We start from the raw sequence: 57671 nt of genomic DNA on the forward strand, positions 1-57671 counted from the left end.
GAAAAGTAGGACACCGCCGAACACCCTTTCAAGCCCTCGGCCCCCAACCACACAGTTGGGGGCCGAGGCATTTCTGCATCAAAGACCAGAATGGCGAATTGTCGCCCTTTTCGCGGGACACGTAAACTCGACGGCTGGGGGACGGCGAAAGGTAGACGTGGGCGAGGACAGGCAGGGCGGACGGGACGAACGTCGCCCGCGGCGGACGCCGCAATCCGGCGGACCCCGCCGGCCCCGGGATCAGCGCTCCGGGCCGGGGCGCGCGCGTCCCACGCAACCCAATGACAATGCGGCCCGGGGGGACGCTCCGAGTATCCCGCCGGAGATCGAGGCAAAGCAGCTCGCGCCCGAGATCCGCGGTGAGCTCACCACTCTCGACAAATCCACGGCCGACGCCGTCGCCCGCCACCTCGTCGCGGCAGGCGCTCTCCTGGAAGAGGACCCCGAAGCCGCGCTCGAGCACGCCCGCGCCGCCCGAGCACGATCCGGGCGCATCGCGGCCGTGCGTGAAGCCGTCGGGATCGCCGCCTACTACTGCGGGGACTGGGCGCAGGCGCTCGCCGAACTGCGGGCCGCCCGCCGCATGGGGAGCAAATCCCCGCTCCTGGCGTTGATCGCGGACTGCGAACGGGGCGTCGGCCGTCCCGAGCGTGCCATCGAGCTCGCGCGCACCCCTGAGGCCGAACAACTCACCGGCGACGACGCCGACGAACTGCGGATCGTCGTCGCCGGCGCCCGATCCGACCTCGGCCAGCTGGACCAGGCCCTGACCGTCCTCTCCTCGCCGCCGCTGGACCGGACCCGTCGAGGCCAGACGGCGGCACGGCTGTTCTACGTCTATGCCGACACGCTGCTGTCCCTCGGGCGCAAGGACGAAGCGCTGGAGTGGTTCCTCAACGCCGCCGCAGCCGACCTCGAAGGCGCCACCGACGCCGAAGACCGGATCACGGAACTGAGCTGACGTGACAACCCTTGCGCAGCAACACGATTGTCTGCTGCTCGACCTGGATGGCACGGTCTTCCGCGGCCACGAACCCACGACCGGATCAGTCGACAGCCTCGCGGCGGTCGACGCCCGCGTCCTCTATGTCACCAACAACGCGTCCCGCAGCCCCCACGACGTCGCCCGGCATCTGCGCGGTCTCGGCTTCCAGGCCGACATCGACGACGTCGTCACCAGCGCGCAGAGCGCCGCCCTGCTGCTCGCCGACCAACTGCCTGTGGACTCAGCCGTGCTGGTCGTGGGAACCGAGGCGCTGGCCGACGAGGTCCGTCAGGTCGGTCTGCGCCCCGTTCGACTGTTCGAGGACGAACCGGTCGCCGTCGTTCAGGGCCATTCACCCGAGACGGGCTGGACACAACTGGCCGAAGCCGCGCTGGCCCTGCGGGCCGGCGCCCTGTGGGTGGCCGCCAACGTCGACCTGACCCTGCCGTCGGAACGCGGACTGCTGCCGGGCAACGGATCGATGGTCGCCGCACTGCGCATCGCGACCGGCCTCGAACCGCAGGTGGCCGGTAAGCCGCAGCCTGCGCTGATGACGAACGCGTTGGGCCGCGGGCGATTCGAGTCACCGCTCGTCGTCGGCGACCGGCTCGACACCGACATCGCCGGCGCCGTCGCCGCATCGTTGCCGAGCCTGCTCGTCCTCACCGGCGTCAGCACCGCCGACGACGCGATGCGGGCGATCCCCGAGGAACGTCCCGACTACATCGCCGAGGACCTGCGCTCCCTCGACGCACCCGCCGATCGGCTGCAGGTCGGTCCACACCCCGCCTGGCAGGTCGACGTCGATCAGGACGACGTCACCGTGCACGCGACCGGTGCCGACTCCGACGACGATCTGTCGGTGCTGCGCGCCACCGCCCACGCGGTATGGACGTCCGATCTCGGCGGCCGCTCCTTCGCCGTCCGCGCCGGCGACGACACCGCGGCCCGCGCCCTGCAACGGTGGTCGTTGCTCACCGACGGCATCGGTTAGCGTTGAGCGCGAGATGACAACCGATCCCGACGAGATTCGCGCCCGGGTCGCGGCTCTGCTGGGCGACCTGCCGGACCCCGGTGAGGTCGCCGAACTCGCCGACAGCGACATCGACACCATCGCCGTCCGCCTCGAGGAGGCGCACGACGTGCTCGTGCAGGCACTGGCGTCGGTGGAGAAGGGGTGAGGCGCTGTGCCGCGGCGAGCGCGTGTTGACGCCGAACTGGTGCGCCGAGGTTTGGCCCGGTCCCGTCAGCAGGCCGCCGAACTGATCGGCGCGGGGCTGGTCAGCGTCGATGGAATGCCCGCGGCCAAACCGGCCACCGCCGTTGCCGTCACCGCCAACATCACCGTCACCGCCGGCGAACGCACCTGGGTGTCGCGCGGCGCGCACAAACTCATCGGGGCCCTCGACACCTTCGCGATCGACGTCGGCGGCAGGCGCTGCCTGGATGCCGGGGCGTCGACCGGCGGGTTCACCGAGGTGCTGCTCGACCGCGGTGCCGAAGAGGTGGTGGCCGTCGACGTGGGCTACGGCCAGCTGGCCTGGTCGCTACGGTCCGACGACCGCGTCGTCGTCATCGAACGGACCAACGTGCGGGAACTCACCGCCGAGGCGATCAGCGGAACGGTGGACCTGGTCGTGGCTGACCTGTCGTTCATCGCGTTGGCCACCGTGCTGCCTGCGCTGACCGCATGCGCGTCACCCGACGCCGATATCGTTCCCATGGTGAAGCCACAGTTCGAGGTCGGCAGGGAACGGGTCGGCGCCGGCGGCGTGGTGAGCGATCCGCAACTGCGCGCCGAATCGGTCCTGTCGGTCGCCGCACGGGCCGCCGCTCTCGGCTGGCATACCGTCGGCGTCACGGCCAGTCCGCTGCCGGGTCCGTCCGGCAACGTCGAGTACTTCCTCAGGCTGCGCGCCCGGACCGATGCGGCGCTGCACGGTGATGACCTCGACCAGGCGGTTCACCGCGCCGTGACGGAGGGACCGCAATGACCACCGACCGCCACATCCTGCTCGTCGTGCACACCGGGCGCGAGGACGCCTCCGACGTCGCGAAGCGGGTGCAGAAGATGTGCGCCGCCCAGAACGTGGGACTGCGGGTGCTGGCGGCCGAGGCCGTCGATCGCGGCCCGGCGAACCTGTCGGAGAACGACATGCGTGCGATCGGTGTCGACATCGAAGTCGTCGACGCCGACGACCGGGCCGCGGAAGGCTGCGAACTGGTGCTCGTGCTCGGCGGCGACGGCACCTTTCTGCGGGCCGCTGAACTGGCCCGCAACGTCGAGATCCCGGTCCTGGGCGTCAACCTCGGGCGCATCGGCTTTCTTGCCGAGGCCGAGGCGGAGGCCATCGACCTTGTCCTCGACCACGTCATCCGCCGCGACTACCGCGTCGAGGAGCGGATGACCCTCGATGTCGCGGTGCGCGCGAACGGCACGATCATCAACCGCGGCTGGGCACTCAACGAGGCCAGTTTGGAGAAAGTGCCGCGACTCGGCGTGCTCGGCGTCGTCGTCGAGATCGACGGTCGCCCGGTGTCGGCGTTCGGCTGCGACGGCGTCCTGGTCTCGACCCCGACCGGCTCCACCGCCTACGCCTTCTCTGCCGGGGGGCCGGTGCTCTGGCCCGACCTCGAAGCGATCCTGGTGGTCCCCAACAACGCCCACGCGCTGTTCGCCCGGCCGATGGTGACCAGCCCGGACGCCGCCATCGCCATCGAGATCGAGGCCCAGGGCCACGACGCACTCGTGTTCTGCGACGGCCGCCGCGAGATGGCGGTGCCCGCAGGCGGCCGCCTCGAGGTGACCCGCTGCGGTACGCCGCTGAAATGGGTGCGGCTCGACAGCGCCCCGTTCACCGACCGGCTGGTGCGCAAGTTCCGGTTGCCGGTCACCGGATGGCGGGGACAGTAAGGCATCGTGCTCGCAGAGATACGCATTGAATCGCTGGGCGCCATCAGTACGGCCACCGCCGAATTCGACCGCGGCCTGACCGTGCTCACCGGTGAGACCGGAACGGGTAAGACCATGGTCGTCACCGGCCTGCACCTCCTGGGCGGTGCGCGGGCCGACGCCACCCGGGTCCGCTCCGGAGCGCAACGCGCCGTGGTGGAGGGCCGGTTCCTCACCAACGACCTCAGTGTGGACGTCACCGGCCGCGTCGACGACATCCTGGACTCCTCGGGCGCCGAACGGGACGACGACGGCAGCGTCATCGCGGCTCGCTCGGTCAGCCGGGACGGGCCGTCGCGCGCCTACCTCGGCGGACGCAGTGTGCCCGCCAAGACGCTGAGCACCTTCACCGCCGAACTGCTGACGCTGCACGGCCAGAACGATCAGCTGCGGCTGATGCGGCCCGAGGAGCAGCGCTCGGCGGTCGACCGCTTCGCCGGCGTCGACAAACCGCTGCAGCGCTATCGCGCCGCCCGCGAGGCATGGCTGACCGCCCGTCGCGACCTCATCGACCGCAGGCAGCGCGAACGCGAACTGGCCCAGGAGGCCGACCGGTTGAAGTTCGGGCTGACCGAGATCGACGCGGTGGACCCGAGCCCCGGTGAGGACGACGCCCTCGTCGAGGACATCCGCCGGCTGTCGGAACTGGACGCGCTCCGCGAAGCCGCTCAGGGGGCCCGCACCGCGCTCACCGGCCCCGACGACGACACCGGCCCGGACACCACGTCGGCCGCCGACGCCGTCGGTCACGCCCGCTCGGCGCTGGACGCCACCGACGACTCCACGCTGCGCTCATTGGGCGCGCAGCTCGGCGAGGCACTGGCGGTGATCGGCGACGTCGCCGGTGAACTCGGCGACTATCTGGCGGCCCTGCCCAGCGATGCGAGCACCCTGGAGACCAAGCTCGCCCGTCAGGCGGAGCTGCGCACGCTGACCCGCAAGTACGCCGCCGACATCGACGGCGTACTGGCCTGGGCCCACGAATCCCGCGCGCGGCTCGAACAACTCGACGTCTCCGAGGAGGCGCTCGCCGGCCTCGAACGTCGCGTGGCCGAACTGGAGGCCGGGGTCGTCACCGCAGCGGCCGACCTGACCAAGGCGCGCACCAAGGCCGCGAAGGGATTGGCGAAGGCGGTCACCGCCGAACTGGCCGGTCTGGCCATGGCGGGGGCCGAGTTCACCGTCGCCGTCTCGCCGATCCCGGTCCGCGGGGACGATTCCGCCCCCCTGGCACTGGCCGACGGGACCTTCGCGCACGCCGGCCACGACGGAGTCGACGCCGTCGACTTCGGCTTCGCCGCCCACCGGGGCACCGACGTGCTACCACTGTCGAAGAGCGCATCGGGCGGTGAGCTGTCGCGGGTGATGCTGGCCATCGAAGTGGTGTTGGCGGCATCGGTGGAGGGCACCACCATGGTCTTCGACGAGGTCGACGCCGGGGTCGGCGGCCGCGCCGCCGTCCAGATCGGGCGCAGGCTGGCGAAGCTCGCGCGCACGCACCAGGTCATCGTCGTCACGCATCTGCCCCAGGTCGCCTGCTACGCCGACGCGCATCTCGTCGTCGACAGCGGGGGACAGGGCGCCGGGCGCAAGGCCAGCGGGGTACGCCGCATCGAGGACGACGACCGGGTGGCCGAACTGGCCCGCATGCTGGCCGGTCTGGGCGAATCCGACAGCGGTCGGGCGCACGCCCGCGAGCTGCTGGACGCCGCGCAGCGGGATCGGGATGACGAGAACTGACCCTGTTACTGGTGTGACTATAGGTAACTTCTGAGGCTGGTGTTACGGCGCGCCTCCACCTCTACTTGAGGGTTCGCCTACAGAATCCTCCGCATGAAGATGTCAGCGCTGCTCTCCCGTAATGCCAGTTCACGGCCGGGGATCACCGGCACCGCCCGCGTGGACCGCGACATCGACCGGCTGCTGCGGCGCATCGGCCCCGGGGACATCGTCGTTCTCGACGCCCTCGACCTCGACCGCATCACCGCCGATGCGCTGGTCGAAGCGCGCGTCGCCGGCGTCGTCAACGCCTCGTCGTCCATCTCGGGCCGCTACCCCAACCTTGGTCCGGAGGTGCTCGTCGCCAACGGCATCACGCTGATCGACGAGACCGGTCCCGAGGTCTTCAAAAAGGTCAAGGACGGCGCCCGCGTCCGCCTGCACAACGGCGGCGTGTACTCCGGTGACCGCAGGCTCAGCCTGGGCGCCGAACGCACGGACCAGGAGATCCACGAACTCATGCACGAGGCCAAAAGTGGTCTCGTCGCCCACCTGGAAGCGTTCGCGGGCAACACCATCGAGTTCATCCGCAGCGAGAGCCCGCTGCTCATCGACGGCATCGGCATCCCCGACATCGACGTCGAACTCAACCATCGCCACGTGGTGATCGTGGCCGAGGAACCGCACACCGCCGAGGACCTCAAGGCGCTCAAACCGTTCATCAAGGAGTACCAGCCGGTCCTGGTCGGTGTGGGCACCGGCGCCGACGTGCTGCGCAAGGCCGGTTACCGGCCGGCGCTGATCGTCGGCGACCCGGACCGCATCAGCACCGAGGTGCTGCGCAGCGGCGCCCAGGTGGTGCTGCCCGCCGACGCCGACGGGCACGCCGCCGGTCTCGAACGCATCCAGGACCTCGGTGTCGGCGCGATGACGTTCCCGGCGGCCGGTTCCGCCGCCGACCTCGCGCTGCTGCTGTGCGACCACCACGGCGCGTCACTGATCGTCACCGTCGGCCACACCGCCAGCATCGAGGAGTTCTTCGACCGCTCACGCCAACGCAGCAACCCCTCGACGTTCCTCACCCGTCTCAAGGTGGGCGAGAAACTCGTCGACGCCAAGGCCGTGGCCACGCTCTACCGCAGCCGGGTCTCCGGCGGGGCCATCGCCCTGCTGATCCTGGCCATGCTCATCGCGGTCATCGCCGCGCTGTGGGTGTCGCGGGCGGACGCGGCGGTCCTCGAGTGGATCCAGCAGTACTGGAACCAGCTCGTCCTGTGGGCGCAAGGTCTCGTGAGCTGAGCCATGATCTCCCTACGCTCGCATGCCATTTCGCTGGCAGCGGTGTTCCTCGCGCTCGCGATCGGGGTTGCGCTCGGGTCCGGCCTGCTGTCGAACACCGTGCTGTCGGGGTTGCATGACGACAAGCAGGAGTTGCAGAACGAGATCGACGGGCTCACCGAGGAGCGGAACGCACTCAACGAGAAGCTCAGTGCGGCTGGCGAATTCGACGCACTGATGGCGCCGCGCATGCTGCGCGATGCGCTCGGCGGCAAATCGGTCGTGCTCTTCCGCACCCCGGACGCGGCCGACGACGACGTCGAGGCGCTGACCCGGCTGATCGGCCAGGGCGGCGGCAGCGTGAGCGGCACGGTGGCGCTGACCCAGGAGTTCGTCGACGCCAACAGCGCGGAGAAACTGCTCTCGGTGGTGAACTCGCCGATCGTCCCCGCCGGCACCCAGCTGAGCACGACATCGGTCGACCAGGGCTCCCAGGCCGGGGATCTGCTCGGCATCGCACTGCTGCGCAGCCGCAACCCGGACGCACCCGTGGTCAACGACGCCCAGCGCGAGACGGTGCTCAGCGCGCTGCGCGATACTGGCTTCATCACTTACGGCGCCGATCCGGTGGGCGCGGCCGATGCGGCGCTCGTCGTGACCGGTGGGCCGCTCGGACCCGACGCGGGCAACCGCGGATCGACCGTCGCGCGGCTGGCCGCCGGAATGGCCGCCCACGGCCAGGGCACCGTCCTGGCCGGCCGCGACGGTTCGGCCTCCGGGACGGGCGCGGTCGCGGTGACGAGGTCCGACGCCGCGCTGGGCACCGCGGTCAGCACGGTCGACGACATCGGCTCCGAATCCGGCCGCATCACCTCGGTGCTCGCGCTGGCCGATCTGATCGGCGGCGGCAAGCCGGGCCAGTACGGAATCGGCCGGGGCGCATCGGCGGTGACGGTCCCGCAGTGACGTTCGGCGGCGACACTCGGCGCGGCAGCGACGGGTTGTCGGCGTCGGTGTTAGGGTGGGGTTCCGTGGGTCGGCAGGCCCCAAAGCTAGGAAAAATCCTAGAGAAGTAAAGCCCTGCCCGTCGTCACGGAGGTTGTTCTTGCCCGCGCTTCGCAAGCATCCGCACACGGCCACCAAGCACCTCTTCGTGACGGGCGGCGTCGTTTCCTCACTCGGTAAGGGTCTGACGGCCTCTAGCCTCGGCCAGCTGCTGACCGCGCGCGGCCTGCAGGTCACGATGCAGAAGCTCGACCCCTACCTCAATGTGGATCCGGGCACCATGAACCCGTTCCAGCACGGTGAGGTGTTCGTCACCGAGGACGGTGCGGAGACCGACCTCGACGTCGGCCACTACGAGCGGTTCCTCGACCGCAACCTGTCCGGCTCGGCCAACGTGACGACCGGTCAGGTGTATTCGAAGGTGATCGCCAAGGAGCGCCGCGGCGAGTACCTCGGCGACACCGTCCAGGTGATCCCGCACATCACCGACGAGATCAAGGACCGCATCCTGGCGATGGCGCTGCCGGATGACGACGGCAACCGGCCTGACGTGGTGATCACCGAGGTGGGCGGCACGGTCGGCGACATCGAGTCGCTGCCGTTCCTGGAGGCGGCCCGCCAGGTGCGCCATGAGGTGGGCCGGGAGAACTGCTTCTTCCTGCACTGCTCGCTGGTGCCCTACATGGCGCCGTCCGGTGAGCTCAAGACCAAACCGACGCAGCACTCAGTGGCCGCGCTGCGCAGCATCGGCATCCAGCCGGATGCGTTGATCCTGCGGTGTGACCGCGAAGTACCCGAGGCGCTGAAGAACAAGATCGCGCTGATGTGCGACGTCGACGTCGACGGGTGCATCTCGACGCCGGACGCACCGTCGATTTACGACATCCCCAAGGTGCTGCACCGCGAGGAACTCGACGCCTACGTCGTGCGCCGGCTGAATCTGCCGTTCCGCGACGTCGACTGGACGCAGTGGAATGATCTGCTCAAGCGGGTCCACGAACCGCGGGAGACCGTGCGAATCGCGTTGGTGGGCAAGTACATCGACCTGTCGGACGCCTACCTGTCGGTGGCCGAGGCGCTGCGGGCGGGCGGCTTCGCCCACCACGCGAAGGTAGAGATGCGCTGGGTCGCCTCCGACGACTGCGAACTGGACAGCGATGCCGCCGCGGCGCTGGAGGACGTAGACGGGGTGCTGATCCCCGGCGGCTTCGGCATCCGCGGTATCGAAGGCAAGATCGGCGCCATCCGCTACGCCCGCAAGCGCGGTCTGCCGGTGCTCGGGCTGTGCCTGGGTCTGCAGTGCATCGTCATCGAGGCCGCGCGCTCGGTCGGACTCTCGGAGGCCAACTCCGCGGAGTTCGAACCCGACACCCCTGATCCGGTCATCTCCACGATGGCCGATCAGCGCGATGCGGTCGCCGGTCAAGCGGATCTGGGTGGCACCATGCGCCTGGGCGCCTACCCGGCCGTCCTGCAGCCCGATTCGATCGTGGCGCAGGCCTACCAGTCCACCGAGGTGTCCGAACGCCACCGCCACCGCTACGAGGTCAACAACGCCTACCGCGACCGCATCGCCGAGAGTGGGTTGCGGTTCAGCGGCACCTCGCCCGACGGGCACCTCGTCGAGTTCGTCGAATACGACGCCTCGTCGCATCCGTTCCTCGTCGGCACGCAGGCCCACCCCGAGCTCAAGAGCAGGCCCACCCGGCCGCACCCGTTGTTCGCGGCGTTCATCGGAGCGGCGTTGGACTATAAGGCCGGCGAGCGGCTGCCGGTGGAGATCCCGGAGCGTGCCGGCGACCGTGCGAACGGCGCCGGTCAGCTGCAGCCGGAACACGCATCCCGTGGCTGATCACGACTTCGAGACCGTCAACAGCGAGATCATCCACGTCGGCAGCATCTTCGCCCTGCGCGCCGACGACGTGCGTATGCCCGGCGGGCGCACCGCGCGCCGTGAGGTCGTCGAGCATTTCGGCGCGGTGGCGATCGTGGCGCTCGACGACGACGGCAACATCGTGCTGATCTACCAGTACCGCCACCCGGTTGCCCGGCGGTTGTGGGAACTGCCGGCGGGGCTGCTGGACATCGGTGGTGAGGCGCCGGAGGTCACCGCCGCCCGGGAACTCGAGGAGGAGGCCGGCCTCGCGGCGGACACCTGGAAGGTGCTGGTCGACATCATCTCCGCACCCGGCTTCTGCGACGAGGGCGTGCGGGTCTACCTCGCGACCGGGCTGCGGGAGATCGGCAGACCCGACGCGCACGACGAGGAAGCCGACCTGGTGATCGAGCGGGTTCCGTTGACCGACGCCGTCCGCCGGGTGTTGTCCGGCGAGATCGTCAATTGCATTGCGGTGGGCGGCATCCTGGCCGCCCACGCCATGAGCGAGGTGGGCGACCTGCGTCCCGTCGACGCGCCCTGGATCGACCGGCCCACCGCCTTCGCCCGGAGGAAGGGCCACGCCTGATGACGGCTCTGCGCACCGCACTCGACGATCAGATCCAGGGGTATCTCGACCACCTGACCATCGAGCGCGGGGTGGCCACCAACACGCTCACCTCCTACCGCCGCGATCTGCGCCGCTACGCCGAGCACCTGACCGGCCGCGGCAAGGACGACCTCGCCCAGGTCGCCGAATCCGACGTCAGCGAATTCCTCGTCGCCCTGCGCCGCGGTGACCCCGACACGGGCGCCACCGCCCTGTCCGCTGTCTCGGCCGCACGGGCGCTGATCGCGGTCCGGGGCCTGCACCGCTTCGCCGCCGCGGAAGGCCTCACCGACCTCGACGTCGCCCGCGCCGTCAAACCGCCCACGCCGAGTCGGCGGCTGCCCAAGAGCCTGTCGATCGACGAGGTGCTCGCCCTGCTCGACGGCGCCGGGGGCGACGGTGAGGCCGACGGGCCGCTGACCCTGCGTAACCGCGCCATGCTCGAACTCCTCTACTCGACCGGTGCGCGCATCTCCGAGGCCGTCGGTCTCGACGTCGACGACATCGACACCGAAGCCCGTTCGGTGCTGCTGCGCGGAAAGGGCGGCAAGCAGCGGCTGGTGCCCATCGGCAGACCTGCGGTCAGCGCGCTCGACGCCTATCTGGTCCGGGGCCGCCCCGAGTTGGCCCGCCGCGGCCGCGGCACCCCCGCAATATTTCTCAACGCCCGCGGCGGCCGGCTGTCCCGCCAGAGCGCATGGCAGGTGTTGCAGGACGCCGCCGAACGCGCAGGCATCACCTCGGCGGTCTCCCCGCACACCCTGCGCCATTCGTTCGCCACGCACCTGCTCGAGGGAGGCGCCGACGTCCGTGTGGTTCAGGAACTGCTGGGGCACGCCTCGGTGACGACGACGCAGATCTACACCATGGTCACGGTGCACGCCCTGCGCGAGGTGTGGGCGGGTGCGCACCCACGCGCCCGGTGACGCGTCCCGCAGCACGATCCCCGCGGGTCTGCCCATCTGCGCAGCGCTGCGCCGTTAAACTTAACCGGATGTTCGCCCTGCGTGTGGAATGCCTGGCCGGCGGCGGCCCGGCATGACCGATGACGCCGCGGGCGCCGACGCGCCGGTGCAGTTGGGCCTGACCGGGCGACCGCCGCGCAACATCCCCGAACCGGCCCCCAGGACCACCCACGGCCCGGCCAAGGTCGTCGCGATGTGCAACCAGAAGGGCGGCGTCGGCAAGACCACCTCGACGATCAACCTCGGCGCGGCCCTGGCGGAGTACGGCCGCCGAGTGCTGCTGGTCGACCTGGACCCGCAAGGAGCGCTGTCGGCGGGTCTGGGCGTACCGCACTACGAACTCGACCACACCGTGCACAACCTGCTCGTCGAACCCCGCGTGTCCATCGACGACGTGCTCATCAACACCCGCGTACGCAACCTCGACCTGGTGCCCAGCAACATCGACCTGTCCGCCGCCGAGATCCAGCTCGTGAACGAGGTCGGCCGCGAACAGACCCTCGGCCGCGCGCTGCACCCGGTGCTGGACCGCTACGACTACGTGCTCATCGACTGCCAGCCGTCCCTCGGCCTGCTCACGGTCAACGGGCTGGCGTGCAGCGACGGCGTGGTGATCCCGACCGAGTGCGAGTACTTCTCGCTGCGCGGGCTGGCGCTGCTCACCGACACCGTCGACAAGGTGCGCGACCGGCTCAATCCCAAACTCGACATCAGCGGCATCCTGGTCACGCGCTACGACCCGCGCACCGTCAACGCCCGCGAGGTGATGGCCAGGGTGGTCGAAAGGTTCGGCGATCTGGTGTTCGACACCGTCATCTCCCGCACCGTGCGCTTTCCGGAGACCAGCGTCGCCGGTGAACCGATCACCACGTGGGCGCCCAAATCGGCGGGCGCCGAGGCCTATCGGTCACTGGCACGGGAAGTCATCCACCGGTTCGGCGCGTGAGCACCGACACCACTGCCCCGACCGGATTCCAGGTCCGCCTCACCAATTTCGAGGGCCCGTTCGACCTGCTGCTGCAGCTGATCTTCGCGCACCGCCTCGACGTGACCGAGGTCGCGCTGCACCAGGTGACCGACGACTTCATCGCCTACACGAAATCGATCGGTGCCGAACTCGGCCTCGACGAAACGACCGCGTTCCTCGTCGTCGCCGCGACGCTGCTCGACCTCAAGGCCGCGCGGCTCCTGCCGGCCGGCGAGGTCGACGACCAGGAGGATCTGGCGCTGCTCGAGGTGCGCGACCTGTTGTTCGCCCGGTTGCTGCAATACCGGGCCTACAAGCACGTGGCGCTCATGTTCGCCGAGCTCGAGGCCGCTGCGCTGCGCAGCTATCCGCGCAACGTGTCGCTCGAGGACCAGTTCTCCGAGCTGCTGCCCGAGGTGATGTTGGGCGTGGACGCCGATCGGTTCGCCCAGATCGCGGCCGCCGCCTTCCGGCCCCGACCGGTGCCGACCGTGGGCACCGGCCATCTGCACGTGCAGGCGGTGTCGGTGCCCGAACAGGCCCGACGGTTGATGTCGCTGCTCGAAGCGCGGGGGATCGGGGAGTGGGCCACGTTCGGCGACCTGGTCGCCGAATGTGAGACCGGGATCGAGATCGTGGGCAGCTTCCTGGCGCTGCTCGAGCTGTTCAAAGCCAGGGCGGTAACATTCGAGCAATCAGAGCCGCTTGGTGAGCTCCAGGTTTCGTGGACCGGGGACCGGCCGACCAACGAACACCTGGCAACCGTCGACGCGGAAGAATGACTGGACCAATGACCGACGAGATCTCCGATGCCGATCTGGGCGTCGACTTGGGTATCGACACGGCGACCGCAATCGACCTCGATGACGCCGAGCTGGGCGCCGTCCTGGAGGCGTTGTTGCTCGTCGTCGACACCCCGGTGACCGTCGACCAGCTCGCGGCCGCCACCGACCAGCCCGAGCACCGCATCACCGCGACCCTGACGCAGCTGGCCGGGGAGCTCAGCGCCCGCGACAGCGGTATCGACCTTCGCGAGGCCGGCGGTGGCTGGCGGCTGTACACCAGGGCCAGGTACGCGCCCTATGTCGAACGGCTGCTGCTCGACGGCGCCCGCTCCAAGCTGACGCGTGCCGCGCTGGAGACGCTTGCCGTCGTGGCCTACCGGCAGCCGGTGACGCGGGCCCGGGTCAGCGCGGTGCGCGGGGTGAACGTCGACGCGGTGATGCGAACCCTGCTCGCGCGCGGGCTCATCACCGAGGCGGGCACCGATCCCGACTCCGGCGCCGTCGCGTTCGCGACGACGGAGCTGTTCCTCGAACGGCTGGGACTGTCGTCCCTCACTGACCTGCCCGACATCGCCCCGCTGCTCCCCGACGTCGACGTGATCGACGATCTGAGTGAAAACCTGGGCCAAGAACCGAGATTCGCGAAACTCGGGGGCAATCCCACACCGGCGGACCGGCCGATGACCTTCGATGTGGACCGGGAAGATCGATGAACGAATCCGAAGGCGTACGCCTACAGAAGGTGCTCTCCCAAGCAGGCATCGCGTCGCGGCGGGTGGCCGAGCGGATGATCCTCGACGGCCGCGTCGAGGTGGACGGCGCGATCGTCACCGAGCTGGGCACCCGGGTGGATCCCGCGGCGTCGGACATCCGCGTCGACGGCAGCCGGGTCCTTCTCGACGACACCCTGATGCACCTGGCGATCAACAAGCCGCGCGGGATGCACTCCACGATGTCCGACGACCGGGGCCGGCCCTGTATCGGCGACCTGGTCGAACATCGGGTGCGCGGCAACAAAGGCCTGTTCCACGTGGGCCGGCTCGACGCCGACACCGAAGGCCTGATGCTGTTGACCAACGACGGCGAACTGGCCCACCGGCTGATGCATCCGTCGTTCGAGGTGCCCAAGACCTATGTGGCGACGGTGATGGGCACGGTGCCGCGGGGGCTGGGCAAGAAGCTGCGCGCCGGTGTGGAGTTGGACGACGGCCCCGCCCGGGTGGACGATTTCGCCGTGGTCGACGCCCTGCCTGGCCGATCACTGGTGCAGGTGACGCTGCACGAGGGCCGCAAGCGTATCGTTCGTCGGTTGTTGGCGGAGGTCGGCTTCCCGGTGCAGGAACTGGTGCGCACGAGTATCGGAGCGGTCGCGCTCGGCGATCAACGTCCCGGCAGCATCCGGGTGTTGACGCGCAAGGAGATCGGCGATTTGTACAGGGCGGTGGGCATGTGACTGAGGCATCGGCAGGCAATCTGGTGATCGCGGTCGACGGACCGGCTGGCACCGGAAAGTCTTCTGTGTCACGAGGTTTGGCGCGCGCACTGGCCGCCCGCTACCTCGACACCGGGGCGATGTACCGCATCGTCACCCTCGCCGTGCTGCGCGCGGGTATCGACCCGGGGGATCGCGACGCCGTGGCGGCCGCGGTCGGATCGGTCGATCTCGCCGTCGGATACGACCCGGGCCAGGACCTTTCTTACCTTGCGGGAGAAGACGTTTCATCCGAAATCCGCGGCGATGCGGTCACCCGTGCGGTGTCGGCGGTCTCAGCGGTGCCCGACGTGCGGACCCGGCTGGTCGAGCTGCAGCGCCGACTCGCGGCAGGCCCGGACCCCGTCGTCGTCGAAGGCCGCGACATCGGTACCGTCGTCCTGCCCGATGCCGACGTGAAGATCTTCCTCACCGCCTCGGCCGAGGAACGGGCACGCCGGCGAAACACCCAGAACGTCGCCAACGGACTGGCCGACGACTACGACACGGTGCTCGCCGACGTGCAGCGCCGCGATCACCTCGACTCGACCCGTGCGCTGTCGCCGTTGCGCGCCGCCGACGACGCGTTGGTGGTCGACACCAGCGACATGACCGAGCCCGAGGTGATCGCGCATCTGCAGGATCTCGTGCAGCAGCGGGCAGGAGTGAGCAGATGACCGATTCCGACCAGGACGACCAGGACGGCACCTGGATCGACGAACGGGACTGGGAGCTGGGCGCCGAGGATATCGCCGAAGCCATCGAAGAGGTGTCCGCCGCACCGCCGGTGGTGGCCGTGGTGGGCCGCCCGAACGTCGGCAAGTCCACTCTGGTGAACCGCATCCTGGGCCGGCGTGAGGCGGTCGTCCAGGACGTCCCGGGTGTCACCCGTGACCGCGTCTCCTACGACGCGCTGTGGTCCGGGCGCCGGCTCGTGGTCCAGGACACCGGCGGCTGGGAGCCGGACGCCAAGGGTTTGCAGCAGCTGGTCGCCGATCAGGCGACCGTGGCCATGCGCACCGCCGACGCCATCATCCTGGTCGTGGACGCCATCGTCGGGGCCACGTCGGCCGACGAGGCCGCGGCCCGGATGCTCCGGAAATCCGGAAAGCCGGTGTTCCTGGCCGCCAACAAGGTCGACACCGAGCGCGGCGAGGCCGACGCCGCGGGGCTGTGGTCGCTGGGCATCGGTGAGCCGCATCCGGTCAGCGCCATGCACGGCCGGGGCGTGGCCGATCTGCTCGACGCCGTACTCGAGAAACTGCCCGAGGTGTCGGAGGTCGGCACGCGCAGCGGCGGGCCGCGCCGCGTCGCGCTGGTCGGCAAGCCCAACGTCGGCAAGAGCTCGCTGCTCAACCGGCTCGCCGGTGACCAGCGCTCGGTGGTGCACGATGTCGCGGGCACGACCGTCGATCCGGTCGACTCGCTGATCGAACTCGGCGGCAAGACGTGGCGGTTCATCGACACCGCAGGGTTGCGCCGCAAGGTCGGCCAAGCCAGCGGCCACGAGTTCTACGCCTCCGTACGCACCCACGGCGCGATCGATGCCGCCGAAGTGGTGCTGGTGCTTATCGACGCGTCCCAGCCGTTGACAGAACAGGATCAGCGGGTGCTCACGATGGTGACCGAGGCGGGCCGCGCCCTGGTGCTGGCGTTCAACAAGTGGGATCTGGTCGACGAGGATCGGCGTTACCTGCTCGACCGCGAGATCGACCTGCAGCTGGCGCAGATCCAGTGGGCGCCGCGGGTCAACATCTCGGCGATGACCGGCCGGGCCGTCCAGAAGCTGGTGCCCGCGCTCGAGACCTCGCTGGCGTCGTGGGACAGGCGGATCTCGACCGGCCAGCTGAACACGTTCCTCAAGGAGGTCGTGGCGGCGACGCCGCCACCGGTCCGCGGCGGTAAGCAGCCGCGGATCCTGTTCGCCACCCAGGCCGCGACGCGACCGCCAACATTCGTGCTGTTCACCAGCGGATTCCTGGAGGCGGGCTACCGGCGCTTCCTCGAGCGGCGGCTGCGTGAGACGTTCGGCTTCGAAGGCAGCCCGATTCGGATCAATGTGCGGGTACGCGAGAAGCGCGGAGCGAGGTCTCGATGAGCGACCATGAGCACGGAGCGAGGTCTCGATGAGCGACCATGAGCACGGAGCGAGGTCTCGATGAGCGACCATGAGCACGGAGCGAGGTCGCGGGGGTAGAGTGATTCGGGTTCGTATGCGTCGGAGCAGAGAGGAGCAGCCGGTGGCCGAGAACGCCTTCCGTGCCGCACCGTCTCACGCCTTCGCGCTCGAACCGTTCTGGCCGTCCCGTCGGCTCATGTCTTTCGACGAGTGGTGTTGTCCGCGTAGCTGATACGCGCTCGATGACCATTTCCCGGGCTGTCGCCACCGGCGCCCGCTGTTCGGAAGCAGTTCATGCGTTCACTCATCATCTTCACCCTGGTCGGTGTCGGTGCGCAGCTGGTCGACGGCGCGCTGGGCATGGCGTTCGGAGTGACCGCCTCGACGCTGCTGGTGCTCAGTGGTGTGGCATCCGCGCAGGCCAGCGCCGCGGTGCACCTTGCCGAGGTGGGGACGACGTTTGCCTCCGGACTGTCGCACTGGCGGTTCAAGAACATCGACTGGCACATCGTCGCCAAACTGGGTGTCCCCGGTGCGATCGGCGCGTTCCTCGGGGCAACCGTGCTGTCGTCGCTGTCCACGGAGGACGCCGCGCCGGTGATGGCCGCGATCCTGGTCAGCATCGGCATCTACGTGCTGCTGCGGTTCTCGCTGCGCCACCCACCCGCGGTCAAGGTCGGCACCACGAAGCACAGCGCGAAGTTCCTCAGCCCGCTGGGCCTGTTCGGCGGGTTCATCGACGCCTCTGGCGGCGGTGGTTGGGGTCCGGTCACGACCAGCACTTTGTTGTCGAGCGGCAAGACCGCCCCGCGCACCGTCATCGGCTCGGTGAGCGCCTCGGAGTTCCTGGTCGCGGTGTCGGCGTCGCTGGGCTTCCTCATCGGCCTGCGCGAGCAGTTCTTCGACAATTTGCTCGTGGTCCTCGGTCTGGCGGTCGGCGGCGTGATTGCGGCGCCGTTCGCGGCCTGGCTGGTCAGCCGTATCAGCCCGGCCCTGCTGGGCACCGCGGTCGGCGGCGTCATCGTGCTCAGCAATTCCCAGAAGCTGGTCCACTACTTCGACATCACCGTTCCCTGGTCCACGCTGATCTACACCGGCATCGTCGTCGCATGGGCCGGGTTCCTCTTCCTGGCCTGGAGGCTGATGAAGGCGCCGGAGTACGTGCCCGCAGGTCTGCAAGCCGACGTCGTTAACGACACCGCCGAGACTCCGGAGACGACTCTCGACGAGACGCGCTGAGCGCACCGTGACCCAGGACCGTTAGGGTTCGCGCGTGTCCGTACTCGAGATGGTCCTGATTGCCCTGGCGGGCGTCGGGGCGGGGGCGATCAACGCGATCGTCGGCTCGGGGACCCTGATCACGTTTCCGACGCTGGTGACCCTGGGCTTCCCGCCGGTCACCGCGACGATGTCCAACGCGGTCGGCCTGGTGGCCGGGGGTGTCTCGGGCACGTGGGGGTACCGGCGCGAGCTACGCGGGCAGTGGAAGCGGCTGGCCTGGCAGATGCCCGGGTCGCTGCTCGGCGCGGCGCTGGGCGCCTGGCTGCTCCTGCATCTGCCGGAGACCGTGTTCGCCCAGGTGGTGCCCGTCCTGCTGATCCTGGCACTGGTGCTGGTGATCGTCGGGCCGCGGATTCAGGCGTGGGCCCGGCGGCGGGCCGAGGACAGCGGACGTTCCGCCGACCACGTCAGCACGGGCCGGATGGTGGCGCTGGTGGCAGCGACGTTCGCGGTCGGTGTCTACGGCGGCTACTTCACCGCCGCGCAGGGCATCCTCCTCATCGCGGCGATGGGCGCCCTGCTGCCCGAGTCGATGCAGCGGATGAACGCCGCCAAGAACCTGCTGTCGCTGATCGTCAACGTGGTCGCGGCGATCGGCTACACGCTGGTGGCGTTCGACCGGATCAGCTGGGCGGCGGCGGGATTGATCGCCGCCGGGTCGCTGCTCGGCGGATTCCTGGGCGCCCACTACGGGCGGCGGCTGTCGCCGAACGCGCTGCGCGCCGTCATCGTCGTGGTCGGCCTGATCGGCCTCTGGCGACTGGTGACGCTCTAGAACTCACGCTTTAGAACGAGGTCCGGCCGCGTTCCTGTTCGAGCACCCCGTCGAGGTCCTTGAGCCGATCCATGGTTTGCACCGCCCGGCGGGTGCGGGTGTTGCGCTCCAACCGGTCGCGGTGGCGGTGCACGAATTCCCAATAGCCGGCGGTGAAGGGGCAGGCATCCTCGCCGAGGCGCTTCTTCGGGTCGTAGGCGCAGTCACCGCAGTGGTCGCTCATCCGGTTGATGTAGGCGCCGCCGGCGGCGTAAGGCTTGGTGGCGAGCCGGCCGCCGTCCGCGTGCTGGCTCATGCCGACGACGTTGGTGGGCATCACCCACCGGAAGCCGTCGACGTAGGCGGTGGCGAACCACTCGGTGAGCCGGCGGGGATCGTAGCCGCGCTGCAGAGCGTGGTTGCCGAGGATCATCAGCCGCTGGATGTGGTGGGTCCACCCACGCTCGCGCAGCCCCATCAGGGCGTGGCGCAGGCATTCGGCGGTGACAGCGTCGGCGTCGAGGTCGGCCCACCAGTCGGGTAGCGGGGTATGGGCGGCGAGTTCGTTGTTGTCGACGTAGTGTTCGCCGAAATGCCAGTAGAGGTGCCACATGTACTCGCGCCAGCCGAGGATCTGCCGGATGAATCCCTCGACGGCGGCCAGCGGGGCGTCGCCTCGTCGGTAGGCGTCTTCGGCGGCGTGCACGGCATCGAGCGGGTGCAGCACACCGAGGTTGAGGGGCACCGAGAGGAGCGAATGCGACATGGCCCAGTCCTGGCCCATCATCGCGTCCTCCCAGCGGCCGAAGGTCGGGAGGCGGTGCTCGATGAACCGAGTGAGCGCACGCTTCGCCTCCGCGGGCGTCACCGCGAACAGCCGGGGACCGTCGACGCCGACGGTGGGCAGGTCCATGCGGTCCAGGTCGCGGCGGACCTGATCGTCGATGTCGTCCTCGCGGGGCTGATACGGGGCCGGGATGTCCAGTGACGCCTGCTTTTTCGGCGGTGACTCGCGGTTCTCCTCGTCGAAGTTCCAGCGGTTTCCCTCCGGTTCTGCACCGCGCATGAGCACGTCGAAGCGGCGGCGCTGATCGCGGTAGAAGTCCTCCATGCGGAAGCGCGTCCGGTTCCCGGCCCACTGTTCGAAGTCGGCCCGGGGGAGGGCGAAGGTGGGCGTGGGCAGCACGTCGGCCACCAGGCCCCGTTCGCGGAGGCGATGGACGAAGCGCTCGGCGGCGAACGACGTCGGCTGGTGGACCAGCACGGGACGGTCGAACCGCTCGAGGGCGTCGGTGTAGGTGTCGGACGTGATCAGGGTGGCGCGGTCGCCGAGGTCGCGGGCGGCGTGCCGCAGCGCCGACAGCACGATGTGCAGCTTCTGGCGGTGATAGCGGCGTTTGCGCAGCGCATGGCCGGCCTCGATCAGCAACACCTCGCGGTGGGCGTGCTCGCCGCCGTGGACGGCGGGGCCGAGTTGATCGGCGAACAGCCACAGCGGAGTGTCGTCGCGCGCGCCGGTCACCCCTCGAGAGTAGGAGTCGTTCGGATTGGCGCGTCGGGAGACAGGATGGTCACGACGCTGGAGTCGTCATGCGCGCCCAGTCCAGCCGCCTCGGCGATCAAGAACAGTTGTTGCGCCGCAGCCGCCAGGGGCAGCGGCACATGGGAGGCGCGACCGACCTCGGCCACGATGCCCATGTCCTTGACGAAGATGTCGACTCTGGACTTGACCTCGGCGCCTCCGGTGTAGGCCTGCAGCATCCGGGGACCGCGGTCGGCGAACATGAAGCTGCCGGCCGCGCCCTGCGACAACGCCTCGATCACCACCCCAGGGTCCAGCCCCACACCGCGGGCCAACGCGACCGCCTCCGCCGCCGCGGCGATGTGCACGCCGGCGAGGAGTTGGTTGATCGTCTTGAGGGCCTGGCCGTCGCCCGGTCGGGGCCCGACGACGGTCAGCGTGGACGCGAGGTGGTTCAGCACTGGTCTTACGGTGCTCAATGCCTGGTCGTCCGCGCCGACGACGATGAGCAGATCACCGTTCCCCGCGCGGACGGGGCCGCCGCTGATCGGCGCATCGACGAGTGGATGCCCGGATTCGGCGAGCTGGTCCGCGAGGGCACGCGCGGCGTCTGGTCCGACGGTGCTGGTCAGGATGACCGGCGCGCCCGGCGGCAGGGTCTCGATCACTCCGTCCGATCCGAACAGGGCCGCTTCGGCCTGTGCTGCATCGCGGACGGCAAGCATGGCGATGCCGGCGTTCGCGCACGCCGCGGCCGGTGTCGGTTCGACACGGATGCCGGCCTCCTCGGCTTGTGCTTGGCGCGGCGGGTGCGGTTCATAGCCGGTCACGGCGAACGCGGAGGCCAGGTGGGTCGCCATGGGCAGACCCATGGCGCCCATACCGATCACGGCGATGTCCGGACCGTCGTTCTGGGTCATTCGGGTACCTCTGCTCCTTGATCGGACCGCCACGCCCTGCGCAGGGTGTCGACCACGTCGGCCAGCGCATGGTCGTCGCCCACGTTGCCGGCGAACACGATGTACGGAATGGCGGCGGCCGGTCCAGAGACCGGCTGCCACAGCGACACGATGCCGGGCAACATGGTGCCGCGGCACCAGGCCCGCCGGATGCCCAGACCATCCGTCGCGGTGTCCGAAGAGGTGATGCCGCCCTTGGCGAGTACGAACTTCGGCCGCACCAGATCGACGATCTCACGGACCGCGTCGACGAGTCCCGCGCTGACGGTGCGGGCGATCACCAGGCTGTCCGCCGAGTCGCGCCCTTTGACCAGTGTCCGGCTGGTGCTGATCACAATGTCACTGTCAGAAGCGTTGTCGAGCAACAGTTCCGCTCCCTCATTGGCGATCCGGGTGACGTGTCGGTCGCGGCTGGCGGCCACCAGAAGGGTAGGCACGTCGAGCTCCAGCTCGAGGATGTGGCCGGTCGCGCGTAGCTGGTCGAGCTGACGGGTGGTGAGGCCGACGTGCGATCCGATCACGATGAGCCCGTGCGGTGCGGAGGCCCGGGTGTCGTCGGACGGCGCCGGCTCCGAGCGGGCCAGGATCTCGGAGAGTCGGGCGGCCTCGACAGCCGGCGTGGGCCGTTGTCCGGTGCGCGCCCGAACGAACGACGGCCCGACGCGGTAGATGAAGGTCTTCCCGCGCTCCTCGGCCCGGATCAACGCGAGCACCACCACCTGGAGGTCGGCGTCGTCGGCCGCATCGACCACGACCGGCCGGCCGTCATGCAGACCGGCGAGGATCTCCTGGACGCGGTCCGGCCCACCTTCCCGCACGTCGCGCAGGGTCACCCGCGCGACGTCGGATCGCGTGTATCGGCCGCCGGTTTTCTCCTCCACCCAGTCCCGCAGGTCGGAGTTGACGTACCCGAAGCTGGCATCCGTGGCGAATTCGCTGTGGGACACCGGGATCATGCCCTCGTCGGTACGCATCCAGTGGATCGAGTCCACCGTGATGCGCCCCGGCTCGATATAGCCGGGGTTGATGACTATCCCGTCGACGGGGTACCCGAGCGCCGCGTGCTCGGCGGACAACACGTCGGTTTCCAGCGGGAAGTAGCCGCGCAGGGTCGAGTCGCTGCGGCTCGCGACGACATAGCGCAGATCGCCTTCCAGCCGCGCCGCCTCGGCGAGCGCCCGCATGACCTGCCGGTTGCGTTCCGCGGCATCGGTTTCCGAGAGGCTGCGCGTGTTGGTGAGCACGAAGAACCCGGTCGTGGGTTGCTGCAACGCCCACCGCAGGTCGGGTACCGACCAGCTGGTCAGCACCGGGAGGTCAGCAACCGTCTGGGTGCCCGTCGGATCATCGTCGAGGACCACCAGGCGCCGGCCGGCCCGGATTTCGTCGAGGTTCGTCCCGACGTCACGCACGGGCGGCTGCTCGGCCAGCAGGTCCGCCAACGGAAGCGCACCGGTAATCGGTGGTTCTGGTGTGTTCGGGCGGACGGTCATGTGAGCCTCTCGAAGGCCGCCGGGATTCGACGCGGGCTGCCTCTACGCCAAAAGCCTAGAGGAGCCGATGGGTGATCACAGCCACAAATCGGTCCTTCTTGTGTCTTGGGTCACACCGGAGTGGGTACCCGCCATGGGCGGCCCGGCTCACGACGGACGCCGGGCCGAGGACCACCAAGGAGTACGACCAATGATGTCTGACACCGGCGCTCTACCTGAGCGGCGCACCGCCGTCATCACCGGCGCCGGCGGTCCCGCGGGCATCGGCCGAGTCACCGCACGTGTTCTGGCCGAGAACGGCTGGCACGTCGCCCTCGCCGACGTCAACGTCGAGGGGCTCGCCGCTGTGGAGTCCGAGTTGCGCGACGCCGGCCACAACGGCGTGGTGGCGGTGCCCACGAACGTCGCGTCAGAGCATTCGGTGAACGAGCTCTTCGCACGGGTCGACGCGGATCTGCCGTCGGTCGCAGGCTTGGTGAATCTCGCGGGTATCGCCTCTCCGACCCCGTTACACGAATGCGGGCTCGACGAATTCGAGCGAGTCATGGCGGTGAACGTCACCGGCTCGTATCTGATGCTCAAGGCCGCGGCCGCGCGGATGATCCCCCAGGGCGCCGGACGGATCGTCAACGTCTCGTCCATCACGGCGTTCGACGGAGGCGGGACCTTCTCCAAGGGGGTCTACGCGACCGCGAAGGCCGCTGTGATCGGCATGGCCCACGGGGGCGCCCGCGAGCTCGGCCCTTACGGGATCACAGTCAACGTGCTGGCACCCGGGCCGATCGACACCGAGATCATGGGTGGCCGGCTGACCGATGAACGGAAAGCCTCGATGTCGTCGGGGATACCGCTGGGCCGCGTCGGCCAGCCCGAGGAAATCGCGGCCACCGTGGCCTTCCTGCTCTCCGCGGGAGCCGGATACATCAACGGAGCGACCATTCAGATCGACGGCGGCAAGTACATGCACTGACGTCACACGACACGAGGAGACGGAGATGTCGGACACCACCGCGACGGCCGCTCAGCGCCGCCACGAACTGAGCGAGCGGGCGACGAAGAAGGTATTTCGCCGACTGCTCCCGTTCCTGCTGTTGATGTACATCATCGCGTTTCTGGACAGAAGCAACGTCTCCTTCGCTCAGGAGGAGTTCGAAGTCGACTTCGGCATCAGCGCTAGCGCCTACGCGTTCGGCGCCGGCCTGTTCTTCGTCGGCTACGCCATCTTCGAGGTACCCAGTAACCTGCTGCTGCACAAGGTCGGGGCACGATGGTGGCTGGCCCGAATCATGGTGAGCTGGGGGATCATTGCGACGGCGTTCATGTTCGTCCAGGGTCCGATCAGTTTCTACATCCTGCGTTTCCTGCTGGGGGTGGCGGAGGCCGGGTTCTTTCCGGGCGTGATCCTTTACCTCACCTACTGGTTTCCGGCCCGGCACCTCAGCCGCGCGCGTGGATACTTCTACGCCGGCATCGCGATGGCCGGTATCCTCGGCAACCCGCTGTCGGGTGGCCTCCTGGAACTTGACGGCCTTTTCCAGCTTCGCGGCATCCAGTGGATGTTCATGGTCGAGGGCCTGATTGCCGTCGTCGTCGGTGTCTGGGCCTACTTCTACCTCACCGACAAGCCGAAGGACGCGAAGTGGCTGCCCGACGATGAGCGCCAGGCGCTGGCCGAGACGATTGCGGCCGAAGACCTGGCGAAGGCGGAGGGGCACGCGCCCCAGAAAGTGTTGCGGGCGCTGGCGAATTGGCGGGTGTGGTATTTCGCGCTGATCTACTTCTGCATCCAGGTCGCAGTCTACGGTGTCACGTTCTTCCTGCCGACACAGGTGACGGCCATCACCGGTCAGAAGCTGGGTTTCATGGCCTCGTTGGTGACAGCCATTCCGTGGGTGTTCGCGTTGATCGCGGTTGCGTTCATCCCAGGTATTGCGGACCGCACGCGCAAGCACCGGCCGATTGGAACGGTGTGCCTGCTCGTCACTTCCGTCGGCATAGTGATGTCGGGAATGTTCAGCGACACACCGGTGGTCGCGATCGCAGGACTGTCCATTGCCGCAATGGGTTTCGTGGCCATGCAGCCGATCTTCTGGACACTGCCGACCGAATACCTGACCGGTTATGCCGCGGCAGCTGGCATCGGTCTGATCAATTCGCTGGGCAATCTCGGCGGCTTCCTGGCGCCCAACATGCGCGACTTCTTCAACGAGTCCATCGGCGGCAATGCCGGTCTGTATTCGTTGGCGGTGGGAGCGTTGCTCGGGGCGTTCCTGTTCGTGGCGACCGCGTTGTTCAAGAAGGCGAACCAGATCGAGGCGGGCCGTCTGGATGAGGTGGACGCCGCCCCGGTTTCGATTCGCTGATCGATTGCGTGGCAACCGCTTCGGTACTACGGTGCATGCACGAGTCGTTGCCGTTGTTGCCCGAGGCCGTCGATGCCGACCTCCATGGTGTCGCCGGGGGCCAAGTAGGGGAACCGGCCCGACAGCGCCACGCCCTCGGGTGTCCCGGTGTTGATGATGTCGCCGGGGTCCAGCACCAGGTACTGAGAGAGGTCCCAGACGAGATGGGCGACCGAGAAGATCATGTCCGCGGTCGACGAGTCCTGCCGCGGTTCACCGTTGACTTTCGACCACAGCCGAAGTCCCTGTGGATCGGGAACGTCGTCGGCCGGCACCAGGAAGGGCCCCAGGGGATTGAAGGTTTCACAGCACTTGCCCTTCGACCACTGGCCGCCTGACTTCTCCATCTGGTATGCGCGCTCTGATACGTCGTTGCTCACGGCGTATCCCGCGATGCAGTCGAAAGCCTCGTCGGGCGACGCCAGGTAGCGGGCGGTTTTGCCGATCACGACAGCCAGTTCTATCTCCCAGTCGACGGTCGTCGCTCCCGGCGGGATGCGGACGTCGTCATAGGGCCCGACAACGGTGTTGGGGTGCTTGAAGAACAACACCGGTGCTGCTGGTGGGGCGCTGCCGGACTCGGCAGCGTGGGCTGCGTAGTTCTGGCCGATACACAGCACCGCCCGCGGGTTCGCCAACGGTGGGCCGAAGCGCATGTCGGCCGCACCCGCCAGTGGGCTGAGCCGTCCCGCGGCGAGCGCCGCTCTCACGGTCTTCACACCGTCGGCAGCGAGAAACGCTCCGTCGATGTCTCGGGTGATGAGGGAGAGGTCGTAGCTGATGTCGCCGTCGATCGCGACCGGAATCTCGTTGCCGGCGTTGCCGAGCCGTGCAAGACGCATGGGGGACTCACTCCTTGCCGGGTCAGTGGTCGTACGGACGGGCGAGTTCGACGTCGGGGTTCAGGCGGACGCCGAATCCGGGTCGGTCGGGAACCTTCACGCGCCCGTCGACCGGGACCGGCTCGTCGAGCAGCATGGGGGAGAACATGGGCACGACTTCCTCGGCGGTGGGGTGCATCATGAGGAATTCGGCGAACGGGCTGTTCGTGCGGGTCAGGACGAAATGGTAGGAGTAGACCGACGATCCGTGCGGGATCACCATCGCGCCGTGGGCGTCGGCCAGCGCCGAGATCTTCAACAGTTCGGTGATGCCGCCGCACCAGCCCACGTCGGGCTGGATGATGTCCGCACAACGCATCTCCAGTAGGTGGCGGAACCCCCACCGGGTGGCTTCGTGTTCGCCGGTGGTGACGAGCACCGTGGGTGGCGCTGCTTGACGCAGCCGTTGGTAACCCCAGTAGTCGTCGGGCAGGAGCGCTTCTTCGATCCACCGCAGACCGTATTCGGCGGCGCCGTGCGACAGGCGGATGGCGTACTCGACGTCGAGCGACATCCAGCAGTCGAGCATCAGCCAGAAGTCCGGGCCGACGCGTTCGCGCATGTCGCGAAGTTCGTCGAGGTTGCGCCGCAGGCCCTCTTCTCCTTCGGCGGGGCCGTGGTGCAGCGGCATCTTCCCGCCGATGAAACCCAGTTGCTGCGCGACGTCCGGTCGCGCGCCGGTGGCGTAGAAGGTGAGTTCGTCGCGGACCGGCCCGCCGAGAAGCGCGTACACCGGTTCCTGACGGAGCTTCCCCAGCAGGTCATACAGCGCGAGATCCACCCCGCTGATGGCGTTGAGCACCACCCCGCGCCGTCCGTAGAAGAGGGTGGAGCGGTACATCTGATCCCAGATACGTTCTGTGTCAGTGACGTTCGCACCTTCGAGGAACCGGGCCAGGTGCTTCTCGACGATGAAGGCACCGATCTCCCCACCGGTGGTGATGGCGAAACCGACCGTGCCGTCGTCGGCCTCGATCTCGACCACCAAGGTGCCGAGGACGTTGATGCCGAACGATTGGCGGGACTGCCGGTAGGCGGGATAGACGGACATCGGGGTGGCGATGTGATCGTCGATCCAGTGTCCGCTGCTCTGGTCGTGGTAGTCGGCCCCGCCGCCGTGCGCGACGAAGGCGCGGACGTGGCGAATCCTGCTGCGGCCGTCCATGTCAGGTGCCCGACGCCGGTTGCAGGCGGACCAGGACCTTGCCGGCTGTGCCGTCGCCCCGGGCGAGATCGGCGAACGCCTGCGGGCCGTCCTCGAGAGGCACCTGACGCGAGATCAGTTCTTCGAGTTCCGGTGGGGCGCCGGACACCCAGTGGGCCGCGTCGCGGAAATCCTGTGCCGAATAGGTGAAGCTACCGACCAGGGATCGCTCGTCGGTGCTGACTCTATACGCGGGCAGGACGAATTGCGGTGCGCCCATGCCGACGAGGCAGACCATGGCGCCGAGTTGCACCGACTCCAGGGCGGCCGCGACGGTCGGTTCGATACCGACGGCGTCGATCGCCACGGTAGCGGGGCCACCGAGAAGTCGTCGTACTTGTTCGGGCACCGGTCCGGTCTTCGGATCGATGGTCCGGGCGTGTAGACGTTCGCACAACGCCCGGCGGCCGGCGTCGGGTTCGCTCACCACGATGTCGCGGGCGCCCGCCATGCGGGCCGCCAGGATCGCCGATTGTCCGATCGGTCCGCCGCCGAGGACGAGGACTGTCGAGGTGTGGTCGACGCCGACGCGGCGAACGGCATGAACGCCGACGGCGAGCGGTTCGATCAAGGCGCCGTATTCGACCGGCATGTCGGGACGGAGACGCACGACGTTGCGCGCCGGGACCGTGACGTACTGTGCGAACGCGGCCACGACGTCGGGCGCCACGCCGATGACGTACTTGTCCGGGCAGTGCTGCTCCCGCCCGGAGAACTCCGCCACGTGCTCAGCGGGCACGACGACCGGGTTGAAGGTCACCACATCGCCGACGGTGAACTCTTGGGACGCAGCTTCAGTCCCCATTTCCGCGACGATGCCGACCGTCTCGTGGCCCATGATCTGGCCGGGGATACGGCGACCGTTCTCTCCGGTGTAACCGTGGATGTCCGAGCCGCAGATTCCGGTGGCGACGATCTCGATCAGGACCTCGTCGCCTGCCGGCGACGGCGTGCGGCGCTCCTGGACGGTCATGCGGCCGAAGTCTTCGAGGACCAGAGCTTTCATGTCAGGGACAGGGGGCCGCACCGCCATGTGATACGGGTTACCCGCACCGTTCGGTGCTAAGCGTCACACCGGAGGGGTACGCGGTTGGGATCTCGGTGCGGGTCTGCGGTAGCATTTCGACCGCTGCCGGGCGATCCTCGGCAGCGCGCGGGCTGTGGCGCAGCTTGGTAGCGCACTTGACTGGGGGTCAAGTGGTCGCAGGTTCAAATCCTGTCAGCCCGACGCAGGTCAGAGGCACTTTCCGGAGATTCGGAAAGTGCCTTTTCTGCTCCGTACCCATACCCAGTACCCAAATCAGGTCGAACGGGCGTTCACAATCCGAGCGCGGCACCCAGACCGTCGATGGCCGACCGGGCACTGTTGTCGGAGGTGTGGCCGTACAGGTCGCCCGTGATGCTGATGGAGGAGTGCCCAAGGAGGTCGCACACCGCCTTGATGTGGACGCCGGACTCCAGCCATGCCGTCGCCGCGGAGTGCCTCATCGTGTGGGAGGTCGCCTTGCCGACGCCGGCCTTCTTGGCTGCGATCTCAACCGTTCGCGTGATGTTTCGCGGGTCGACCATCGTGCCGAACTCGGTGCAGAACACCATGCCGGTATCGGTCCACTGATCACCGGCCGCGAGGCGCTCCTTAAGCTGCTGCTTGCGCCACGCTCGTAACTCCGTCACCAGGCCGGCATGCAAGGGCACCCGACGACGGGACCTCTCCGATTTCGGTGGCGTCAGGATCAGTCGCCCCTCCAGCCGGGACAGGTTGTGCCGAACCCGGAACTCACCCTTGTCGAGGTCGACGTCCGACCAAGCGAGTGCGCACACTTCACCTCGCCGCAGTCCGGTCGCGGCCATCAGCAGGATTGCAAGGTGGTAGCGCAACCCTTGCGCGGCTTCCAACAGAAGAACGACATCGCCCGCCGCGAGGTAACGGGCTTCGGTCTTGGGTGCCTTCGGACGTTTCACTTTGGCCGCCGGGTTTTCGCCGAGAAGCCCATCCCTGACCGCCACCTCAAGACCAGACCGAAGGACGGTGTAGCACTGCCTGACTGAGGAGGGAGCCAACTTCTGGCGGAGCTCAACGATCATCGCCTCGACGTCTGACGGCCTCAGGCGGTCCAGTCGCTTGACGCCGATCTTGCCGCCCTCCAGATGCTTGCGCGACAGGGTGCCGTAGGTCGACTTCGTGGACGGGGCGAGGTTGCCCGCCGCCAGTGAGTTCTCGCGCCACCGTGCCAGCCAGGAGGCAACCGTGTCGGGAGCGTCCTTCGCCGGTTTGCCTTCCTCGACGCGCTGCCGGACCTTCTTCAACTCCCGCCGGCATTCGGCTGCGGAAGCCGCGTACACGGACACTGACTTCAGCTCGTCGGTAGTCGTCTCGCGGTACGATAGGCGCCCCTCCCAGCGACCGTTAGGACGTTGCCGGACACTGCCTTCGCCGTTGGCCCGCTTAGCCATGCAGATAGCCCTCTTCCCTCGCTTTGGCGATGTAGCGGAGCGCGGTTCGCTCATGTACCTGAAACGCAGCCGCTACGGCAGCGGTGCGCCGACCTTCCGGCGCACCACGGTGAATCTCGGCAACTCGCTTGATTCGCTCGTCGGTTACCGTGCGGCGGGATGCAGCTCGGTTGGCTGCCTTGCGTGCCTCGGCCGGCGACATCTCATACTCCTCGCCATCGGGCGTGAAGGCGGCGATCCCGATGGCGCTGTAGACGGTCTCACGGATGTCGTCGAGGCGAATGGCGTGCAGATCTCTGGTCAGCAACCCGGCAGCTTCGGCGCGCAACGTCACACTTGTGCACTCAGGAACGCCGCGTTGGATCTCCCACGCTACCTCCAGCCCGTCCCGGCGGTACAGAGCCTTCCTGCACGCGACTCCATCACCCATAGGAACCAGGTCTTTGAAGTCCGCGATCACGACGACTGCGCCATCGCGCAGCGGTATCTCGTAGTTCTTCGTCGAGACGGTCTTCCACCCGTCGTCCTCGGGAGGTGACAATGGAAAATCCTCTCTGTCATGCGTCATCTGTCATATTCACATGACAGACTAGCAGACGCATCCGCCGATGCGCGGCGGAGCATCCTTGAACGGAGAAATACGAAAGATGATTGATGGCCGACTGTTGCTGCCTTATGAAGAGGCCAGAGGGGTCCTCGGCGGTATCGGCAAGACGAAACTGTACGAGCTGGTCGCTAGTTCGGAAATCGAACAAGTCAAGATCGGGGCGCGCGGCTTCATCACTGCCAGGTCGCTGTCGGCTTACGTAGCTCGACTGTGCGAACTGCCGGCGGTGGACGGCGTGATGGGTAGTGCCGTCGCATGAGCGGCACTGGAGAATGGGAGTGCGTCCTGGACTCCACGGGGCTGAACGACGTTCCCCGTCAGGATCGGCGGGAGCCCGTGAAGTCTTTCCTGCAAGCTCTCGACGGAGAGTCGCGGCTGCAACGCCCGATCAGGGCCACGACCGCGTCCTCCACGCGATATGGGACAAAGGCGCTGAGGGAGGAATGCGACGCCGTCGCCAACACCGCAGAGGGCAGCCGCAACGACCGCCTGAACCGGGCCGCTTTCACAATGGGCCAGCTCGTCGGTGGTGGCGAACTGGCGGAGCATGAGGTCGTGGAACAATTGAGCGACGCCGGACGTCGGGCGGGCCTCGACGACCGAGAGATCCACGCAACCATCAGATCCGGCACGCAGACGGGCATGAAGGTTCCGCGCCACGGCACAGGACAGCCAGCGAAGCCGACCGCGGGGCTCGCCTCCCGACTACTCAGCCGGGGTTGCCTGCGCAACCTTCCGAAGCCCATGCCGCTGATCGACAACGTGCTGGATCAAGGGACGACGGCGGTGCTCTACGGAAAGTGGGGCACAGGGAAGAGTTTCGTCGCACTCGACTGGGCCGCCAGCGTCTCTACCGGCCGGCGCTGGCAGGGCCGTTCGACTGCTCAGCGGCGCGTGCTGTACGTCGCCGCCGAAGGTGCCCAAGGGCTGCAGAAGCGGTTGGACGCCTGGGAGGTCGGGCGGGAGCGTGCCATCGACGACCAACAGCTGAGCGTGCTGCCGGTGGCGGTCAATCTGTTGAACGGCGGCGAGGTCATCGAACTGTGCGACATCATCCGCGACGGCGGCTTTGGCTTCATCGTGTTGGATACGTTGGCCCGTTGTATGGTAGGGGCCGACGAGAACTCAGCAAAGGACACTGGCATCGCGGTCAGCGCGATGGCGCAACTGGTTCAGGCCACACCGAACGCGCGCGGCGTCGTCCTCGGTATTCACCACACAGGCAAGGACGGCAAGACGTTGCGCGGGTCGTCGGCGATCGAAGGTGCTGCCGACACGGTGTACTCGATCAAGGCCGGCGGCGTCGGGTTCGAACTGATCCGCGAGAAGCGTAAAGATGGACCGCAGTACGATCATCATGGCCTCAAGCTCGATCCGGTTGCGGAATCGTGTGTGGTGTCGAACTATTCGGCGGGTGGGGGTATGGGCGACCGTGCGATGAAGCTCGCCCTCACCATGCTTCACCACTTACCCCCAGCCGGTGCGACATACTCCAAGCTCCGAAAAGCAGCAGTCGACAACGGTCAGACCCCGTCGACATTCGAACGCGCACTGACTGACCTGCGGGAGTCCGAGCACGTCGCAAAGGACGGAGCGCTTTACGCGCTCACCGACGCTGGAAGAGCGTGGGCGTCAACCCTCACCTACCCCCAGACTCCACTTCTCTGAGCCGAGCCACCCCCACACCCCCCGTTCTTTAGAACGGGGGGCTGGGGGACGGTGGGTCAAAAAGTCGTTGATCAACTGCCGTCGAGCCAGTGGGTCGCCGGATTCAGAGAGTCGGAGGACTCAGAGGCTCACCCCGTTGAGCGTTTGGCCTGTGAACACACAATGGTGCGGCCGTGGGGTCCGCATCTGCGGCCCGTATTCGCCTGTGCGTCGATCACCGGAAGCCCCCCTGCGGTTCGCGGCCACGGTCGTGAGCTGCGGGTCTTACGGATCGAATCCTTCTGGCCAGCCATCGTTCGTGACACTGCGAACGGCTCCGATCCTTACGAGTATCCCCGCGTTGGCGGCGTTGACTGCGTTGGAATCTTGCCATCGCGATAGTCATAGATCGTCTGTAGCTGGTCGGGGCACATGAAGTGCGCCGCAGCATAAGTGATGATCACTGTCTCTTTAGCCACGTAGCCAGCACTGACTGCCGGCGATCCCGCGTATTGCGGGCTAATCTGTTGCCGCAGGTTGGAACAGATGCGCTTGCCGACGTCGATAATCTCGGAGATGTCCTCGTAGTAGATGCCCTGTTCATCGAGACCGTTGACGAAGTCCCATTGGTCAGCCTCGGCCGGCGCAGCGAAAACGACAGCCGCGGTGATAGCGGCGAAGGCTGTGCTCATCTTCTTGAACACCATCTCTCCTCCGAATTGCTCTGGTGGTGCGCGCCCCGTAAGTGTGTCAGCTGGCACTGTACGAGGATGGCGTTACTGCCTTCCTGGATCGGGGCCGGCGGTACGAACCCCTTTCGTGTGTTACTCCGATCCTTCGGGAGAAAAGATCGGGATACAGGATGTCGCCGTACTTCGCCGGTCGAACTTTCGACCCGCCCCCTGGGTAGGGCTGCACGCCCGCCGTAGACACCGACTCGCTTGTTCTACCCAGACAGGTGGGCGGTCGTGAAATCGGACTCTGTCGGAGCGCGTCTTAGCTCCCACCACAGTCGGACATCAACAACATGGGAACGTCATGGAAGCATCGGTGCGTGTTGTCTGAACGAGGGGTTGTGTCGCGGACATCGGTAGACGGTCCTTCGGACCCCCGCTTGAGGCCAGCCTAGGGGCATGCCGCACTGCTCAGACGTCGAGGTCGTGAGTTGTTGATGAGATGGTTTCGACTTGTCCGCGCGTTGAAAGCGTCACTGATCCACCCTCGCAGAGTCGCTTTCGAACCAGGGTACGAATACCATCTGGCGTAGCCGACGTCAGTAGCATTCCCATCTCGCTCGATGTTGTCCTCAACACGGGCCTGCAATTTCCCGCCGCCCGGAAGTTGAACAGCAAGCAGGCCATTCACCCTGCTAAGCTTGCTGCTGCGAAGTGAGGAATATACTTCCCAGTCGACGTATCGACGCGCCCACGTGCAATTTCCAACGAGGACAATGGTTACGGTCGAATCGGCTAAGTACTTCGACCGTATCCGATCCATAATGTAATCCGAATCTTCGCTGTCGATGAAGTCATCTTCATCGGTCACACCGATTGTCTTAGCTATGAATTCCGTGCCAAAATCGCTTATGAACTGGGTGACTTGATCAACGTCCGCGGCGTGATAGGAAATGAAGCACTTGTGCCGCGTTATGTCAACCTTCGACGCTGCAACCCGGTCGGCATACGCTTGCAGTTGTCGCTGTTGATAGTGCCCCACTGGCCCCCCTTGATCTCGTTACACTTCGATCGTATCGCGCAAGAGCCAGGGAGAGGTCCTGATCGCACCGTGACCACAGTTCGCGCCGTTCCAGATTCGGTCATGCCGCACTTGTTCCAAGCAGCCGACAAGGCTTCGTTGCAGGCGCAGCACTCCTACATCAAAGGGACTCGCAACCGCCTGCTGATGCTCAGTGGTGCCGCCGTAATGGGGGTTCTCTCGTGGAGGGTGGGCGGTGGGCACGTTGATTTGTTTGGCATCGTCGGAGTGGTCGCCTTCCTTATTGCCACCCTGACAGAACTCGACAGTTGGAGGTCCAGGCCCGACAAAGCCTGGTACGACGGTAGGGCTGTGGCCGAGTCCGCTAAGACGCTGGCGTGGAAGTTTGCCGTCGGCGCATTGCCGTTCCCCATCGAGATGGAGCTTACGGAAGCACGACGAGCTTTGATAAGCCGATTCCAATCGATCCGAGACGAGTTCGAAGGCTTAGAACTAGAGGCACTACCGGCCGCGGCTGTATCAGATTGGATGCTTCAACAACGGGGGTCCAACCTGGAAGATCGCCGGCGAACCTATCTGGTTGCGAGGATCAAGGATCAGCAAGAGTGGTACTCGGCAAAAGCGGCGTTGAACAAGAGGCGATCCAAGCGGTGGCGATTCGCTCTCGTCGCCTTCGAGATAGCGGGAGCGGTGACTTCATTGTTGGCCGCCTTGATCGAGAACATGTTAGCACTTTCGCCAGCGCTAGCAGCGGTGGTTGCGGCGATGGTCGCTTGGACAGGTGCTAAACAATACGACTTCAACGCACGGGCCTACTCGGCTGCAATCAGTGACCTAGTGCACGCCGAGGAGAAGCTTAAACTCGCAGAAGACGAAGCATCCTGGGCGAAAGAAGTGGACGACGCAGAGGAAGCAATCAGTCGCGAGCATGTCGTTTGGTGGGCCACCCGTTCCCGGATCTGACGATCGCGCACCAGCGTTATGCTCGCAGGAAGATTGTCGGTCGCGTGGGGTGACCGCTAAGCAAATCTTGTACCGGCTCCTTAAACGGCGAGTTCGACTTTTGCTTACGCTCCCAGGATCTTACGCTCCCAGGAATAGCCCCTCATTAGTAGCTACTGCCTACTGTTCCACTGGTGATGCCAGCGCCAAGGCAGTCCGCATTTGCTCCACAACCAGCCTGAACTCCCGCTCCTGTGCCATCGCGATTTGAACCGGCACACGCTGGCGTGCCCGGATCAGCACACCGCGTCCGGCAATGTACGGCACTGAGATCGGCATGCATACGAATTCGATCGCTTCGGCTTCGTTGTACATCTTCAGCGCGAGTCGAATATGCGCTGGGAACGAACTAAGGGTTTCTGGCCGATGTGCGCCGACAAGCACCTGTATTCCCAGTGCCCGCCCATCGGCGGCCGCTCGCAGGATTGCGTCGGCGACGTCGCGCGCGTCTTCGTAAAGGTAGCTCCACTCCTCCACGATAAGTAAGATATAGGGGGGCGGGCGCCCAATGTCGGTCGTGGGTGGCTGTGTCCACACTTCTTCTAAGTCTCGGCAATTGCGCTCGATGACGAGTCTTCGGCGCTCAGCCATCTCGCGCTTAATATAGCCAATAACGTCGCTGAAATTTTCCTTCTCTATCGAGTAGCTCATTTCTATATGAGGAAGATCATGCAGCAGGTGATACGGAAAGTCATCACCCTTCCCCGATATTGGCACCATCGATACACACAGAGGTGAATTTTTGGCGGCAATCCCCAGCACAACTGTGAAGATGGCTTCGGTTTTTCCGCTCCCCGATACACCGGCTACCGCAAGGTTTGGTCCGTCGGCCCCTAGATTGATGTTGACGGATTGGCCGGAAAGGTCAACACCGATTGGCGATTCCAGTACTGGCGCGCGTTGATCCCATAGGGAGGGCGACCATCCTTCGTCCGTGAGACCGAGCAGCGGGAGCAGTGAAACTTGTTCTGGGAACGAGGAGTCTGCCGGATCGAGCACGATATTGGACCGCCGAGGCGGCAGTACTGGAACGTTGCCGAGCGGCCCAGGAACCGCTTTAGGTTGATCAGTTAATCGGCGGAGAAGATCTTCGACACTGCTCATGTCGAGCACCGGCATTGTGAAGTAAGTCCACAATCCAGGAAATACAAAGTCTGGCAGATCGCTAGCGTCACCACCGGGTAGAACGACCCCTATTATTCGTTGACCAGCAGTTCCCAACTCCCGATACATCGATTCTCGTAGGATCGTGCCCTCCCACTGCGCGCCACGGCCAACGCCTGGTTCAGCATTTCCTTCGGTCCGAGCCTTGCACGACGGCGACGCAATGCACAGCACAATATCTGCGGCGGCAGTTTCGCGGTGCATCCATCTTGACCAATCAAACACCGTGTGCTCGTCGAATTGATCAAGACGAGAATCTATGCCGCATCGACGCAGCAATTGCGCGAACTCCAGGACGAGGTCCCGGTGCTCCTGGTTCTCGTGGGCGTAGCTTATGAACACACGCAGTCGGTCGTCCCTCGCAGCTTCTCCGCTCCCTGTCACCCGAGTATTGTCACGCGGTGGATTCGCTACGTTGCAGGTTCAAGGAAACAGAACAAATAAAGTTGGTCGCCTTCGAGATCGTCCCCGCCGCAATCATCGGACTGAGCAAGCGTCACCAAAGTCGACCGATAGCAGTGCTCCGGCTGCATCACGTGTCTCATAACTAAAGAATTGAGAAGGGAGCGGCCAGAGGTGCGGACGGCGAACGAGCCGCAGGTGGCGATGTCTCAAAAGTTGACTCAAAACTTCAGTCGCATATTGCCGACTTGTGAGACTTTTGAGACAATTTTGCATGGCATCCGACACCGCCCTTGCCGCGACTGAACTCAGCTTGGTTACGCGCGCGTCAGTACGGCGCATCAGTCACTCGACCAGCAACATGACGCACTGATCGCTGCCGGGGTAGACGAGTCGCGCGTATACGCCGACAGATTGTCTGGTACTTCTACACGCGAACAGCGTCCCGGCTTAGCAGCATTGCTTGCCTACGCCCGCGAAGGCGACGCTATCGTCGTCGTGGGCATTGACCGACTGGGCCGAAATGCGGCTGAGGTGATGACCACCATTAGGGAACTCGGGGAGCGTGGCATCGTGCTGCGGTCGCTGCGTGAAGGCATTGATACCGTCAACGCGACGGGGCGAATGGTGGCGGGTGTACTTGCGAGCCTCGCCGAGCTGGAGCTGGAGCTGGGCCGCGAGCGGCGAGCGGCTTCGCGGGAGGCACGTCGGGCGCGGGGACAGTCGGTAGGTCGCCCAAAGGTTTTGAATGAGTCGAAAGCCGCCCTGGCCCGGCGGATGCACAGTTCTGGTGAGGCTGCCAGCACTATCGCAGGAACCTTAGGTGTCAGTAGAGCAACGGTCTACCGGGTGCTGGCTCAGACCGACGATTGAGTTTAGTGACAGCTTCGAGCGCACTTTCAGAATGGCTCAGACATTTCCAATCCGAACGCGAAGCGCGAAGCTACGATGCCGCGTGTGGGAGGTGATGACGACCGGACCGTCGCAGACCAGCCGCCGACGGAGATAGCCGGCGTTGCAGCGGCAGGCACAGAAGCGGTGCACGCATGGGCGCTCGACGGCTGTGTCGATGATTCGCGGATGCCGCGGCTGACACCCCGCCGGGTTACCGCAGTAGCGGTTGCATCTAGCGCGGTCGTGATAGCGGTGGCAGCGGGCGTTGCAGTTCTATATCTGCGTGGCGATGAAAGCAGTGCACCGACAGCGGCTTCGGCGCCGCCTCCGCCAGCTGTTGTTCCCCCTCCGCCGTCAAAGCCCCAGCCCTCGCGTTTGGACGGCACGTACCGCTTATTCCACGACTACAAGAACGCAACCCAGCGCAATGGCCCGGGAAATCAGGGCGTCCCGTTCCGGTGGAACTGGGATGACGCGCCCATCGACACGTGGTACGCATTCTCATCGACCTGCACTGAGACAACCTGCATCGCGACAGGCGCCGGCCTTCAAAGTGAGCACGGCCCAGCCTTTTCACCGGATATGAAGCGAGACATGGCACTTGTGCTTCGGAACGGCGAGTGGACCGACATCGAACCAATGCGATGGCGTGGGGAGTGCAGCATTATCGACAGTGGAGCAATCGCCGGCGAGATTTGGTATGTGCAGACGATGCGGGTGGCCCCCCGCCCGGATGGCACTTTCGTGGGTGACTTGACCACGGTGGTCGAGGGGACGGGGTGCGAAAGCGAAGGGGACACTTCGGTAGTCCCGGTCGTCTTGTCGCGCATAGGGGACAATGCATCGGTCTCTTAATGGCCCGCGTTGCGCCTGTGCGATCTGGGCGGTGCGAACATCCGGCAGAAGCTTCTGCCCTCCGTAAGTCCTCAAGCTTGACTTTAGCTACGCCGCAGGGAGCCCTGAGGAAGCCCAGTTGTCGGTAGCTACGTGTATTAGTGGATTGGAGCACGGCGCCCAATTTTCCGGTCCGCGTGCGACGTCACTACGAAGCAGGAGACCGTTGATGGGATTCGACGCCCACATCTTAAAAGTGCTGATCGCCTCGCCCGGCGATACCGCCCGGGAACGCGACGCAATCGAAAAGGCGCTGCATGGCTGGAACAACGCACGAGCTGAGCGCGAGCAGATCCATCTGGCGCCGTGGCGATGGGAACTGCATGCCGTTCCCGAGCTTGGTGGATCAGCACAGACAATCATAGACCGGCAAGCTGTTGATGAGTGTGACGTCGTGATCGCGGTGTTCAACGCACATCTAGGGACCGCAACCGATGACGCGGCATCAGGCACCGCGCACGAAATTATCCGCGCACATCGCGCAGGCAAACCAGTGCACGTGTACTTCTCCTCTGAGCCGCTGCCTCGCGACATCCGACCGGAGGAGTTGCAGCGTCTGAATGAATTCAAAGCCCAGTTGCGAACAGAAGGGTTGCTGGGTGACTACTCGGGTGTCGAAGATCTGCAGTTCAAGGTCCGCGACGCAATTGAGCACAACCTGAAGAGGATGGACCTAGGCAAGGTCGTCATCCGTAGTACGAGGGCGGATCAAGCACGCAAGGTGATGAATTACCGCACATCGGTAAGCATCCTTGGCCAGGGCGTCTGGCGGGTGAAGACTCACAATCACAGCGCCGGCCCGGTCAGCCACCTGAACGTCCGGGTGTCCGCGGTCGATGGGAATGGCAACGTGATTGCCAATAGCATCCAGCGCACCAAAGAGGTGCTCTCGAACCAAGAGGTGTTCGCACGGCTGCTCGGGGATGCGTTCTCGGGCAGCCTTCGGCCAATCATCGGCCCCGGCTTCGCATCGATGGCGAGCAGGAGCCTCACTCCTACCGTCCAGCCGCAGTTTCAGGACGTCTTCGTGGCTCACGCCGCCGATGGATTTCCGTCTGGTCTAGCACCCGACGAATCGGCGGTCGCCCTGTACGTACTTCCTCCCGGTGCTGAGCCGGTGGTAGTGATTGAGTTCAGGGACGAGGCGGGAACGTCGTGGTCCCGCACTAACGATGGGGAGCCAGAACGTCTGGACCGGGCGTGAGCCGCGGTCCGGTCAAGGGTCACTAACCGCTGCCGAGGCTTTCGCGATACCAACGCAGCAATGCACCCTGCACCAATCGCTCGAAAAACCAGAGATACATAGGTATGGCGTCGGACGGCCATTGGGTCGAGCCTGCGAAGTGGGCTACTCCGAAAGGACGCTCGTACCAACCCGCACCTTGGTCAGAGGCCATCGGCTCTTGGTTCATCACGGGTGGAAATGGCTCACCAGAATGGAGGCGGTTTGAGCGGTACCGATAGACAAGCGTCAGTCGTCGCCGGAGATCAGTCCACGAAATTTGGAAGTGTTCCTCGCATCGCTCAACTGGGGGACCGGGATCGAACTCCTCCATGAAGTCGAGAAATCTCTGTGTGCTCCCAATCAACTTCTTCAGCTGTCGGGCGACAAACTTGACTTGCTCCTCGTCATTCAGCTTGCCGACGATTTTCGGGTACAACTCCTTGAGGCCGGCTACGGCGTCCACTTTTTGGCCGCGCCAGTGGGTTGCTGCGACTTCAACAGCGGACACTAGTTGCAGCCAGGCCAGCTCAGGGTCACTGTCCGCCACCCAGACGGCCATCTGATATTGGTGGGCGCAGCGGGTTAGTGCGACGGATTCAGACGCGTTGAGAGTGGGAAGTCTGCCGAGCAACTCAGGCACGTCGCCAAGAAAAGCTCTTGGGCGACTAACTCGCGGAAGAATTCGACGCTGAGACAGCGCCAACTCCGGCCGCACCCGACTGTATGCCACAGGAGTTCCGGCGGGGTCATCCGAATCGACTGGGAACTGTCGGGTAACACCGGCTGATCGAATTCTGATTGAGAGAAACAACGAAAGTAGCGCCGAAACCTCCTCATCGAGGGTTAACCCCAACCAAGAATCGGTAGCAGGCTTCTCCGGAATTTCTACGGTGTGCGACTGTTCCGGCAGGTGCAACGAATATCTCAACGCCAGCGACTCGGCCAGTGACGTGGCCCCGTGGCTGATCAGATTAAACAGTGTATAAGGCCCGATCGTTTCGATTAGCCCTCCGTTGAAGGACACATCAGAGAGAAGGTTCGCTTCTTCTGCCCGCATATAAGCGCCGACCGGCGGGTCCGTGCTCGCTTCGAACCCTTTCCAGTTCTCCCAGCACAGTGCGCCTATCGGTGCGTCCTGTGCAGAGTCACTTGCATTGGTCATTGAGAGAAGCGTAGCGCGCCTCGTCCGGGCGTTGACTAAGCGCGAGCCAGCCACACGGACCAACGGCCGGATAAGTTCGCCGGGCGCACGCTGCCGCCGGTGGCGGACTTATAGCGTCTGGGCGATTTGCGAGTACATCCGGCGTCCAGGTGGCCCCGCGGCATTCGGGCCGAATAGACAACCTTCCACTGTCAGAGCCGGACAGCGAGGGTGGCCCAGGGCACGACCATGGTCCACTTCGAGGGTCCGGTATCGGCGACTACGGTGCTGTGGGTGCCCACGTCAGCGGGGCGGCGGGAGCAGGGATGGGCGCACGCGGATGGGCGTACCCAAACCCGTACCCAAATGAGCTCGAAATTCCGCGGTGAACCGCCTGTGTCCGCCTGCTTCCGTGGATCGCTGTATACGTTGTGCTGCAACGAATATGAGGTGCTCTGCGGACGCGTGCGAACGTGCTTGCGATGACTGGGGGTCAAGTGGTCGCAGGTTCAAATCCTGTCAGCCCGACGTTGTGAAACCCGCTCCGACCAGCGCCGGAGCGGGTTTTTCTTATTCACGGTGTGTCGCGATCTGGCCCAGTGCAGACCTGTGCGGGTCCCGATCAGAAGTTGTACTGAGAGATAGTGTTGGCGTCGGCTTCCAGCGCGGCGTTTCCGACAAAGACGTTGTCGTAGCCGTCGAGTTTGGTGAGTGACTCGTAACCGGGGACATTCAGATTGGTGCCCGTCTCGATCTTCTCGCCCTGCAGAAGCATCAGCGCGATCTGCAGCTGTGCTTCCGCCGCCATCGCCGGATCCCAGAAGAAGATTCTGTCGATCGAGCCATCGGTGAAGTACGGCGATGCGATCGACGGCACCGCCGTTCCCATCACGCATATCCGGTCCTGCAGGCCCGCGTCTCGTACAGCACGGGCGATGCCCGGGACATCGGTACTGGCCGCCCCCTGGAAGCCCTTGATGTTCGGGTACTTCGCCAGCAGCTCGTTGGCCTTCGCGTAGGCGGTGGGCTCGTCGTTGGCGGTTTCGATCGGGCCCTCCACCCGGGTCATGCCCTGGAACTGGGCCAGCTGCATGTCATGTGCGGCGTCCACCCATTGCATGTGCGTCGTCATGGTCTCGCTACCGATGAACTGCACGTACTCGCCCTGTCCGCCCATGCACTGAGCCAGGCTCTGCATGGTCTGTCTGCCGAAGGCGGCGTTGTCGAAGGCCTCGATGTCGATGTCGGCGTTCCGAATTCCGGTGGCTTCGTGTGAGACGACGGTGATGCCTTGGGCGCGAGCCTGGCCAAGAACGTCCTCCAGCTCCGCTACCGAGTTGGGCACGACGGTGATGGCGGTCGGGTGGCGCGGGATCAGGTCCGCGATGAGCTGAACCTGCTTCTGCGGGTCGGTGTCGTCTGCACCCTCTTGGGTCGCGTGGACGCTTGTGCGATTCGCGAAGCTCTCGACGCCCACAGCCATCCGGTTGAACCAGGGCAGACCGTCGACCTTGACGACGTTGACCATCGTCATGTCCTGGGGATCCGGGGCCGCGTTGGAGACGGCGGTCGACGCGGCAAACAGCGTCATGGTCACGCCTACCGCGCCGAAGAGGGCAACTCGACTGTGTCGCATTCACTACTCCATTCGTGGGAACCCGTGGGGTGACCATCAGACTGGCTTAATCCGCCTCTAGGCGCAGGTGGATTGCGCAGGGCGGCGAAGGCTGACGTTCGTCAGCTCGATGTGCGGAACCGGCGCACCAGCGCTGCCAGTGGGATGTCGTGTCCGCGGGTTCGACCGTCCAGAGCGCTTTGACTGCCCGACCGCGTCCCTACCCCTTTCAGAATAGGGCGCGAAGGGGGGCTTGCGGCAAGGCCCCTCCGGCGCCTCATACTGCCCGTCCGGTGCTGATGGAGCGAGGTGGGCATGCACGATGTGGTGATCGTCGGCTGTGGGCCGACGGGGATGATGCTGGCCGGCGAACTCGCGCTGGCGGGCGTGGAGGCCGTCATTCTCGAGCGGCGCGCCTCGCAGGATCTGGTGGGCTCGCGCGGCGGTGGTATCCACGCCCGCACGATTGAACTGTTGGATCAGCGAGGGATCGCCGAGCGATTCCTCGCCGAGGGAGACGCGTTGCAGGCGGCCACATTCGGCGGCGCGACGCTGGACCTGAGTTCTCTGCCGACGCGTCATCCCTCCACGCTCGCGCTGTTCCAGAACCATATCGAGAGGCTGTTGCGCGGGTGGGCCGACGAGTTGGGGGTAGCAATCCATCACCGCGCGGACGTCGTCGGTGTCGAAGCGGATGGCGAGGGTGTCGACATCACGCTCGCCTCGGGTGACCGGACGCCACGCGCAGCAGTCTGATCGCCGAAGTGCAGGTGACCGAGGACATTTCGCAGGCCGGCAGGATCGACGAGCGCGGCGTCCACGGGCTGCACCCGATGGGCGACGGCAGGGTACGGGCACTGGTGGCCGAGGCCGGGCTGGGGCAGGCGACCGAACCCACGCTCGACGACCTGCGGGGAGAACTGATTGCCGTATTCGGCACCGACTTCGGTGTCCACAGCCCCACGTGGCTGTCGCGATTCACCGACGCGACGCGGCAGGCGGCGGCCTATCGCAGAGGCCGGGTGTTGCTGGCCGGTGATGCAGCACATGTGCACTGGCCCGCGGGTGGACTGGGGATCGGACTCGGAGTGCAGGACGCGGTCAACCTGGGGTGGAAACTTGGGCAGGTGGTGCGCGGCGTCTCCGGCGACGATTTGCTCGACACCTACCATGCGGAGCGGCACCCCGCCGGGGCGCGAGCGTTGAAATACACGTTGGCGCAGTCGTTGTTCCAGAGGGCCGAGCCGAGGCGGGCGGCGCTGGGTGATCTCCTCGGGGGGGTGCTCGCCGTCGACGCGGCAGCCACGGTGATCACCGCGCTCATCACCGGACTCGACGTGGCCTACGACCTACGTGGGGGACACCCGTTGCTGGGATGTCGGATGCCCGACCTCGACATCGTCGGCGCAGCGAGCCCTATGCGGATGTACGAATTGCTACACGAGGCGATCCCGGTGCTGCTGCGGCTCGGCGGGCCGCGGTTGGACGCCGCTGCCGGATGGGACCGCGTCCGGTACGTGGAGGCGAGCTATGACGGCGCGTGGGAGTTGCCGGTTGTGGGGACGGTGGCCGCGCCGACGGCCGTGCTGGTGCGCCCCGACGGCTACGTGGCGTGGGTCGGCGAAAACTCTGCCGACGGCCTGGCTGAGGCGCTGACGACATGGTTCGGCGATCCGGCCGTGCGGGGGAAGCCGGCGAGACCAGCTTCCCCCGCAACCGGATTCAGTGACCCGGGATGTGCAGCCGCTTCAACGATCCCAGCACCAGCCGGTCGGCGGCCAACTCATAGGCCTGCGGTACAGACAGCGCGTCGACCGAGCGCAGCATCGACTTGATCTCCTTGTGGACCCGCGGCTCGCCGGCCGACAGCGCCGACACCTTCTCCGCCACCGCGGCGTCGAGGGCATCGACATCCTCGGCGACCTCGTTGAGCAGGCCGAGGCGAACTGCCTCGTCCCCGGTGACCGCTGCACCGCTGGCCGTGAGCCAGAACGCGGCCCGGCGACCGACCATGTGCGGCAGCCACGCCAGCACCAGCGCCGGCGCCAGGTTGATGCGCACCTCGGGGAACTTGAGCTGTGCCGTGCGCGTCGCGACCGCGACGTCACACAACGCGGCCAGCCCGACCCCGAACCCGGCCGCGTCGCCTTGCACGCGGGCCACCGTCACCAGCGGCGTGGCCGCCAGCGCCTCGTTGACCGCGATGAGGCGACGCACTTCGGTGGGAAGGTCGTCGGGGCTGGCAGCGGTGCGCTCCCGGCCCATGCAGAAGGCTTCACCCTCGGCGGCGATCACCATCACGTGCACCCCAGCCGGCGGCGCGGTGAGCACCCCGGCGAGGGTGTCGCACATGTCCATCGTCATGAGGTTGCCGCCCGGGCTGTCCAATCGGACCGTCAGCACAGCACCGTCGCGGTCGAACGTCAGGCCCGGCACTGTGCCGATCTCGTCGGTGACCGTCATCAGTTCAGCCTCTCTGTGGCGACCCCGCCGTACCAGTCGACGTCGTCGGGGGCGGTGCGGATGGTCACCGCACGAACATGGGTGAATTCGTCGAACGACTCGGTGCCGCCTTCGCGGCCGTGTCCGCTCTCCCGGACCCCGCCCCACGGCGACGACGGGTCGAGCCGGTGATGGTCGTTGACCCAGACGATGCCGTGCTCGAGCTTCGAGGCGACCCGGTGGGCCCGCGCGACGTCGCGCGTCCAGATCGACGAGCCGAGGCCGTAGGGCGAGTCATTGGCGATGGCGATCGCGTCGGCCTCGTCCTTGAACGGAATCACCACGAGGACGGGACCGAAGATCTCCTCCCGCGCCACCCGCATCTGGTTGGTCACATTCGAAAGCACCGTCGGTGCAACGAAATATCCGTCCAGTCCGGGAACGTCGACCGACTTGCCGCCGGTGGCCAGCGTCGCGCCCTCGTCGATGCCGATCTGGACGTAGTCGAGGATGCGCTTGCGAGCCCGATCCGAGATCACCGGGCCGAGCTGGGTGTCGGCCGAGCTGGGGTCGCCGATCCGGATCTTCTCCGCCTGCGCGACCAGACCGGCCACGAACTCGTCGTACACGCTCTCCTGCACCAGGACCCGCGTTCCGGCGATGCAGGTCTGGCCTGCACCGACGAACCCGCCGAACGCCGCACCCCGCGAGGACACCTCGGGGTCGATGTCGTCGAACACCAGAACCGGGGTCTTACCGCCCAGTTCCACCGTCGAGCTCGCGAACCGGCGCGCGGTGGCGACCGAGATGATCCGCCCCACCTCGGTGCCGCCCGTGAACACCACCTTGTTGACCAGCGGGTGTTCGGCCAGGCCTGCACCGGCTACCGGCCCGAGCCCCGGGATCACGTTCAACACACCGGGCGGGATGCCGGCCTCCAGGGCGAGGTCGCCGATCAGCAGTGCGGTCAGCGGGGTCTGCTCGGAAGGCTTGAGTACCACGCTGTTTCCGGTCGCCAACGCCGGCGCCACGCTCTTCGACGCGATCATCAGCGGATGGTTGAACGACGACAGTGTCGCGACCACACCGAGTGGGAAGCGCGAGGTGTAGGAGTGGTACGGACCCGACATCGGCACCACCGAGTTGCGGCCGGCCAGCAGCAGCGCGGCGTTGTACCGGTACCACTCGGCCAACCGGGTGATCTGTGCCTTGGTCTCGGTGATCGGCCTGCCGTTGTTGTCGGCCTCCAAGCGGTACAGCTTGTCCATCTCACGCTCGAGCAGATCACCGAACCGGTTGAGGATGCGCGAACGCTGGTGGATCGGCATCTCGGACCACACACCGGAGTCGAACGCTTTCCGCGCGGAGACCACGGCGTCATTGGTGTCTTCGGCGCTGGCACTGTGGCACCGGGCGAACACGCGTGCCGTGGCCGGGTTGATCACCTCGAGGATCTCACCTCCACCCGGCCGGTGCTCACCGTCGATGAGCAGGCCGTGCACATGCTCGCCATTGGGCGAATCAGACGTGCCCACAGCGGAAGTCGTAACCGATTGAGACAATTTCCTATTCTTTCTTTATTCGATTGGATCAAGCGCCGGCGGGAACCGCGGAGCGCTGACGGGCGCTGGCTTCGAGCTCTTCGAAGCGGCGCAGGATCGACGACTCCAACACGGCGACCTCGGTATTGGAGGCCTTGCGCGGACGAGGAAGATCGACGGTGATGTCCTCGTGGATGGTGCCGCCCGGTGCCAACATCAGGATGCGGTCCGACAGCTCGGCCGCTTCCTTGACGTCATGGGTGACGAATACGACGGTCTTGCGGGTCTGCGCCCAGATCTCCTGGAGGTGCTCGCGCAGACCGCGCGCGGTGATCGCGTCGAGATGGCTGAACGGCTCGTCCATCAGCAGCACATCGGGTTCGATCGACAGCGCGCGGGCGATACCGACGCGCTGCTGCTGCCCGCCGGAAAGCTGCCCGGGCCACTTCTTTTCGGCATGCCCGAGTCCGACACGCTTGAGCGCCTCGTGCACACGCTGCTTGGCGGCATCGTCGCGCACCTTCTGGACGTACATCAGGTTGTCGAAGATCGACCGCCACGGGAGCAGCCGGGGCTCCTGGAACACATAGGCGAGTTTGGCCGACTGGCCGGCGCCACCGATGGTGACTGCGCCTGACGTGGCGGTCTCGATGCCGGCGATGATGTTGAGCAGCGTGGTCTTACCGCAGCCCGAAGGTCCCACCAGGGATACGAAGGACTGATCGGCGATTTCGAAGTTGATGCGGTTGATGACGGTCTGCGGTCCGGTGGGAGTGCCGAACACCTTGAGCAGATCTGTCACGGTGACGTTGGCCATGGGGTGAATCTCCTTGAGTGTGTGCGGGTCTACGCGGCCGCGGCCGCTGCGGGTTCGCCGGGCTTGGCTTCGCCGTCACGCCAGCGGAAGGCGCGCCGGGACAGGCGCTCGAGCAGGACGCGGTCGGTCAGCACCATGAAGGCGATGAAGAACGCGATCCACGCGACGAACCCGGGCAACTGGTTGGCGTCGTACCAATACCGGGCCCGATGTCCGACACCGTCGGCCGATCCGAACCACTCCGACAGGAGCAGCCCGTTCCAGCCCGACATGACGCCGAATCGGATACCGGCCACCACGTAGCCGGTGACCGACGGCAGCACGGCATGCCGTAGGCGGCGCGCCGGCGGGACGTCGTAGGACTGCGACATGTCCAGAAGCGCCGGCGGAATCGAGCGTGCTCCGGCTGCGACGTTGACCACGACGAACGGGATGGCCGAGAGGACGACGGTGAGGATCGGCGCGGTATCGGAGAACCCGAACCACATGGCGCACAACAGCGCCCAGATCACGGCCGGGATGGCCAGGCCGACGAGGTTCACGTCTCCGAAGAGGTCGTCGAAGACCCGGAACGTGCCGATCGCCAGTCCGATGATCACCCCGAGGACGATCGAGATGACCATACCGATCACGAAACGCTGCATGCTGATGGCGAAGTTGAAGAAGAACTCGCCGCGTTCGATCTCGTTGATGGCCGCCTTGACCACCGGGACGGGTCCCGGGATGCGGTCGCCGAAGGTGCCGGCCAACTGCCACAGCAGCAGGAACAGTAGCGCGGCCGCGGCGGTCGCGCCGACCGGACCGGTCAGCCAACCGGGTGCGGCCTTGCGGCGCGCGGTGACCGTGTCGCCACGGTCGATCACGGGTGCGCTCATATCAGCGTCCCCCTCTCCATGCGAAGAACCGTTGTTCGAGGCCGGCCAGGATCACGCGCTCGATCAACAAGATGAAGAGCACGAAGAAACCGGTCCAGGCCAGCACGCCGGCCACTGAGAACTCCTGGAAGGACTGGCGAATCATGAAGCCGATACCGCTGCGGCCACCGAACACCTCGGTGAGGGCCTCGACCTTCCAGGCCATCGCGAAGCCGTAGCGCAGCGCGGCGAACAGGAACGGCATCACCGACGGCAGGAACACCGACTTGATGACGTCACCCCGCCCGAGGCCGTACACCGTGCTCATGTCGACCAGTCGGCGGTCGACCTCTTCGACGCCCTGGGCGACGTTGAGCGCGACGTAGGGCAGCGCGACGAACGAGACCACCACGACGGGCCCGATGGCTCCGATGCCGAACAGGATCAGCGCGAACACCGCGAAGGCAAGGCCGGGAACATTGCCCAGCACCAGCAGCGGCTGCTGCCAGAAGTACTTCTGGTAGCGGACACGGCCCATCAGCAGGCCGAGCGGTACCCCGAACACGGTGCCGATGGCGAAGCCGAGCGCGATCTTGACGATGCTGGAACCGAACTGGACGAACGCGGTGCCGTCGGCCGCCAGATGCCACATCTCGGCACCGACGGTCCACGGCGTGGGCAGTACGTACTCGGTGAACAGCACGAGCGAGCAGAAGGCCCAAACCCCCAGCAGCAGTGCGTAACCGATGAAGTGGAGTCCCACCCGCCGTACGGAGGTGGCCAGGGGACTCGTGGGGGTCACCCCCGTTTCCGGGGGTGCACTCGCCACGTCAGCGCTTCGGTTGGTGGTGACTGTCACGACTGTCCGCTCTTCTCCGACGGACGGAACTTCGGCAGCGCCTGATCCTCGGCCATGAACCCGGTCTCCTTGAGGAACGGGAAGACCTTGCCCTCGTTGTCGGCCCAGGTCTGGTCGAACCGCACGTCGCGCACGAACCAGTCGTGTTCGGCGATGTAGTCCTGCACGAAGGAGATGTCCTCGGGTGCCTCGACCGCGAAATGCTGCGGGTAGGTCTCGATGATCTTGGCCTTGTTGGCTTCCCACTCCTTCAGGCCGCGCTGCCAGACGTCGAGGAAGAACTCGACCTGCTCGGGGTTCTCCCGCGCCCACTCGTTGCCGGCCAGGAACACGTTGATCATCGGACCCTCATGGCCTTCGACGACGAGCTCGGAGTACATGTCGGCGGCCGACTTGCCGTCGTAGAGCACCTTGAGTTCACCACTGCGCAAACCCGGGGCGGCGAATTCGGGCAGGCATACGCACGCGGCCACCTCACCCTTGCTCACGAGGTCGGCCTGCTGCTGGGGGTCGGAGACGATCAGGTTGTAATCGCCACCACCCGTGCGGAAGTCGACGCCGTGCATCTTCTTGGCGTACGCGCCCCACAGCAGCGTCGCCGACACCGCGGTGTAGACCGAGACGTCTTCGCTCTTGATGTCCGCCAGGCTCTGTGCGGGATTGTCGGCGCGCGTGATGATGACGCTTCGGTCAAGGTTGTACTTGCCGATGATGATGGTGTCGCGGCCCGTCTCCTCTTCGATGACCGGCACCTCGTAGGAGGCGGAGGAGACGATGTCGGCATGGCCGCCGGCGAAGACGCCGAACTCGTCCCACGTCGACGAGGCTTCGATGTTGATGCCGGACTCGGCCTCCATCTCCTCGAGAATTCCCTGGTCGGTGATGTAATCCCACACCGGGTCGGGGGCGAAGGTGAACCGGATGGTCCCGCCGTCTCCGCCGCCGCCGCCCGAATCGGGCCGGGAGACGCACCCGGACATCGCGATTGCGGTCGCGGCGGCGAGAGCCACGGCCGTGATACGGCGCCCCAGTACTTTCACGATTGTGTTCCCTTCGTTCGGCCGCCCCTGGGCATCGTTGCCGAGAGCGCGGGGTCTTGATGATCGCGATCGTGATAGCTGACAAGGTCGTCAGCGCCGGTCACGGACGGATGTTCGAGCAGGTAGGACAGGATGTGGTCGTGGGAGGTGGCCAGGTGCTCGCGGGTGAGCTTCGCCGCCAACGCTGCGTCGCCGGATTCCACCGCAGCCAGGATCGCTGCGTGCTCGGCGTGCAGGTGTTCGGTCTGTCCGATCACCTCGACGTGCATGTACAGATAGCGGTCGGTGAGCCGTCGTAGCTGTTCGACCAGGTCGATCATGCGGGGCCGACCGGCCCGCTTGTAGACGGCGGCATGGAATTCGGCGTTGGCGTGCAACCAGATCGGCGTCTCGCTACTGGTCTCCATGACGGTCATCTGCCTGCGCATGATCATGATCTCGGCGCGACCGACCTTGGGCACCGCGATCTGGGTGGCCAACGGTTCGACCGCTTCCCGGAGTTCGTAGAGCTCCTGCAGCTCTGGGATCGACATCCCGATGACGACGGCGGTGGCATTGGTGCTCGGATGAAGTAGCCCCTCACCGGCGAGCATCTGCAGAGCGTCGCGGACGGGGATCCGGCTGACGCCGAATCGCTCGGCGATGCTCAGCTGCGACAGCCGCGAACCGGGCGCGATCTTCCCCTGAAGGATCTCGGTGCGCAGCTCCGACGCGACGCGACTTGCGGCGCTTTCGTATGCCATCTGACCTCCTTGTCTACCAACTGCGAGAAATGTATACATCGCCTCATTGTGTTGTCAATCACTACGTTGCAATCGTGTGGGTCAGCTCACTCGTGGGCCGCTGAGGTGCGGCGGAAGGGAAGCGGGCGAATCTCAGCCTCGACCCGGTGATCGTGGCGAGGGGTCCTCACCACCGTCCGGCCCGGTCAGACAGTCACTACCAGTCCAGCCATCGCAAGGCGTTGGCGCGCAGGGCTTCTGGGGCGAGACCCAGCGCCGTCGCCGAGCGGACCGGATGTGCATCGGCCATGTCGAATGGATAGTCGGAACCGAGGGTGATGCGATCGGGATGCACCGTCTTGCAGAGCAATTCACCCGCCGGCACCGAGTGGGCCAGGGAATCGGCGTAGACGTGGGCGCGGAACGTCTCGCTTGGTGGGGTGTCGCTGTCGGCGGAGACGTCGGAACGCATGCGCCACCCGTGGTCCCACCGGCCCAGCAGCGCCGGCGCGACCCCGGCCCCGTGCACGAACGCGATGCGGAGCGTCGGTATGCGGTCGAAGGTCCCGCCGAGCAGGATCGAAGCGATCGCGGTCGCCGATTCGACGGGGTTGCCGATCAGATTCTGCAGGTAGTGGTGGTTGAAGCCGGGCCGCGGCTGCTGCGTCGGATGCACCAGTACGGCCAGGCCGGCATCCGCACAGGCGTCGAGGACGTGGTGCAGTTCGGGGTCGCCCAGCGTCAGGGATTCCACGACCGGAGGTACCGACACACCGCGAATCCCGTCGGCCACCAGTTGCTTCACCTCCGCGGCGGTGGCGCCGCGGTCCTGCAGTGGCAGCACGCCCAGGGGGATGAGCCGGTCGGGATGGCTCTCGCACATCCGCATCAGGCCCTCGTTGACCCGGCGCGCGTACTCGGCCGCATCGTCGGCGCCGGCGGTGACGGCGAACGCGTAGGGCGGCGCCGACACCACCCGCACCGCGAGGTCTTCCGCATCCATGTCGGCGAGAATGCGCGGTACGCCGGAGATCTCGTCGCGGGTCACCGCAATGGGAAAGTCGCCGAGGTACAACTCGTCGCCGCCTCGCTCGGCCAGTGCGCGGGGACCGTCCGCGGCGGGGATCTCATAGCAGTCTTCCGGCAGCAGGTGCGCGTGGATGTCGATGTGGCCCGGTGCGAGCGCGGAAGGGGAGGTCACGTGATGCATCTCTTTCGTCGTCGGTTTGCTGAGTGTAGGAGGTTGCGAATTGGGCTCCGTGCTCTGATCAGAGGAAGTTCCGCCGTTTGCGCGCTACGAACGTCTAACGCTCATCGCCACCGGCGACATGGCGGGCATGTCGCAATGTCGGCCTCACAGCGTCGTCATCGACATATGTGCATGGCGCGGCTGTCAGCCCGACATTGCGATCGGACCGCGATGCGCATGACGTCCTCGCGAGCAGGCCGTCCGGCACACTGACCGGGTGGACACGACTCCCATGCCGCCGAGCGCCGGCGAGATCGTCGGCGGCATCGCCGCGCGGGACATCGCTCGTCTGCTCGGCGAGAATTTGGTCATACCGGTGGCGCCGGCCGCTGACGAAGACGCCAGGCTCCGAACGGTGGGGGTGTTCGACGGATCGTCGGAGGACTGCCCGGACGTCCTTCTCGTGGTGGGCGTGGCGCCGTCCGACTGGCAGGAGGTCATCGTCCGGTCAGCCGGCGCGGGCGCCCGCGCGGTGATCGTCGGCCCGATCCCCGACGGCGTCCGCAATGAGGTCCGGTCGGCCGCCGTCCAGGCGGGGCTGTGTCTGCTCGAGCGTCGGGCGGAAGTGCCGTGGCTGGAGTTGTCCGATCTGGCCCGCGATCTGATGTCCCAGGCCGACACCGAGGAGATCCGGGAATCCGGTGTCGCGCTGGAGGATCTGGCCGGCGTGGCAGAGTCACTCGCGGAGATGCTCGGCGGCCACGTGATCATCGAGGACGCGAAGTTCCGGGTGCTGTCCTATTCGAGTTCCACCGGCCAGGTCGACCGCGGCCGGGATATCGCCATCCTCGGCCGCCGGATCCCCGACGACTGGCTGCGGCATCTGGAATCTCTGGGCGTCATCGACACACTTCTGGGTACCGACGAGGTCGTGTCGATCGATAACGGCCCCTTCGAAGCCCGTCGACGCCTACTGTGTTCCATTCGCGCGGAACGTTTCCTGCTCGGGGTGCTCTGGGTCGCCGAGGGCGAGACACCCCTACCCGGGGACATCGAGGAGCGCATGGTCGCCGCCGCACGTACCGCGGCGCCGTTCCTGCTGAAACATCAGGAGGCCGGCTTCCAGCGCCGGGCGTCGCAGAACAGGCAGCTGCGGCTGTTGCTCGACCAAGGGTCGATTCCCCGATCCACTGCCGAGGAGTACGGGTTGTCGCCGGCCGCCCGGTACACGGTGCTGGCTTTGCGGGCCTCTCCCGATGCACTGCTGACCAACCTCGACCGGAACCGCACCGTCGAATCCGTGGGGATGTACTGCCAGTCGTACCGATGGCGTGCCGTCACCACAGACATCGGCCACACCGTCTACTGCGTGCTCGCTCACGACGGTGACACCTCCGATGCCCGCCTCGCCGCATTCGCCTCCTCCATGGGGGAACACGTCAGGCGCGCATTGCTGGGACGCGATATCCAGGTCGCGATCAGCCGGACCGTCCGTGCGCTGCCGGACATTCCCACCGCCCGGGGTCAGGTCGATGAGGTGCTCGAAATCTGTTCACCGGCGGAAGGTTCGACGGTGACACCATTCGACGACGCGCTTGCGCGTATCGCCCTGGCCCGTGTCGGCCAGTTCGTTGCGGCCGCCGAGATCGGCCATCCGAAACTGGACCGTCTGCGGGCCGAGGACGAGGCCAGCGGGTCGGAGTACACGGCGACGTTGTCGGCGTACCTGTCGGCGTTCGGCAACGTGACGGCCGCAGCCGATCACCTGAACATCCACGTGACCACGTTGCGCTACCGCTTGAAGCGGATCCAGGCCATCGCCGGGCTGGACCTCGACGATCCTGCGGAGCGGCTGCTGTGCGAACTGCTCCTGCGGTAAACCGGCCGGCGCTTCCTCTGATCGTCGAGCGGATCGGGTCGACTTCTCTCCTGTGGGAGCAAACGATTGGGGGCCGCGCGCCGTAGATTTCGGCCATGACGACCAGCCAGCAATCCATCACCTTCGACCTCTTCCACGAGCTCTACGAGTCGTGCAACAACTGGGGCCGCTGGGGGAGTGAGGATCAGCGCGGCACGCTGAACTTCATCACCCCCGACGTGATCACCGCCGCCGCTTCGATGGTCCGGACCGGCAAGACCATCTCACTGCAGTTGCCGCTCGACGGGGCGGGTCCGCAGACCGGCGCCTTCGGCCGGGTCAATCCGGTGCACCAGATGGCGGCCACCGGCACAGATCACCTGGCGGGCACGCAGACCTACAGCGCCGATCCGCTGGGTTGGGGTTTCGCCGATGACAGCCTGTTCCTGTTTCTGCAGGGCGGCACTCAATGGGACGCCCTCGGACACATCTTCCGGGACGGGAAGATGTTCAACGGGTTCAGCGCGGGCGAGGTGACATCCTCCGGCGCAGCGCGCGGCGGTGTGGAGCACATGCCGACGATCGCCACACGCGGTGTGCTGCTCGATATTCCGCGTGTCAAGGGCAAGACGCACCTCGAGCCCGGGGAGGCGATCTACCCGGAGGACCTCGACGAGGCCTGCGACTTCCACGGCGTCACCGTCGGTCGCGGAGACATCGTGCTGATCCGGACCGGTGACATGGCTGCGCGGCGCGATCTGCCCGGTTGGGGCGGCTACTCCGCCGGTGACGCTCCCGGGCTTTCGCTGTCGGTGGCGCGCTGGCTGTACGAGAAAGAGGTCGCGGGAATCGCGACCGACACCTGGGGCGCCGAGGTTCGACCCAACGAACTCGAGGGAACGTTCCAGCCGCTGCACCTGGTGATGATCGTGTCCATGGGGTTGCTGGTCGGCGAGATCTGGTACCTCGACGCGCTCGCCGACGACTGCGCTGCCGACGGGCAGTACGACTTCCTTCTGGTCGGGCCGCCGCTGGTGATCCCCGGCGCCGTCGGCTCTCCGGTGAACCCCCAGGCCATCAAGTGACAGGGGGTGCGGTCGACGCCCTGGTGGGGGGCGCATCGCTGGCCGGCAGGCACGCCTGGGTGACGGGCGCCGGCTCGGGGATCGGCCGGGCGTCCGCTGTCGCGCTCGCCCGCCTGGGCGCGACCGCTCATCTCGTGGGCCGCACCGTCGAATCGCTGCAGGCGACGGCCCGTCTGATAGGTGAGTACGGCGGCTCGGCGGTGGTCCATGCCGGCGACGTGACCGACGGAGGGTTCGTCTCGGCGCTGATGGCCGACGAGCGCGTCGACGTCCTGGTCAACAGCGCTGGGCGCAACATTCCCCAGAGTGTCGACGAGATCACTGCGGAGACCTATGCGGCGGTCATGGACGTCAATGTCGCGGCCGTCCTGTTCGTGACGCAGCAAGCGGTCGCCCGCATGCGCGAGCACGGGCAGGGCGGGTCGATCGTGTCGATCGGATCGCAGATGGGTCATGTCGGCGGCCCGCAACGCACGCTGTACTGCACCTCGAAGTGGGCGCTGGAGGGAATGACGAAAGCGCTCGCTCTCGAACTGGCCGGTGAGGGCATCCGGGTGAACACCGTCGCCCCCACCTTCATCGAGACCGAGCTGACGGCGCAAAACCTGGCCAAGCCCGAGTTCCGGGACTGGGTGCTGGGCGAGATCCCGATGCGCAGGCTGGGGACGGTGGACGAAGTCGCCGCTGCCGTCGCCTATCTCGCCAGCCCGGCGTCGTCGCTCACCACCGGCACCTCCCTGCTGGTCGACGGCGGGTGGACCGCGCACTGAGGTCAACCGAAGCTGACGCCCTCCAGCCGGCCGGTCGACCGCCAGTCGCTCAGCATGTCGAAGAAGTCCACGGACTTCCCGCCGAAGTTCGTCGCGAGCATCCCGTGCGGGTTGTCCTTATCGCCTTCGGAGCTCAGATAGCTCGGCGTGCACGCGTCATAGAACGCCTTCGCCTGACCCGACGCCTCGTTCATCGCCGCCAGCCATTCCTCTTCCGCCTCCGCCGTCGCCTCGATCGTCGCCGCCCCGCGCCGCGCCCATTCGCGCACTAGATAGGCGAAATGGCGGGCGCGCTCCTCGGCGGTGTGCGTGTAGTTCGGTGACACCCCAGACTGCGTGTAGCCCAGGAAGAAACAGTTCGGAAAGCCGTGCGTCTGCAGACCGTGCAGCGTCCGCATCCCCTTCGCCCACTTGTCGCTCAGCCTCACTCCGTCGCGCCCGGTGATCTCGAAGCCGAGACGGCGGGTGAACTCGGTGCCCACCTCGAAGCCGGTCGCGAAGATCAGGGCATCGAGTTCGTATTCGACCCCGTCCACGACGGCGCAGGTGGGCGTGAACCGCTCCACTCCGCGCCCGTCGGTATCGACCAACACGACGTTGTCCCGGTTGAACGTCTCCAGATATTCGTCGTGATAGCCCGGACGCTTGCAGTTCAGCTTGAACCACGGCTTGAGCGATGCGGCGGTCTTCGGATCCCGCACCGTCCGGCTGATCCTGGTGCGAAGCCGCTCCATCGCCTCGTAGTCGGCACGGTCGAGGAACGCCTCCACCTCCTCCGGCGTCATCTCCCGTCCCAGGCGAGCCGTCTCCCGCGCCACCGCGGGTTCACCCAACGCGAGCGCATTTCGCGTCCACCCGTCGTCGGTGAGGTCGACGTCCACCTCGACGCCGGCGGTCACGCGGCTGAAATTCTCCATCCGCTCGCGCTGCCAGCCCGGGTTCAGCCTGGCTGCCCACGCGGAATCCGTCGGTCGATTCCCCCGTTCGGCGACGGTGCTCGGAGTCCTCTGGAACACGAACAGCTTCTCCGACCACCGGCCCAGGTGCGGGATGCACTGCAGTCCGGTCGCGCCGGTGCCGATGATGCCGACGCGCTTGTCGGCCAGTTTGGTCAAGCCGCCGTTCTCGTCGCCGCCGGTGTAGTCGTAGTCCCAGCGGCTGGTGTGGAACGTGTGCCCGCGAAATTCGTTGATGCCCGCAATTCCCGGCAGTTTCGGGCGCGTGAGCGATCCGGGTGACACCGCGGCCAGCGTGGCGGTCAACGCATCGCCACGATCGGTCGAGAACTCCCAGTGCTTCGCGTCGTCGTTCCACCGCATGTCGGTGACCGTGGTCTGCGGCAACGCGTTCCGGTAGAGCCCGTAGTGCCGCGCGACGGCCTGCAGATGCTCCCGGATCTCCGGCCCGTGTGCATACCGCTCGGAGGGTACGTAGCCGAGTTCTTCGAGCAGCGGCAGATAGATGTAGGACTCGATGTCGCACTGCGCACCCGGATAGCGATTCCAATACCACGTGCCGCCGAAATCACCTGCGGTGTCGACGATCCTGATGTCGTCGATCCCGACCTCCTGCAGTCGCACCGCTGCGATCAGGCTGCCGAGACCGCCGCCGATGATCACCACCTGACTGTGGTCGCGGACCGGCTCGCGTTCGAACCTGTCCACGTACGGGTCGTCGGCATAGTGCGAGAAGTCCGCGGTGACCTCCACGTACTGGTGCACCGTGTCGGGCCGCAACCGCTTGGCTCGTTCGGCCTCGTACTTCGCGCGCGTCCATTCGGCGTCGTAGGTGGCCGGCTGTGGGCCCGGGAAAGCAGCCGTCTGTGACATCGCTGGCGTTCTCCTCGTCGTGGCCTCCACTAGGCCGCGTACGTTACAGATACTCCTGGAGATGTTACGTCCGACTCAGCCGCGTCGGTGCTCACCGCTCCTGGAGTCCTCAGGTCGGCCGGGGCAAGCGCGACACGAAACTTATGAACAACTATCACGATCTCCTCACGGTTCACTGCAGGAACAGCGGTAACAATGACCACTGTTGTAAGCCGACCGCACAGTCAGGGCGCCTCTCCACCCGCGTCCGGCGACTGAAAGAGGGTTTCCGTTGCACCTGCCCAAAGGACTGGCCGTGGCCGTCACCGCGACTGCTCTGTCGGTGACGTCGACCGCGGTGGCGACCCCGAACGCTCAGGCCGGCACGGTCAACTGGGATGCCATTGCGCACTGTGAGTCCAGCGGAAACTGGGCGACCAACACCGGCAACGGTTTCTACGGCGGTCTGCAGTTCCTGCCCGCGACCTGGAAGGAGCACGGCGGAGTCGGCTCGCCGCACCAGGCCACACGCGAGCACCAGATCCTCATCGCCGAGCGGGTGCTGCGCACGCAGGGCATCGGTGCGTGGCCCGTTTGCGGTGCATTCGCACTGTCGCCGAGGTCCACAGTGGCACCCGGAACCGGCAACGCCTGCCGGCTCATCGCCGGAATTCAACTCGGTGTCGTCAACCTCAA

General features: G+C 66.3%; 52 protein-coding genes, 1 tRNA gene and 1 pseudogene (1 of these 54 running past the window's edge). 32 read left to right on the forward strand and 22 right to left on the reverse strand.

Translation table 11 applies throughout. The features are described from left to right. The first annotated feature begins 157 nt into the window (after positions 1–157). The 19 genes from A5757_RS18850 (at position 158) to A5757_RS18935 (ending at position 18789) form a co-directional block, all read left to right on the forward strand. The gene (locus A5757_RS18850) at positions 158–961 is read left to right on the forward strand and encodes a tetratricopeptide repeat protein (RefSeq protein ID WP_082929570.1); all 804 of its coding nucleotides are present in this window, start codon (positions 158–160) and stop codon (positions 959–961) included. A 1-nt stretch (position 962) separates the two neighbouring features. Beyond that, the gene (locus tag A5757_RS18855; RefSeq protein ID WP_066837024.1) at positions 963–1979 is read left to right on the forward strand and encodes an HAD-IIA family hydrolase; all 1017 of its coding nucleotides are present in this window, start codon (positions 963–965) and stop codon (positions 1977–1979) included. Between the two features lie 13 nt (positions 1980–1992). Beyond that, entirely contained in the window at positions 1993–2166 is a 174-nt protein-coding gene (locus tag A5757_RS23490) for a hypothetical protein (RefSeq protein ID WP_197497385.1), read from the forward strand. 6 nt (positions 2167–2172) lie between these two features. Further along, complete coding sequence (locus A5757_RS18860) at positions 2173–2979, forward strand: TlyA family RNA methyltransferase (RefSeq protein ID WP_066837027.1); 807 nt, start codon at positions 2173–2175, stop codon at positions 2977–2979. Further along, a complete protein-coding gene (locus A5757_RS18865) occupies positions 2976–3899 on the forward strand; it encodes an NAD kinase (RefSeq protein ID WP_066837030.1) in 924 nt (307 codons plus the stop codon). Before A5757_RS18860 ends, A5757_RS18865 begins: the two co-directional genes overlap by 4 nt. Before the next feature lie 6 nt (positions 3900–3905). Then, positions 3906–5678: a DNA repair protein RecN gene (recN, locus tag A5757_RS18870; protein WP_066837033.1), complete on the forward strand. Its 1773-nt coding sequence runs from the start codon at positions 3906–3908 to the stop codon at positions 5676–5678. Positions 5679–5771: 93 nt separating this feature from the next. After that, the gene (gene steA / locus A5757_RS18875) at positions 5772–6956 is read left to right on the forward strand and encodes a putative cytokinetic ring protein SteA (RefSeq protein ID WP_066837036.1); all 1185 of its coding nucleotides are present in this window, start codon (positions 5772–5774) and stop codon (positions 6954–6956) included. A gap of 3 nt (positions 6957–6959) precedes the next feature. Continuing rightward, positions 6960–7901, forward strand: coding sequence for a copper transporter (locus A5757_RS18880; protein WP_066837038.1), 942 nt, complete (start codon positions 6960–6962; stop codon positions 7899–7901). 139 nt (positions 7902–8040) lie between these two features. Then, complete coding sequence (locus tag A5757_RS18885; protein ID WP_066837229.1) at positions 8041–9792, forward strand: CTP synthase; 1752 nt, start codon at positions 8041–8043, stop codon at positions 9790–9792. Continuing rightward, positions 9785–10405, forward strand: coding sequence for an NUDIX hydrolase (locus tag A5757_RS18890; RefSeq protein WP_066837231.1), 621 nt, complete (start codon positions 9785–9787; stop codon positions 10403–10405). The genes A5757_RS18885 and A5757_RS18890 overlap by 8 nt, the downstream gene beginning before the upstream one ends. Further along, the gene (xerD, locus tag A5757_RS18895; RefSeq protein WP_066837041.1) at positions 10405–11352 is read left to right on the forward strand and encodes a site-specific tyrosine recombinase XerD; all 948 of its coding nucleotides are present in this window, start codon (positions 10405–10407) and stop codon (positions 11350–11352) included. Before A5757_RS18890 ends, xerD begins: the two co-directional genes overlap by 1 nt. A gap of 112 nt (positions 11353–11464) precedes the next feature. Then, positions 11465–12337, forward strand: a complete 873-nt coding sequence (locus A5757_RS18900; protein ID WP_066837044.1) for a ParA family protein — start codon at positions 11465–11467, stop codon at positions 12335–12337. Further along, a complete protein-coding gene (locus tag A5757_RS18905) occupies positions 12334–13140 on the forward strand; it encodes a segregation/condensation protein A (protein WP_066837047.1) in 807 nt (268 codons plus the stop codon). The genes A5757_RS18900 and A5757_RS18905 overlap by 4 nt, the downstream gene beginning before the upstream one ends. 8 nt (positions 13141–13148) lie before the next feature. Beyond that, positions 13149–13856, forward strand: a complete 708-nt coding sequence (gene scpB, locus A5757_RS18910; protein WP_066837050.1) for an SMC-Scp complex subunit ScpB — start codon at positions 13149–13151, stop codon at positions 13854–13856. Continuing rightward, the gene (locus tag A5757_RS18915; protein ID WP_066837053.1) at positions 13853–14596 is read left to right on the forward strand and encodes a pseudouridine synthase; all 744 of its coding nucleotides are present in this window, start codon (positions 13853–13855) and stop codon (positions 14594–14596) included. Before scpB ends, A5757_RS18915 begins: the two co-directional genes overlap by 4 nt. 20 nt (positions 14597–14616) lie before the next feature. Further along, a complete protein-coding gene (gene cmk, locus A5757_RS18920; RefSeq protein WP_197497392.1) occupies positions 14617–15291 on the forward strand; it encodes a (d)CMP kinase in 675 nt (224 codons plus the stop codon). Beyond that, on the forward strand, positions 15288–16712 hold the full coding sequence (der, locus tag A5757_RS18925) for a ribosome biogenesis GTPase Der (protein ID WP_066837059.1): 1425 nt from the start codon (positions 15288–15290) through the stop codon (positions 16710–16712). The genes cmk and der overlap by 4 nt, the downstream gene beginning before the upstream one ends. 315 nt (positions 16713–17027) lie before the next feature. After that, positions 17028–17972, forward strand: coding sequence for a sulfite exporter TauE/SafE family protein (locus A5757_RS18930; RefSeq protein ID WP_066837067.1), 945 nt, complete (start codon positions 17028–17030; stop codon positions 17970–17972). A gap of 49 nt (positions 17973–18021) precedes the next feature. Then, entirely contained in the window at positions 18022–18789 is a 768-nt protein-coding gene (locus A5757_RS18935; RefSeq protein WP_197497393.1) for a sulfite exporter TauE/SafE family protein, read from the forward strand. A gap of 10 nt (positions 18790–18799) precedes the next feature. Here the strand turns inward: A5757_RS18935 and A5757_RS18940 are convergent, their stop codons facing one another. The 3 genes from A5757_RS18940 to A5757_RS18950 are packed head-to-tail and all read right to left on the reverse strand — an operon-like array spanning position 18800 to position 22742. After that, a complete protein-coding gene (locus A5757_RS18940; protein WP_066837070.1) occupies positions 18800–20290 on the reverse strand; it encodes a cryptochrome/photolyase family protein in 1491 nt (496 codons plus the stop codon). Then, positions 20287–21210 carry an NAD(P)-dependent oxidoreductase gene (locus A5757_RS18945; RefSeq protein WP_066837072.1) on the reverse strand — a complete coding sequence of 308 codons (924 nt, stop codon included), beginning with the start codon at positions 21208–21210 and terminating at the stop codon, positions 20287–20289. Before A5757_RS18945 ends, A5757_RS18940 begins: the two co-directional genes overlap by 4 nt. Next, positions 21207–22742 carry a four-carbon acid sugar kinase family protein gene (locus tag A5757_RS18950; RefSeq protein ID WP_066837092.1) on the reverse strand — a complete coding sequence of 512 codons (1536 nt, stop codon included), beginning with the start codon at positions 22740–22742 and terminating at the stop codon, positions 21207–21209. Before A5757_RS18950 ends, A5757_RS18945 begins: the two co-directional genes overlap by 4 nt. A gap of 193 nt (positions 22743–22935) precedes the next feature. Between A5757_RS18950 and A5757_RS18955 the strand changes: the two genes are divergently transcribed. Together A5757_RS18955 and A5757_RS18960 are read left to right on the forward strand one after the other, a co-directional pair. Continuing rightward, positions 22936–23712: an SDR family NAD(P)-dependent oxidoreductase gene (locus A5757_RS18955; protein ID WP_066837234.1), complete on the forward strand. Its 777-nt coding sequence runs from the start codon at positions 22936–22938 to the stop codon at positions 23710–23712. A gap of 25 nt (positions 23713–23737) precedes the next feature. Next, entirely contained in the window at positions 23738–25105 is a 1368-nt protein-coding gene (locus A5757_RS18960; protein ID WP_066837094.1) for an MFS transporter, read from the forward strand. 26 nt (positions 25106–25131) lie between these two features. Here A5757_RS18960 and A5757_RS18965 read toward each other — a convergent pair whose 3' ends face one another. From A5757_RS18965 to A5757_RS18975, 3 genes are read right to left on the reverse strand one after another with little or no spacing between them, the layout of a single operon-like run. Beyond that, entirely contained in the window at positions 25132–25986 is an 855-nt protein-coding gene (locus tag A5757_RS18965) for a fumarylacetoacetate hydrolase family protein (protein ID WP_066837097.1), read from the reverse strand. A gap of 22 nt (positions 25987–26008) precedes the next feature. After that, entirely contained in the window at positions 26009–27190 is a 1182-nt protein-coding gene (gene rhmD, locus A5757_RS18970; protein ID WP_066837099.1) for an L-rhamnonate dehydratase, read from the reverse strand. Position 27191: 1 nt separating this feature from the next. Further along, a complete protein-coding gene (locus tag A5757_RS18975) occupies positions 27192–28235 on the reverse strand; it encodes a zinc-binding dehydrogenase (RefSeq protein WP_066837102.1) in 1044 nt (347 codons plus the stop codon). A gap of 148 nt (positions 28236–28383) precedes the next feature. Here A5757_RS18975 and A5757_RS18980 point away from each other — a divergent pair. After that, a tRNA-Pro gene (locus A5757_RS18980) sits at positions 28384–28457 on the forward strand. 89 nt (positions 28458–28546) lie between these two features. On the opposite strand, the gene A5757_RS18985 is transcribed toward A5757_RS18980, so the two are convergent. Then, on the reverse strand, positions 28547–29572 hold the full coding sequence (locus A5757_RS18985) for a site-specific integrase (protein ID WP_231984056.1): 1026 nt from the start codon (positions 29570–29572) through the stop codon (positions 28547–28549). Positions 29573–29675: 103 nt separating this feature from the next. Further along, complete coding sequence (locus tag A5757_RS18990; RefSeq protein WP_066837105.1) at positions 29676–30251, reverse strand: hypothetical protein; 576 nt, start codon at positions 30249–30251, stop codon at positions 29676–29678. A 79-nt stretch (positions 30252–30330) separates the two neighbouring features. Between A5757_RS18990 and A5757_RS18995 the strand changes: the two genes are divergently transcribed. Both A5757_RS18995 and A5757_RS19000 read left to right on the forward strand, forming a co-directional pair. Continuing rightward, a complete protein-coding gene (locus tag A5757_RS18995; RefSeq protein WP_066837112.1) occupies positions 30331–30549 on the forward strand; it encodes a hypothetical protein in 219 nt (72 codons plus the stop codon). A 77-nt stretch (positions 30550–30626) separates the two neighbouring features. After that, positions 30627–31958, forward strand: coding sequence for an AAA family ATPase (locus A5757_RS19000; protein WP_197497386.1), 1332 nt, complete (start codon positions 30627–30629; stop codon positions 31956–31958). 323 nt (positions 31959–32281) lie between these two features. Here the strand turns inward: A5757_RS19000 and A5757_RS19005 are convergent, their stop codons facing one another. Both A5757_RS19005 and A5757_RS22990 read right to left on the reverse strand, forming a co-directional pair. After that, complete coding sequence (locus A5757_RS19005) at positions 32282–32641, reverse strand: DUF732 domain-containing protein (RefSeq protein ID WP_197497387.1); 360 nt, start codon at positions 32639–32641, stop codon at positions 32282–32284. Between the two features lie 421 nt (positions 32642–33062). Continuing rightward, the gene (locus A5757_RS22990; protein ID WP_231984057.1) at positions 33063–33653 is read right to left on the reverse strand and encodes a TIR domain-containing protein; all 591 of its coding nucleotides are present in this window, start codon (positions 33651–33653) and stop codon (positions 33063–33065) included. A 69-nt stretch (positions 33654–33722) separates the two neighbouring features. On the opposite strand from A5757_RS22990, the gene A5757_RS19010 reads away from it, so the two are divergent. Then, complete coding sequence (locus tag A5757_RS19010; protein WP_156618548.1) at positions 33723–34616, forward strand: DUF4231 domain-containing protein; 894 nt, start codon at positions 33723–33725, stop codon at positions 34614–34616. 159 nt (positions 34617–34775) lie between these two features. Here the strand turns inward: A5757_RS19010 and A5757_RS22995 are convergent, their stop codons facing one another. Beyond that, positions 34776–36161 (reverse strand): FtsK/SpoIIIE domain-containing protein, encoded by a 1386-nt coding sequence (locus tag A5757_RS22995; RefSeq protein ID WP_197497388.1) that lies wholly within the window; start codon positions 36159–36161, stop codon positions 34776–34778. 429 nt (positions 36162–36590) lie between these two features. On the opposite strand from A5757_RS22995, the gene A5757_RS23000 reads away from it, so the two are divergent. Next, positions 36591–37094 carry a recombinase family protein gene (locus A5757_RS23000; protein ID WP_231984059.1) on the forward strand — a complete coding sequence of 168 codons (504 nt, stop codon included), beginning with the start codon at positions 36591–36593 and terminating at the stop codon, positions 37092–37094. A 1084-nt stretch (positions 37095–38178) separates the two neighbouring features. Continuing rightward, a complete protein-coding gene (locus tag A5757_RS19025; RefSeq protein ID WP_156618550.1) occupies positions 38179–39213 on the forward strand; it encodes a hypothetical protein in 1035 nt (344 codons plus the stop codon). Between the two features lie 22 nt (positions 39214–39235). Here A5757_RS19025 and A5757_RS23330 read toward each other — a convergent pair whose 3' ends face one another. Together A5757_RS23330 and A5757_RS19035 are read right to left on the reverse strand one after the other, a co-directional pair. Continuing rightward, a complete protein-coding gene (locus A5757_RS23330; protein ID WP_156618552.1) occupies positions 39236–40396 on the reverse strand; it encodes a hypothetical protein in 1161 nt (386 codons plus the stop codon). Between the two features lie 601 nt (positions 40397–40997). Further along, on the reverse strand, positions 40998–41966 hold the full coding sequence (locus A5757_RS19035) for a substrate-binding domain-containing protein (protein ID WP_231984060.1): 969 nt from the start codon (positions 41964–41966) through the stop codon (positions 40998–41000). Between the two features lie 339 nt (positions 41967–42305). Here A5757_RS19035 and A5757_RS19045 point away from each other — a divergent pair. Further along, a pseudogene (locus tag A5757_RS19045) lies at positions 42306–43678 on the forward strand (FAD-dependent monooxygenase); the annotation flags it as partial. 34 nt (positions 43679–43712) lie between these two features. Here A5757_RS19045 and A5757_RS19050 read toward each other — a convergent pair. The 8 genes from A5757_RS19050 to A5757_RS19085 all read right to left on the reverse strand — a co-directional run bounded on the left by A5757_RS19050 (position 43713) and on the right by A5757_RS19085 (position 51466). Beyond that, positions 43713–44453: an enoyl-CoA hydratase/isomerase family protein gene (locus A5757_RS19050; protein WP_082929574.1), complete on the reverse strand. Its 741-nt coding sequence runs from the start codon at positions 44451–44453 to the stop codon at positions 43713–43715. Further along, positions 44453–45967: an aldehyde dehydrogenase gene (locus tag A5757_RS19055; RefSeq protein WP_197497389.1), complete on the reverse strand. Its 1515-nt coding sequence runs from the start codon at positions 45965–45967 to the stop codon at positions 44453–44455. The genes A5757_RS19050 and A5757_RS19055 overlap by 1 nt, the downstream gene beginning before the upstream one ends. Before the next feature lie 55 nt (positions 45968–46022). Next, the gene (locus A5757_RS19060) at positions 46023–46790 is read right to left on the reverse strand and encodes an ABC transporter ATP-binding protein (RefSeq protein ID WP_066837153.1); all 768 of its coding nucleotides are present in this window, start codon (positions 46788–46790) and stop codon (positions 46023–46025) included. A 29-nt stretch (positions 46791–46819) separates the two neighbouring features. Then, positions 46820–47665 carry an ABC transporter permease gene (locus A5757_RS19065; RefSeq protein WP_082929575.1) on the reverse strand — a complete coding sequence of 282 codons (846 nt, stop codon included), beginning with the start codon at positions 47663–47665 and terminating at the stop codon, positions 46820–46822. Between the two features lies 1 nt (position 47666). After that, positions 47667–48446, reverse strand: coding sequence for an ABC transporter permease (locus A5757_RS19070; protein ID WP_156618554.1), 780 nt, complete (start codon positions 48444–48446; stop codon positions 47667–47669). Between the two features lie 53 nt (positions 48447–48499). Further along, positions 48500–49543 carry an ABC transporter substrate-binding protein gene (locus A5757_RS19075; RefSeq protein WP_156618556.1) on the reverse strand — a complete coding sequence of 348 codons (1044 nt, stop codon included), beginning with the start codon at positions 49541–49543 and terminating at the stop codon, positions 48500–48502. Continuing rightward, positions 49540–50286 (reverse strand): GntR family transcriptional regulator, encoded by a 747-nt coding sequence (locus A5757_RS19080; protein ID WP_066837162.1) that lies wholly within the window; start codon positions 50284–50286, stop codon positions 49540–49542. Before A5757_RS19080 ends, A5757_RS19075 begins: the two co-directional genes overlap by 4 nt. Positions 50287–50482: 196 nt before the next feature. After that, positions 50483–51466, reverse strand: a complete 984-nt coding sequence (locus tag A5757_RS19085; RefSeq protein ID WP_197497390.1) for an amidohydrolase family protein — start codon at positions 51464–51466, stop codon at positions 50483–50485. A 265-nt stretch (positions 51467–51731) separates the two neighbouring features. Here A5757_RS19085 and A5757_RS19090 point away from each other — a divergent pair, with 265 nt between their 5' ends. The 3 genes from A5757_RS19090 to A5757_RS19100 all read left to right on the forward strand — a co-directional run bounded on the left by A5757_RS19090 (position 51732) and on the right by A5757_RS19100 (position 55167). Beyond that, complete coding sequence (locus tag A5757_RS19090) at positions 51732–53333, forward strand: CdaR family transcriptional regulator (protein ID WP_156618557.1); 1602 nt, start codon at positions 51732–51734, stop codon at positions 53331–53333. Between the two features lie 95 nt (positions 53334–53428). Further along, positions 53429–54397, forward strand: coding sequence for a cyclase family protein (locus A5757_RS19095; RefSeq protein WP_066837170.1), 969 nt, complete (start codon positions 53429–53431; stop codon positions 54395–54397). Continuing rightward, on the forward strand, positions 54394–55167 hold the full coding sequence (locus A5757_RS19100) for an SDR family NAD(P)-dependent oxidoreductase (protein WP_197497391.1): 774 nt from the start codon (positions 54394–54396) through the stop codon (positions 55165–55167). Before A5757_RS19095 ends, A5757_RS19100 begins: the two co-directional genes overlap by 4 nt. 2 nt (positions 55168–55169) lie before the next feature. On the opposite strand, the gene A5757_RS19105 is transcribed toward A5757_RS19100, so the two are convergent. After that, positions 55170–56996 carry an NAD(P)/FAD-dependent oxidoreductase gene (locus A5757_RS19105; RefSeq protein WP_066837172.1) on the reverse strand — a complete coding sequence of 609 codons (1827 nt, stop codon included), beginning with the start codon at positions 56994–56996 and terminating at the stop codon, positions 55170–55172. Positions 56997–57291: 295 nt separating this feature from the next. On the opposite strand from A5757_RS19105, the gene A5757_RS19110 reads away from it, so the two are divergent. Then, positions 57292–57671, forward strand: the 5' portion of a protein-coding gene (locus A5757_RS19110) for a transglycosylase family protein (protein WP_304440366.1). 61 nt of this gene lie beyond the right edge of the window; only the first 380 of its 441 coding nucleotides appear in the window; its start codon is at positions 57292–57294; its stop codon lies beyond the right edge, outside the window.

The organism is Mycobacterium sp. 852013-51886_SCH5428379, from assembly GCF_001665575.1.
Taxonomy (GTDB): domain Bacteria; phylum Actinomycetota; class Actinomycetes; order Mycobacteriales; family Mycobacteriaceae; genus Mycobacterium.

Excerpts from the sequence above, each read along its gene's own strand:
- A5757_RS18900 (WP_066837044.1), top strand. The coding sequence starts at position 11,465 with ATGACCGATGACGCCGCGGGCGCCGACGCGCCGGTGCAGTTGGGCCTG.
- A5757_RS23330 (WP_156618552.1), bottom strand. The coding sequence starts at position 40,396 with ATGACCAATGCAAGTGACTCTGCACAGGACGCACCGATAGGCGCACTG.
- scpB (WP_066837050.1), top strand. The coding sequence starts at position 13,149 with ATGACCGACGAGATCTCCGATGCCGATCTGGGCGTCGACTTGGGTATC.
- A5757_RS23490 (WP_197497385.1), top strand. The coding sequence starts at position 1,993 with ATGACAACCGATCCCGACGAGATTCGCGCCCGGGTCGCGGCTCTGCTG.
- A5757_RS19095 (WP_066837170.1), top strand. The coding sequence starts at position 53,429 with ATGACGACCAGCCAGCAATCCATCACCTTCGACCTCTTCCACGAGCTC.
- steA (WP_066837036.1), top strand. The coding sequence starts at position 5,772 with ATGAAGATGTCAGCGCTGCTCTCCCGTAATGCCAGTTCACGGCCGGGG.
- A5757_RS18990 (WP_066837105.1), bottom strand. The coding sequence starts at position 30,251 with ATGACGCATGACAGAGAGGATTTTCCATTGTCACCTCCCGAGGACGAC.
- A5757_RS19065 (WP_082929575.1), bottom strand. The coding sequence starts at position 47,665 with ATGAGCGCACCCGTGATCGACCGTGGCGACACGGTCACCGCGCGCCGC.
- A5757_RS18865 (WP_066837030.1), top strand. The coding sequence starts at position 2,976 with ATGACCACCGACCGCCACATCCTGCTCGTCGTGCACACCGGGCGCGAG.
- A5757_RS18915 (WP_066837053.1), top strand. The coding sequence starts at position 13,853 with ATGAACGAATCCGAAGGCGTACGCCTACAGAAGGTGCTCTCCCAAGCA.
- A5757_RS18965 (WP_066837097.1), bottom strand. The coding sequence starts at position 25,986 with ATGCGTCTTGCACGGCTCGGCAACGCCGGCAACGAGATTCCGGTCGCG.
- A5757_RS19080 (WP_066837162.1), bottom strand. The coding sequence starts at position 50,286 with ATGGCATACGAAAGCGCCGCAAGTCGCGTCGCGTCGGAGCTGCGCACC.
- A5757_RS19050 (WP_082929574.1), bottom strand. The coding sequence starts at position 44,453 with ATGACGGTCACCGACGAGATCGGCACAGTGCCGGGCCTGACGTTCGAC.
- A5757_RS18955 (WP_066837234.1), top strand. The coding sequence starts at position 22,936 with ATGTCTGACACCGGCGCTCTACCTGAGCGGCGCACCGCCGTCATCACC.
- A5757_RS19035 (WP_231984060.1), bottom strand. The coding sequence starts at position 41,966 with ATGACGCTGTTTGCCGCGTCGACCGCCGTCTCCAACGCGGCCCCGGAT.
- A5757_RS18950 (WP_066837092.1), bottom strand. The coding sequence starts at position 22,742 with ATGACCGTCCGCCCGAACACACCAGAACCACCGATTACCGGTGCGCTT.
- der (WP_066837059.1), top strand. The coding sequence starts at position 15,288 with ATGACCGATTCCGACCAGGACGACCAGGACGGCACCTGGATCGACGAA.
- A5757_RS18975 (WP_066837102.1), bottom strand. The coding sequence starts at position 28,235 with ATGAAAGCTCTGGTCCTCGAAGACTTCGGCCGCATGACCGTCCAGGAG.
- A5757_RS19105 (WP_066837172.1), bottom strand. The coding sequence starts at position 56,996 with ATGTCACAGACGGCTGCTTTCCCGGGCCCACAGCCGGCCACCTACGAC.
- rhmD (WP_066837099.1), bottom strand. The coding sequence starts at position 27,190 with ATGGACGGCCGCAGCAGGATTCGCCACGTCCGCGCCTTCGTCGCGCAC.
- A5757_RS18935 (WP_197497393.1), top strand. The coding sequence starts at position 18,022 with ATGGTCCTGATTGCCCTGGCGGGCGTCGGGGCGGGGGCGATCAACGCG.
- A5757_RS19060 (WP_066837153.1), bottom strand. The coding sequence starts at position 46,790 with ATGGCCAACGTCACCGTGACAGATCTGCTCAAGGTGTTCGGCACTCCC.
- A5757_RS18880 (WP_066837038.1), top strand. The coding sequence starts at position 6,960 with ATGATCTCCCTACGCTCGCATGCCATTTCGCTGGCAGCGGTGTTCCTC.
- A5757_RS18995 (WP_066837112.1), top strand. The coding sequence starts at position 30,331 with ATGATTGATGGCCGACTGTTGCTGCCTTATGAAGAGGCCAGAGGGGTC.
- A5757_RS19025 (WP_156618550.1), top strand. The coding sequence starts at position 38,179 with ATGGGATTCGACGCCCACATCTTAAAAGTGCTGATCGCCTCGCCCGGC.
- xerD (WP_066837041.1), top strand. The coding sequence starts at position 10,405 with ATGACGGCTCTGCGCACCGCACTCGACGATCAGATCCAGGGGTATCTC.
- A5757_RS18930 (WP_066837067.1), top strand. The coding sequence starts at position 17,028 with ATGCGTTCACTCATCATCTTCACCCTGGTCGGTGTCGGTGCGCAGCTG.
- A5757_RS18945 (WP_066837072.1), bottom strand. The coding sequence starts at position 21,210 with ATGACCCAGAACGACGGTCCGGACATCGCCGTGATCGGTATGGGCGCC.
- A5757_RS18960 (WP_066837094.1), top strand. The coding sequence starts at position 23,738 with ATGTCGGACACCACCGCGACGGCCGCTCAGCGCCGCCACGAACTGAGC.